The 54,992-nt window shown below is 43.4% G+C and carries 42 protein-coding genes and 1 pseudogene; 17 read left to right on the top strand and 26 right to left on the bottom strand.

The features are described 5' to 3' along the window. Positions 1–25 precede the first annotated feature (25 nt). From KI743_RS24225 to matP, 7 genes and pseudogenes are all read right to left on the bottom strand, one after another. Complete coding sequence (locus tag KI743_RS24225; protein WP_285468556.1) at positions 26–175, bottom strand: hypothetical protein; 150 nt, start codon at positions 173–175, stop codon at positions 26–28. Then, positions 153–431, bottom strand: a complete 279-nt coding sequence (locus KI743_RS24220; protein ID WP_285468555.1) for a hypothetical protein — start codon at positions 429–431, stop codon at positions 153–155. Before KI743_RS24220 ends, KI743_RS24225 begins: the two co-directional genes overlap by 23 nt. Further along, a pseudogene (locus KI743_RS24685) lies at positions 428–666 on the bottom strand (single-stranded DNA-binding protein). Before KI743_RS24685 ends, KI743_RS24220 begins: the two are co-directional and overlap by 4 nt. Before the next feature lie 319 nt (positions 667–985). Then, positions 986–2,206 carry a hypothetical protein gene (locus tag KI743_RS24210; RefSeq protein ID WP_285468553.1) on the bottom strand — a complete coding sequence of 407 codons (1,221 nt, stop codon included), beginning with the start codon at positions 2,204–2,206 and terminating at the stop codon, positions 986–988. A gap of 156 nt (positions 2,207–2,362) precedes the next feature. Then, positions 2,363–2,671: a hypothetical protein gene (locus KI743_RS24205; RefSeq protein WP_285468552.1), complete on the bottom strand. Its 309-nt coding sequence runs from the start codon at positions 2,669–2,671 to the stop codon at positions 2,363–2,365. Positions 2,672–2,768: 97 nt separating this feature from the next. Next, on the bottom strand, positions 2,769–3,077 hold the full coding sequence (locus KI743_RS24200) for a DUF3634 family protein (RefSeq protein ID WP_032549102.1): 309 nt from the start codon (positions 3,075–3,077) through the stop codon (positions 2,769–2,771). 18 nt (positions 3,078–3,095) lie between these two features. Then, a complete protein-coding gene (gene matP / locus KI743_RS24195) occupies positions 3,096–3,551 on the bottom strand; it encodes a macrodomain Ter protein MatP (protein ID WP_150872368.1) in 456 nt (151 codons plus the stop codon). A 189-nt stretch (positions 3,552–3,740) separates the two neighbouring features. Here matP and KI743_RS24190 point away from each other — a divergent pair, with 189 nt between their 5' ends. Both KI743_RS24190 and fabA read left to right on the top strand, forming a co-directional pair. Further along, entirely contained in the window at positions 3,741–5,390 is a 1,650-nt protein-coding gene (locus KI743_RS24190; protein WP_285468551.1) for a Lon protease family protein, read from the top strand. Between the two features lie 71 nt (positions 5,391–5,461). Then, positions 5,462–5,977, top strand: a complete 516-nt coding sequence (fabA, locus tag KI743_RS24185) for a bifunctional 3-hydroxydecanoyl-ACP dehydratase/trans-2-decenoyl-ACP isomerase (protein ID WP_032549106.1) — start codon at positions 5,462–5,464, stop codon at positions 5,975–5,977. 185 nt (positions 5,978–6,162) lie between these two features. Here fabA and rmf read toward each other — a convergent pair whose 3' ends face one another. From rmf to KI743_RS24115, 14 genes are all read right to left on the bottom strand, one after another. Next, the gene (rmf, locus tag KI743_RS24180) at positions 6,163–6,336 is read right to left on the bottom strand and encodes a ribosome modulation factor (RefSeq protein WP_084181794.1); all 174 of its coding nucleotides are present in this window, start codon (positions 6,334–6,336) and stop codon (positions 6,163–6,165) included. A gap of 160 nt (positions 6,337–6,496) precedes the next feature. Then, complete coding sequence (locus KI743_RS24175) at positions 6,497–8,221, bottom strand: DUF3466 family protein (RefSeq protein WP_285468550.1); 1,725 nt, start codon at positions 8,219–8,221, stop codon at positions 6,497–6,499. 9 nt (positions 8,222–8,230) lie between these two features. Continuing rightward, positions 8,231–10,147 (bottom strand): ABC transporter ATP-binding protein, encoded by a 1,917-nt coding sequence (locus KI743_RS24170; protein WP_285468549.1) that lies wholly within the window; start codon positions 10,145–10,147, stop codon positions 8,231–8,233. Beyond that, positions 10,125–10,385 (bottom strand): glutaredoxin family protein, encoded by a 261-nt coding sequence (locus KI743_RS24165; protein WP_285468548.1) that lies wholly within the window; start codon positions 10,383–10,385, stop codon positions 10,125–10,127. Before KI743_RS24165 ends, KI743_RS24170 begins: the two co-directional genes overlap by 23 nt. Positions 10,386–10,413: 28 nt before the next feature. Continuing rightward, on the bottom strand, positions 10,414–12,534 hold the full coding sequence (gene rlmKL / locus KI743_RS24160) for a bifunctional 23S rRNA (guanine(2069)-N(7))-methyltransferase RlmK/23S rRNA (guanine(2445)-N(2))-methyltransferase RlmL (RefSeq protein WP_285468547.1): 2,121 nt from the start codon (positions 12,532–12,534) through the stop codon (positions 10,414–10,416). A 496-nt stretch (positions 12,535–13,030) separates the two neighbouring features. Further along, a complete protein-coding gene (locus KI743_RS24155; RefSeq protein ID WP_032549115.1) occupies positions 13,031–13,579 on the bottom strand; it encodes a cell division protein ZapC in 549 nt (182 codons plus the stop codon). Positions 13,580–13,775: 196 nt separating this feature from the next. Next, the gene (pyrD, locus tag KI743_RS24150) at positions 13,776–14,786 is read right to left on the bottom strand and encodes a quinone-dependent dihydroorotate dehydrogenase (RefSeq protein WP_032549116.1); all 1,011 of its coding nucleotides are present in this window, start codon (positions 14,784–14,786) and stop codon (positions 13,776–13,778) included. Between the two features lie 255 nt (positions 14,787–15,041). Beyond that, positions 15,042–19,886 (bottom strand): NAD-glutamate dehydrogenase, encoded by a 4,845-nt coding sequence (locus KI743_RS24145; RefSeq protein WP_152468652.1) that lies wholly within the window; start codon positions 19,884–19,886, stop codon positions 15,042–15,044. Positions 19,887–20,114: 228 nt separating this feature from the next. Continuing rightward, complete coding sequence (locus KI743_RS24140; RefSeq protein WP_084181798.1) at positions 20,115–20,333, bottom strand: DUF2835 domain-containing protein; 219 nt, start codon at positions 20,331–20,333, stop codon at positions 20,115–20,117. A gap of 170 nt (positions 20,334–20,503) precedes the next feature. After that, a complete protein-coding gene (pepN, locus tag KI743_RS24135) occupies positions 20,504–23,110 on the bottom strand; it encodes an aminopeptidase N (protein WP_285468546.1) in 2,607 nt (868 codons plus the stop codon). A 237-nt stretch (positions 23,111–23,347) separates the two neighbouring features. Continuing rightward, entirely contained in the window at positions 23,348–24,046 is a 699-nt protein-coding gene (locus KI743_RS24130; RefSeq protein ID WP_032549119.1) for a hypothetical protein, read from the bottom strand. A 189-nt stretch (positions 24,047–24,235) separates the two neighbouring features. Next, positions 24,236–26,230 carry a carboxy terminal-processing peptidase gene (gene prc / locus KI743_RS24125; protein ID WP_285468545.1) on the bottom strand — a complete coding sequence of 665 codons (1,995 nt, stop codon included), beginning with the start codon at positions 26,228–26,230 and terminating at the stop codon, positions 24,236–24,238. 17 nt (positions 26,231–26,247) lie between these two features. Beyond that, complete coding sequence (gene proQ, locus KI743_RS24120) at positions 26,248–26,871, bottom strand: RNA chaperone ProQ (RefSeq protein WP_032549122.1); 624 nt, start codon at positions 26,869–26,871, stop codon at positions 26,248–26,250. Positions 26,872–26,968: 97 nt separating this feature from the next. Next, positions 26,969–27,442 carry a GAF domain-containing protein gene (locus KI743_RS24115; RefSeq protein ID WP_285468544.1) on the bottom strand — a complete coding sequence of 158 codons (474 nt, stop codon included), beginning with the start codon at positions 27,440–27,442 and terminating at the stop codon, positions 26,969–26,971. 89 nt (positions 27,443–27,531) lie between these two features. Between KI743_RS24115 and KI743_RS24110 the strand changes: the two genes are divergently transcribed. The 4 genes from KI743_RS24110 (at position 27,532) to rsmF (ending at position 34,918) form a co-directional block, all read left to right on the top strand. Beyond that, positions 27,532–29,328, top strand: coding sequence for an ABC transporter ATP-binding protein (locus tag KI743_RS24110; RefSeq protein WP_285468543.1), 1,797 nt, complete (start codon positions 27,532–27,534; stop codon positions 29,326–29,328). Positions 29,329–29,423: 95 nt separating this feature from the next. Next, positions 29,424–30,707, top strand: a complete 1,284-nt coding sequence (locus KI743_RS24105; protein ID WP_285468542.1) for a paraquat-inducible protein A — start codon at positions 29,424–29,426, stop codon at positions 30,705–30,707. Next, positions 30,694–33,351, top strand: a complete 2,658-nt coding sequence (locus tag KI743_RS24100; RefSeq protein ID WP_285468541.1) for an MlaD family protein — start codon at positions 30,694–30,696, stop codon at positions 33,349–33,351. Before KI743_RS24105 ends, KI743_RS24100 begins: the two co-directional genes overlap by 14 nt. A gap of 145 nt (positions 33,352–33,496) precedes the next feature. Beyond that, a complete protein-coding gene (rsmF, locus tag KI743_RS24095; protein WP_285468540.1) occupies positions 33,497–34,918 on the top strand; it encodes a 16S rRNA (cytosine(1407)-C(5))-methyltransferase RsmF in 1,422 nt (473 codons plus the stop codon). Positions 34,919–35,321: 403 nt separating this feature from the next. Here rsmF and KI743_RS24090 read toward each other — a convergent pair whose 3' ends face one another. Then, positions 35,322–36,161 (bottom strand): S1 RNA-binding domain-containing protein, encoded by an 840-nt coding sequence (locus tag KI743_RS24090; RefSeq protein ID WP_150895953.1) that lies wholly within the window; start codon positions 36,159–36,161, stop codon positions 35,322–35,324. Between the two features lie 97 nt (positions 36,162–36,258). On the opposite strand from KI743_RS24090, the gene KI743_RS24085 reads away from it, so the two are divergent. Beyond that, positions 36,259–37,611: a hypothetical protein gene (locus tag KI743_RS24085; protein ID WP_152468645.1), complete on the top strand. Its 1,353-nt coding sequence runs from the start codon at positions 36,259–36,261 to the stop codon at positions 37,609–37,611. Between the two features lie 67 nt (positions 37,612–37,678). Here the strand turns inward: KI743_RS24085 and KI743_RS24080 are convergent, their stop codons facing one another. Further along, positions 37,679–38,158, bottom strand: a complete 480-nt coding sequence (locus KI743_RS24080) for a PaaI family thioesterase (RefSeq protein WP_032549129.1) — start codon at positions 38,156–38,158, stop codon at positions 37,679–37,681. Between the two features lie 264 nt (positions 38,159–38,422). Between KI743_RS24080 and KI743_RS24075 the strand changes: the two genes are divergently transcribed. Continuing rightward, positions 38,423–39,481, top strand: coding sequence for a 3-deoxy-7-phosphoheptulonate synthase (locus KI743_RS24075; protein WP_032549130.1), 1,059 nt, complete (start codon positions 38,423–38,425; stop codon positions 39,479–39,481). A 10-nt stretch (positions 39,482–39,491) separates the two neighbouring features. Beyond that, positions 39,492–39,974: a YajQ family cyclic di-GMP-binding protein gene (locus tag KI743_RS24070; RefSeq protein ID WP_150872333.1), complete on the top strand. Its 483-nt coding sequence runs from the start codon at positions 39,492–39,494 to the stop codon at positions 39,972–39,974. 104 nt (positions 39,975–40,078) lie between these two features. Here the strand turns inward: KI743_RS24070 and KI743_RS24065 are convergent, their stop codons facing one another. After that, positions 40,079–41,017, bottom strand: a complete 939-nt coding sequence (locus KI743_RS24065; RefSeq protein ID WP_285468537.1) for a bifunctional precorrin-2 dehydrogenase/sirohydrochlorin ferrochelatase — start codon at positions 41,015–41,017, stop codon at positions 40,079–40,081. Positions 41,018–41,507: 490 nt separating this feature from the next. Here KI743_RS24065 and KI743_RS24060 point away from each other — a divergent pair, with 490 nt between their 5' ends. From KI743_RS24060 to KI743_RS24035, 6 genes are all read left to right on the top strand, one after another. Continuing rightward, positions 41,508–42,536 (top strand): amino acid ABC transporter substrate-binding protein, encoded by a 1,029-nt coding sequence (locus KI743_RS24060; protein WP_150872329.1) that lies wholly within the window; start codon positions 41,508–41,510, stop codon positions 42,534–42,536. A 148-nt stretch (positions 42,537–42,684) separates the two neighbouring features. Further along, entirely contained in the window at positions 42,685–43,890 is a 1,206-nt protein-coding gene (locus KI743_RS24055; RefSeq protein WP_032549134.1) for an amino acid ABC transporter permease, read from the top strand. Position 43,891: 1 nt separating this feature from the next. After that, positions 43,892–44,989, top strand: coding sequence for an amino acid ABC transporter permease (locus KI743_RS24050; protein ID WP_285468534.1), 1,098 nt, complete (start codon positions 43,892–43,894; stop codon positions 44,987–44,989). A 22-nt stretch (positions 44,990–45,011) separates the two neighbouring features. Beyond that, positions 45,012–45,776: an amino acid ABC transporter ATP-binding protein gene (locus KI743_RS24045; RefSeq protein ID WP_032549136.1), complete on the top strand. Its 765-nt coding sequence runs from the start codon at positions 45,012–45,014 to the stop codon at positions 45,774–45,776. A 221-nt stretch (positions 45,777–45,997) separates the two neighbouring features. Continuing rightward, entirely contained in the window at positions 45,998–46,666 is a 669-nt protein-coding gene (locus tag KI743_RS24040) for a Bax inhibitor-1 family protein (protein WP_285468532.1), read from the top strand. Positions 46,667–46,790: 124 nt separating this feature from the next. After that, positions 46,791–47,120, top strand: coding sequence for a TusE/DsrC/DsvC family sulfur relay protein (locus KI743_RS24035; protein WP_285468530.1), 330 nt, complete (start codon positions 46,791–46,793; stop codon positions 47,118–47,120). 40 nt (positions 47,121–47,160) lie between these two features. Here KI743_RS24035 and yccX read toward each other — a convergent pair whose 3' ends face one another. After that, complete coding sequence (gene yccX / locus KI743_RS24030; RefSeq protein WP_150872324.1) at positions 47,161–47,448, bottom strand: acylphosphatase; 288 nt, start codon at positions 47,446–47,448, stop codon at positions 47,161–47,163. A gap of 88 nt (positions 47,449–47,536) precedes the next feature. Here yccX and KI743_RS24025 point away from each other — a divergent pair, with 88 nt between their 5' ends. After that, positions 47,537–48,940: a methyl-accepting chemotaxis protein gene (locus tag KI743_RS24025; protein ID WP_285468529.1), complete on the top strand. Its 1,404-nt coding sequence runs from the start codon at positions 47,537–47,539 to the stop codon at positions 48,938–48,940. A gap of 129 nt (positions 48,941–49,069) precedes the next feature. After that, positions 49,070–50,263, top strand: a complete 1,194-nt coding sequence (locus KI743_RS24020) for a class I SAM-dependent methyltransferase (protein WP_285468528.1) — start codon at positions 49,070–49,072, stop codon at positions 50,261–50,263. A 133-nt stretch (positions 50,264–50,396) separates the two neighbouring features. Here the strand turns inward: KI743_RS24020 and KI743_RS24015 are convergent. Beyond that, the coding region (locus KI743_RS24015) for an Ig-like domain-containing protein (protein ID WP_285468527.1) at positions 50,397–54,992 on the bottom strand (4,596 nt) is incomplete at its 5' end.

Below are 54,992 nucleotides of genomic sequence, written 5' to 3'. Positions count from 1 at the left end.
ATAATACGCAGTTGGGTTGTATTTATTAGGCATGGCGCTCTGGGCTTTCTGTTACGTTGAACCTTGTGACTGACAAGCTTTTACGCGCTGCGTCCATTGCTTGTTGGTCTGTTTTGTATGGCCCATAGATTTTGGTTTGGTGGCTTTGTTGCTCATCCACGTTTGTTACTGACATTGACTTCCAAGAAGTTTAAGCCAACTACGTTCGACACCATACATTGAACTTGATTGGAGTCTTCACGGTATCCAAGCATCTTCACGTGATTTTTATCTGACTCTCGCATCAACAACATTTCATGTAGCCACTCTAAGCTGTCGAAGATCTTTTTGTATTGTGCCTTTGCATGTTCATCATTGGCATCTTCAAGTGCTTCATCCACATCATTGTGTAACCTGCTAATGGATTGTTTGAGCTCTGCTGCTGTCATCATTTCATTGACCTCACAAGTTTGATACCGAAGCGCTTTAACTCAAGGCCGCCGAAGTTATTGACCGTGAAGCTTGAACTATCTAACTCATAGTTTCCCGGTTTATAAGCCGATTGGTCGTCTTGTAATGATAGCTTCATTTCAACTGGGAACTTACCACATAGATATGCGTAGCCGATTTGCTCTGTTATCGCTTTGCGCGCTTACTATCCTTGCCTGACAATGTTCCGACTTGCAACCTTTGCTCTCTGCGTCAGAACAACACTCACTCATACTGATGCAAGAAACTCTCGGTGCACACGCGATAGCATTCATTCTTCAGATAGAAGAAGTTACAGTGCAACTTGATGCTACTAGTATTAAACAGATACGATAAGGTTTGATGAAAAGGTGTGAATGTTATATGTTCCCTGCTCGCTTTCGTGAAACATATAAGAGTTTTAACAAGTTACGTAAAACACGGATGGTATTATTGAGATGGCTATAGCTATAGCTTTGAAAGAAAACACCGACTACATTGCAAAGTCGGTGCTAAACATACTTTAGTTACGTGGTAACTAGATACTGTTCATCAACTGCCCAGGAACTCTCGATTTCATCTGAGCAATCGCCAAACCTGACATCTGAACCTGAGAGAACCAATAAGGTCGATGCTTGAGGTTAAACAATTCACTATTGTTTAGGGATTCGAAAATAGAAAACGCATGAGCCTGAGCAAGTGCAGCACCATAAACACTCCTATCAGAAACATTCACACCATCGACCTCCTCCACTAATGCTTGCTTAATGTAAGTGGTGTTCGGGCTCCAATCGATATGTTCGATCAGCTTATTAAGCAGTGTCATTTCCATGCTTGAAAACACTTTCTCTAGGAAGCTGGTATCAGGTAACACTTCCGCACAAGCATAGTATTCGTTGTGCTTATCACTTGCTTCACGATAACTCAGCATAGTTTGGACGAGAGCATCTTCAAACGTTTGAGAGAAATGATTGCATACCAGAAACATTGGTAAAATACGCAGTGTGCCTAATAGAATACCAACATCGGGCTCTCTAACCGAAGTGTCTTGCAGACGTATACGCGTTGCATTTGCGGTCACCATTAAATGCTGCCATAGTTTGGGAGCAATATGTTTCGTATTTTCGTCAGACCACTTAAGTAGTGATTGACTCATCAGGATAGGAAAAAGTAACCGACTATTATCAATCCCGATCTGCCCTACGGCTATTTTCGGGTCTAAGATGGCTTTAGGTTTACGTCCATATTTCTCACAAAACTGTCTGTTAGAAACAAAGTCCGTTAGGCTCGACGATAAGCCTCGATTCTCTTCCGCTACGCGGTGCAATTTATTGAAGTTCAATGAGGGAGAATAAGCAACGCTAGCAAAGTCGTTATAGTCTGGAAGCTGAGAAAAGAGAGAGCTGATAAGAGTGCTTTCAAGCTTTTTTTCTAGAAGTACTGAAGCCGTCTCGCAGACATCCTCTAGAACATAGCGCAGTGTGTTTTGCTTCGCTGCGATTTTTTCACGTTTAGCGGCAACCCTATCCTGTTCGCACATTAACAAAATGCGTTGATTATTGGTTATACGCTCCGATTCTTTAAAAATAACATCATCACAATAGCGATTCTCTAGGCTAAGCAATGAGTCAACGAGATCCTGATTAAGTTTGTATTTCGGACTGACAAGCCACTTGTTAAAACGTTCTGCAACATTCGAAGATATTTTTCTGGAGAGTTCTACTACTTCAGGAGTGTAATTTTTATTTGCTAACAACAACCTACAAATCCCTTGACCACATTTCGTTATCTGACTGTTATGACAGCCTATTTAAGTTATTAGTGGTATATATTAAATGAAGTTGCATTATTTTTCACGGGATAGTTATCGGTTACTCAATAAATTTAGTTATAGTGCGCTAAGTCTAGTTTGTCGTTAAAAACTTATCTGGATACGAATGAATTTTTCATAGCTTTGGTACCGATACTGTTTCTTAGGTACTGCTTTTTTAGCTAGCTTACATAATTTCGCATCACCATGAGTCCTAACTCGATGAACTTTGGTGAATGCTTTGCTGTGCTTCATTTCCAACATTAAATCACAAAATCCATCAAGCTCACTATGCCCTTTAGCATTAAGTGTTTTGATAACTTGAGATTTAATCTTCTTCGCCACCGGGTTAACCAGCGCATCATCAGCGATGGAAACATGAGAAAAGAGAAAAAGAATCAGTAACCTTTTCATAATACCTCCTTTGACTGAAGGTATTATGCAGGTCGAACTTGACCAGATTGAATGAGTTTAGAATGGTAAAGTACTAGTCAGTTAGCGTTACTAAAATTCACGCTCTCTTAGAGCCTTTCGATTTAAAGCCATTGTGAGGGAAAACGTTACGAATACGTTGTTGAGTGCTTTTAGGAACCTGTTTGGAGAACTTTAAGTTGTAGCCCGAGCGTTTCGCATAAACCTTCAGCTCACCATCAAAGCTCTGATTGCGGCCAATCTCTTGTAAGTTGTGTTTGAAACTTGGTGGCATATGCCCTTTAAACTGAGCTATTTGCCCTTTTTCAAAAGTCACTTTGAGCACAGGCCTATCAATTGCAACCAACCAAAATACGAGTGCTGCCCCAATAAGAATCACATACATCATAACAGCCGCCTTCAATCACTATTTATCGTCAGATAGCAACGCACTCAAATCTTCTTTGAGGCTTGTTACTGTTTTGCTTGCTTGTTCACTTCTTGATGCTTCACTTACCAAATATTCAATCGCGTCAGAAAGCGTACAACCTAGTTCATTTGCTCTTTGTGAAAGTTTTTCCCAAACGCGATAATCTAAATCAATCGACTTTTTCTTGGTATGGACTTGTTCTGCGTTAAAGTGGCGCTTACGTTTCGCTCGAATAGCCTGTTTTAGCTTGTTGTCGAGCTCTAGCGACATGTGCTCTTCTATCCACTCAAGAACGCCTGTTGGTTGGTGTTCTAACTTAAGAAGATTCTGTACAGCAACATCTGCTTCACTTGAATCGATATGACGGGTAATGGATTCACCTTCCTTCCATTTCTTTACCAGATAGTTCCATTTCCAACCACATTCTAAGTTTTCAAGCTGCTGATATTTCATGTCAAATCCCAAACGTTAATCCTAGTGACAGCGTAACCCAAATTACCTAATTAGACAATTGATCAATTAAAAGAATAGACCAAGATCATACTTATATTGCTTGGTTTATTACGATTAAACAGATACTTCTATTAGGCATTGTCGTTTTTCTATATACTCCCTGTCTCTTTACCATTTTTAGTAGATTCAATGACTCAAGTAGACTGGCGACATGTTACGCCACAATATGATGAATACGCACATCAGTTAGAGCAATACCCTAACCTAACGCCCTTTTCATTTACTCAGGTTCAGCATAGATTCCGTAATGCCTTAAGTCGCTTTGTACGCTTGTCTAGCCTATCACGCGTGTTACTCGTCAACGCACCTGATAATGCCATCTATCGTCAACTTATCATTGAATCATTGAGTCTCTCTACTTCAGACGATAATCACCCTGTAATCAGAACAGAGTCACTTAATGCAGAAGCACTGTTCGATCAAGTTGAGTCAAAAGATGGACAAGTAATTGCGACCAAGCAGGGCCTGCTTTCTAAAGCCGACAATGGGTTTCTTATTGTCTCTGCAAATCTTATCCTCGCGAATCCTGGAAGCTGGCTATTACTTAAATCGGCCTTACTTGGCGATGAGATTGAGCCAATCAGGAGTAACCCAGATCATCTATGTGCACCACAGTTACCTCGTGCATATAACATCAAGCTCATCATCGTTGGTGATCGTGGCCAAATGGGCGACCTTGATTATTTAGATAGCGACATCCGCAGCGGCTTTTGTCTTTTTAGTGAGATTGAACAAGATCTTAAGTTAGATAAAGAAAGTTTGGTTGAATATTTAGGTTACCTAAAATGGCTTCAGCAACGCTATCAGTTACCAGAGCTCAATGTAGAAGCTGTCACAGCCTTACTTTGCGCTGGTGCTAGAGAAGCTGAAGATCAGACATATACCCCTTTGTGTCCAATCTGGCACAACACTTTGCTTAGTGAAGCGGCTATTGAATCAAACAACACTGAAATCACTAGTATTCATATCGAGCAAGCCTTATCACATAAATACCAACGAGAGTCTTACCTTCCCGAGCGTGCACTCGATGATATTCTCGACGGACAAGTGATCATCGAAACTCAAGGTGAGCAAGTTGGTCAAGTTAATGGTTTAACCGTTATTGACGTCCCTGGACACCCTATCTCTTACGGTGAACCTGCTCGTATTTCATGTGTTATCCACTTTGGTGACGGCGATATCTCTGACGTAGAACGCAAAGCTGAACTCGGTGGTAACCTTCATGCTAAAGGTATGATGATCATGCAAGCGTTTGTGAGTGCCTCGCTAAACCTTGAAGATCCATTACCTTATTCCGCATCAGTTGTATTCGAGCAGTCTTACTGCGAAGTTGATGGCGACAGTGCCTCGCTGGCAGAACTGTGTTCACTTGTAAGCGCCCTTTCCGAGTACCCAATCAATCAGCAAATTGCCGTTACAGGTGCAGTTGACCAATTTGGCCGCGTACAAGCTGTTGGAGGGTTAAACGAGAAGATCGAAGGCTTCTATCACGTCTGTAAACATCAAGGGCTAACAGGCGAACAAGGTGTTATTCTACCGCATACAAACTTGAAGCATTTAGCGCTTCAACCCGATGTTGTAGAAAGCATTAAAAATGGACAATTTCATATCTGGTCTGTATCGAATGTAGATGAAGCAATTCCTCTTATCATGAACAAGCCATTTAGAGACGAAGAGCAAGAAAGCGTTCTTAGCAAAATCGCGGAACGTATTGAAAACTTTGAAAGACATGAACATCCGCCAGGAATTGTGGAACGCATCAAAAACTGGTTTGTCTAGTACTGATCGGACTTGTTTAGCGTACACCTGTTCACTAATATGCACCTATCAAAAATTGGAGTAAATTGATAATGCAAAACAAACGTGATTCTTACACTCGCGAAGAGCTTCTAGCATCAAGCCAAGGCGAACTATGGCCACAAGGCCCTCAACTTCCAGCACCAAACATGTTGATGATGGATCGCATCACTAAGATGTCAGAAACTGAGGGTGATTTTGGTAAAGGTCTAATCCTTGCTGAGTTAGATATTACTCCAGACCTGTGGTTCTTTGATTGTCACTTCCCAGGTGACCCTGTAATGCCTGGCTGTCTAGGTCTAGACGCAATGTGGCAACTAGTTGGCTTCTTCCTAGGCTGGGTTGGTGGCGAAGGTAAAGGCCGTGCTCTAGGTGTAGGTGAAGTGAAATTCACTGGTCAAATCCTACCAACTGCGAAAAAAGTAACGTACGAGATCCACATGAAACGTGTCGTTAACCGTAAGCTAGTCATGGGCTTAGCAGATGGTCGCGTTCTTGTAGATGGTAAGGAAATCTACGTTGCAAAAGACCTTAAAGTTGGCCTTTTCCAAGATACGTCTTCTTTCTAAAAGAATTCTTAAGATAAAGCTGCTTTTTGCAGCTTTTCTTTTACACCAAACAAATTAGTTATAGTGCATTAAATGATTGATTATTTGCTGTAATCATTAAAATTGTCTCCTCCACCAGCTTCTCGTTCCCAAAAATAACAAGGCCCCGAAAATCGGAGCCTTTGAAATCCTTGACGTTTGTCCTATTACTTATAGAGACCTGCTTGTTTGTCATCTTTGGCATCACGCCAACCACCTAGCCAATACGACCGAGAATCCATTTGGCTATACGGGCAAGCTTCTTGCGACCTTCCATTTAAACCAGCCTTGTAGCCTTGAGATTGTGCTCGTTCTAGGCGATCACGCTTTTGTCTCTTCATAGTGCAGTCCTCATACGGGTGTCCATTTCTAAACATATAATGATTACAACATCGTGGAGTTTCTGTGACTCCAACTTTAAGAATTAACCAAGATCCTACTTTTCTCAAGGCGAAAAAAAGCCCAAGTTCAGAACTGTGAACTTGGGCTCAAGAGCTAAAATTATTTAAATTTTCTACGGAACCCGAGGAAACCAAGCAGTGTCAAAGCGAAAACACCCAGGCCTGCGCCTTGACGTTCAACATTCTGAGAATCCGTACCGCGAGCTTTAATATCAGCCGATGTTGCACCAGAGATTGGTACTAGCTTCACAGCTACAACTTCTTCTACCGCATCAGATGATGCATTTCCACAGTATGAGTTATGCGACGTAGTATCGTACTGTTGTGCTACACCATTCACTGTACATTTGATAGCAGTAGCAGAAATCACACCAGCATCGTTAATGTCTGACGCATCTATAATACGGAAAAAGTTATTTTGGTCTGAGAAATCTTGACCATCAACATTAGCGCCGTTAGTCAGGTCGTCTAACCACCAAGCTTTGCTGTCGAATAATGCAATTCTTGAAGCATCTGTACCATCTGCTTGATACGGATAAATGAAACCACGGTGACGACGTTCGCTACCGTCTACTTCACGAATTGTATCTGCATCAACTTGGCCAACAAACTCGTTGAATTTATTAACAGACTTGGCTTCACTACCAGCACCATTAAAGAAGATTCCACCAGATAAGAATGTAGCAGAAGGCGTTGTATTTGAGGCATTCTCGACAATAAAGGCCTTATTCGCTGCACTACCATTTTCCGGGACATAACCGTTACGTTTAGCATGTCCTACCGCAAATAGATTCTCATTAATGTCAGATACGACGGAATTACTATAGATAGCATCATCACTCGATGAACCGGATTGTACTCTAGCATTAGGAATTTGAACCGTATCCCAATTGGCAGTTGATAAATCTAGGCTATCACTAATAAATATGCTGGCGTTCATATCTTGAAGATCACCACTACCATTGGCAGTTCCGAACCCAACGCCGTAAAGTTTACCATTGTTCTCAGTTAAACCACGCATACTACCTTGTGCAAAGTAATCACCTGTTTGCGGAATATCTCCTTGAATCCAGGTAATTTGCTTAACATTACCTGCGTTCCAAATGGCTGGCTTAGAGCTAAAAGTAATACTCGACGTATCAGTCACAGGCTGATCTTCCGAGATACTACCATAGTTAACGACCGTACCATTGCTAAGGGTCATAGCTCCCCAAGCTCTCGATTCGGAAGAAGCAATTAATGGAACAGTGGTGATAGCATTATTACGTATGTCATTACCATCAGACTGAATGCCTAGAGCAACACCTGATTCGTCTAAAGCATTAATAACTACGTTAAAATTACTGATAGACGAAGTATCTCCTTCGACAAATGCCTGAGCATTAACATGTGTTAGGTCATTAACTTCTAACTTCCAAGTCTTCCAACGCTGTAAAGCCCAACTTTCGCAAGTTGAGTATCTGAGCTCTCGAAAACAGTAATTCTCAAAATCATTAAACTCTTGGATATATTGAAACGCAGCATCCATTGCAAAAGGAACTTCTTCGCGATAGCTAACACCTTCAACTGTATTACGTGTTTCGCCCGCTAACTTAAACGAATCGGTTGCACAGTTTGTCGCGTTAGAATCGAAACAACCCATAGCAAGTTCATTAGACCCATCCGTCGCACTACCAGGTTGAATAGCAACACCGAAAGTTTCAGTTGCGTTCGTAATCGCTGCAGGTTTCTCTACCTCAACGACTTGGTATAAGGCAGCGTTAGCGTTCGTCGCAGCCAGTACTAAGGCTGCAATTGTCGTTAACTTAAAATTCGTACTACTCATTATTACTTCTTAACTTTCCTGTTGTAGTGCCTCGAGCTCTTCCCAACGCTCAAAAGCAACTTCTAGCTCCTGCTCTGCAGCAGATAGCTTATCTAAAACTGGTTGTGTCTGCTCTACAGGATTTGAGAAGAAGTTAGGTTCATTCACTTCTTCCTGAAGAGTTTCAATTTGGGCTTCCAATTCCTCTAAACGCATAGGTAACGCTTCAAGCTCTCGCTGTAGCTTATACGATAACTTCTTAGGTTTAGCCTTAGCTGGCGCAGTTTTGGGAGTTTCCTCAACTACTTTTGCTTTCTTTGATGGCTTTTCAACCTGACGCGACTGAAGAACTTGCGCTCGTTGCTGTTGAGCATCGTGATAACCACCAACAAACTCTTCAATAACGCCATTTCCTTCAAAGATCCAGCTTGTCATAACCGTGTTATCTACGAACTGACGGTCGTGGCTTACTAAAAGAAGCGTCCCCTGATAGTTGGCAAGCAAATCCTCTAAAAGTTCCAAAGTTTCGATATCTAAATCGTTAGTTGGTTCATCAAGAATCAACAAGTTGTTCGACTTGAGGAAAATACGAGCAAGCAACAGTCGGTTCTTCTCACCACCAGAAAGAGCTTTAACCGGCGTGCGTGCACGTTTAGGTGAGAATAAGAAATCTTGTAAGTAGCTTAGAGCGTGTCGTTCGCGACCACCGACCATCACTTCCTGCTTACCGTCAGCAAGGTTATCAATAACCGACTTCTCTGGATCTAAAATCTCGCGGTATTGGTCAAAGTAAGCCACTTCAAGTTTAGTACCACAATGTAGACGACCAGAGTCTGGCTTAAGCTGGTCTAATAGAAGCTTTAGGACTGTACTCTTACCACAACCATTAGGACCAATCAGTGCGATGCGGTCACCACGCATAATGTTGAAGCTGAAATCTTTCACGATCTCTTTGCCTTCAAAGCCAAAGTTCAGGTTCTCTGCTTCGAATACAATCTTACCTGAACGCTGTGCATCATCGATTTGAATAACGGCTTTACCCTGCACTTCACGGCGATTCTTACGCTCTTCACGGAGCTTTTTAAGTGCACGCACGCGCCCTTCGTTACGAGTACGACGAGCCTTGATGCCTTGACGAATCCACACTTCTTCTTGAGCAAGCTTTTTGTCGAACTCAGCGTTTTGCATCTCTTCGACGCGAAGCGCTTCTTCTTTCTCGACAAGGTAATTGTCGTAATCACCAGGGAACGAGCTCAACTTCCCACGATCTAAATCAACGATACGAGTAGCCATTGATTTAATGAATGCACGGTCGTGAGAGATAAAGATGATAGAACCACGGAAGTCTTTTAAGAAACCTTCTAGCCACTCGATCGTTGTTACATCTAGGTGGTTAGTCGGCTCATCAAGAAGTAATACGTCAGGGTCGCATACAAGCGCACGAGCTAAAGCCGCTTTACGCTGCCAGCCACCTGACAAATCGGTTAACTTAGTGTTTGGAGACAGTTTCAAAGCCCCAAGAACATTGTTAACGCGATCATCAAAGCGCCATGCATTCGCATGATCCAACTCTTCTTGAACACGAGCTAAACGGTTAATGTTCTTCTCACTTGGATCTTCCGCAATAAGATCCAATAGATCATGGTAGATCTTTAGCTTCTTACCAATTTCCGCTAAGCCACCAGAAACATACTCATAAACCGTTCCCTCTTCATTACGAGGAGGATCTTGTTCTAAGCGCGATACAACAACATCTTGTGTCACTTGCATCTTACCGTCATCCATAATGATCTCACCAGCAAGAACCTTCATTAAGGTTGACTTACCAGCGCCATTACGGCCTACCAAACAAACACGCTCATTTTCTTGCAAAGCGAAGTCTGCACGATCTAATAATGGGTGATCGCCAAATGCTAACTGACCATTATGAATTGTAAGTAATGCCATTCTTTCTTAACCAATCGTTTAATTCTAACAAGCCAAAGGGCCAGTTCAGTTCTGTACTAATATTGCCGTCGGAGCTTTCGTATTTGAGTACGGGAATAGTGACCCCGTAACGGGAAAATAGCTCATCATCAAAAGCAATATCAACCACTTGAACGTGCTGGCTAATGTTTAACTGTTCCGTAAGTTTAAATGCCATCTCACATAGATGGCACCCTTCAGTACTGTATAGTGTCAGCACTTATCTATCCTTATTCGTGCACAACACATTACTTGTGAGTAATAACCCAACAGTTATGGATGTGCTTATTACGTGCGAAATCTAGAGGCAATGTCTTACCAGAAATGTTCTGTGCTTTAAGGCCTAACGCCTCTAGGCCTTCTAGATCCATTTTAAAGTGACGTTTGTTGTTCGAGAACACAATCGTGCCTTCTTCACGAAGAAGGCGTTTTAGATTCTCCATCAACTGAAGGTGGTCACGCTGTACATCGAATGTCTGCTCCATACGCTTAGAGTTAGAGAACGTTGGTGGATCGATAAAGATAAGATCGTAGTTACCATTCTCTTTTGCTAGCCATTGTAGACAATCAGCTTGAACAAATTGGTGTTGGCGGCCTACTCGACCGTTAAGCTCCATGTTTTCTTTTGCCCACTCTAGGTAGGTATTCGACATATCGACAGTCTTAGTCGTGCGCGCACCACCAACTGCAGCATGAACTGTTGCAGAGCCGGTGTAAGCGAACAGGTTCAAGAAATCTTTACCCGCTGCCATCTCACCAATGCGTCGACGTGTTAATTTGTGGTCCAAGAACAGACCCGTGTCTAGGTAATCATGAAGGTTTACGATCAGCTTCACGCCATATTCGTTTACTTCTAAATTCGAAGAGTCTTGAGATAACTTCTGATATTGAGATGACCCTTTCTGCTTCTGACGCACTTTAAGAACGACATTGTTCGCTTCTACGCCTGTTACCTGAATAGATGCGCGAATGATGTCTGTTAGGCGGCGTTTCGCTTTCTCTTCTGGAACATTCTTAGGTGCTGCGTATTCCTGAATGACTAGATGACCTGGGTATACATCAATCGCTACATTGTATTCAGGAAGGTCTGCATCGTAGATACGGTAACAATCAAGTTGCTCTTTCTTCGCCCATTTACCAATTTTGCCAATGTTCTTTTTCAAACGGTTAGCAAAATCAGGTGCAATTTGTTGTTCTTGCTGCTCAGAAGGACGCTCTGACATAGGACGGTCAGAGATTGAGTAGTTCTTTTGGTGACACGGTAACGCACCATTGTTCAATTTGAACTGTTTGTCAGCACGCATACGTAGGCAGCTTAGCAGTTCATCAGAGCTAGAGAAGATTGACGCATTGCAACCGCCAAACTCTGATTTCAATTGAGCACCAAATGCTGTGTAAAGTGCGATAAGGCCCGGTTCTGTACCTAGACGCTCACCATATGGTGGGTTCGATACAATAACACCGTTATCAAACTCAGCAGGACGTTTCACTAGCGCCGCATCACCCAATTCGAATTCGATTAAGTCATCAACGCCAGCACGGCGCGCGTTATCTCGCGCTGTTTTCAAAACACGTGCGTCGTTGTCATAGCCGTAGAACTTGCACTCTACTTTTTTCAAACCGCGACGCGCTTGAACATTAGCTTCTGATTTGATTTCTGCCCATAGCTCAGCATCAAAGTCTTCCAGAGCTTGGAAGCCCCACTTCTGACGTTTAACGCCTGGCGCCATGTTTGCTGCCATCATTGCCGCTTCAATAACTAACGTACCCGAACCACACATTGGATCTAAGAATGGTTTTGTCGCATCCCAACCACTACGTAGCAGGATTGCTGCAGCTAAAGTCTCACGTAGAGGTGCACGGCCAGACTCTGGACGATAACCACGTTGGTGAAGACCGCTACCAACCATATCAACGCCTAAGATCGCTTTATCACGGTGCAGACGAACATGGATACGGATATCTGGGTTCTCTTTGCTGATATTTGGACGAGGTAAAGATTTCTTTTCGAAGCAGTCGACAACCGCATCTTTAACCTTCATCGCACCATATTGGCTGTTACGAATCTCACGGTTAGTACCGTTGAAATCAACCACAAAACGCTTAGAGCTGTGGAATTGATTTACCCAGTTTACTGCCGTCGTAGAAAGGTACAGGTCCATGTCATCTTGACAGGTGAACTCAGAAAGCACACGTACAAATCTTGAAGCCAAACGACTCCACAAACAACAACGATAAATCTGCTCATTCGTCGCTTTGAATTTAACACCTGCTTGAACAGGTTTTGCGTTTGTAATCCCTAGTTGGGTTAGTTCTTCAACTAATAAATTCTCAAGGCCGTTTGAGGTAACCGCTAGATATTGATTCATAGTGTTCTTTTATTGATAAAAATGAGCTCGATTATACCTTATTTGAGTCAATAAGCGTCACTCTAAACACATCTTTTCATTGATTCTTCCACCTAATTGCTCAGCAAATGTTCATTGAGCGAAGCAGTCGCTAACTCTCTAAGCCAACATATACCTTGCGCTCAAAAAACAACCTTATAACAGACTCTATGCACTAAATATTCACTCGAACACAGGCTTTTGAATTATTATTCCGCCATAATTTGGTATATACCAAGAACAAGCCAGAGGTGTAACTCGATTACAAAACCACTTAAACAGGGAATTTTATAGGCCTATTTCAAGAAATCGGCTCAAAGATGTGTTGAAATTAAGTTGAAAAAATAAGCTTTGGTTGTGTAAAAAAGCGCCTCATAGACAAATTATCTATGAGTGATTTGGTTGGATTACTGAATTTCAGGTATAAAAAAATCGACCCTGGGGTCGATTTTCTTGAGTGTGAGAGCGTTGTTTTTGATTAACCTACCATCGCTATGTGGCGGTGATGATGCAGGATAGCATTTGCGTCTACCATTCTATCGTGCATCACTTTAATGGAGTCACCAAACTGAAGTGCTTTTGATGAGGTTAGATTAAATTCATCAAGGTCTACTGAAGCACACAAACTCGCGTTCTCTCCAACCTCTAGCACAATGAAGTAACCTAAACTGTACTGGTTGTTCATACGCACAATGTCGCCCTCTTCTGGGCATTCATGGCCTTGAATCTGAGACTCAAAAAACCAACTTTTCGGCTGAACAGGTTTATGGAAGCGCTTTGCAGCAACACAGTATAGTGCCAGTTCTGCTTGACGGGGCTCAGAAAGCTCTAGTCCGGAGATCTGTTCTTTGAAGGTCTGGTACGAAGAAGCATCATCAACCGTGAATTCGTTCTCTTTAAATGCACAATCCACCAGCTTGTTACGGACGAGGTTAGTTTTGAAAATCATATCCTCCCCCAGATTTAGCATTAATGAACATTGCTGTTCATCGTAGTACCAACTCCATGTATCACTAGGTTTAAGCATCGTTTCGTCTCACACTGTTGAAGCATTCCATTAGGTAAAACGCAAAATTACCCTTCAATGCAGTAATTTTACTGAGCAATAGGCAAAAAAAAAGAGGAAATGAAATTCCTCTTTTCTCTAAAACTCAGCGAGTTACAGTGTATCTTTTAGTGATATCTATCAACTTATAACGTGACGTTCAAGGTCGTCCCTAACATTATAGGTTTTTAACAATATCACTCACTAGACTTGGACCTTTGTAAATGAAACCTGAGTAAACTTGAACAAGTTTAGCACCAGCCATCATTTTCTCTTTTGCTGCCACGTACGAGTCAACACCGCCTACCCCAATGATAGGTAGCTTGTCGCCTAGCTCTTCGTGAAGCTTACGAACAACTTCAGTGCTGCGAGATTGAACTGGTCGGCCGCTTAGACCACCAGCTTCGTCAGCATGCTTCATGCCTTCAACGATTGAACGATCCAGTGTTGTGTTGGTTGCGATCACACCATCGATCTTATTCTTGATCAACGATTCACAAATTTGGCTGATTTCATCATCACTTAGATCCGGCGCGATCTTAAGTGCAAGTGGAACATACTTACCGTGTTTCTGTTCTAACTCAGCTTGCTTAGTTTTTAGCTCAGCCAGAAGCTCATCTAGTGCTTCACCGTATTGTAGAGAACGAAGTCCCGGAGTATTTGGTGAGGAGATGTTTACAGCGATGTAGCCTGCGTACTGATAAACCTTTTCCATACAGATTAGGTAATCTTCTGCGCCCTTCTCAATTGGAGTATCTTTGTTCTTACCGATGTTGATACCAAGAATGCCATCGTAGTTTGATCTCTTAACATTCTCGATTAGGTTATCGACACCAAGGTTGTTGAAACCCATACGGTTGATAATACCTTCCGCTTCAACAAGACGGAAAAGACGAGGTTTGTCATTACCCGCTTGAGGGCGTGGAGTAACAGTACCTACTTCAACAAAGCCGAAGCCCATTGCACCGAATGCATCAATACACTCGCCGTTCTTATCTAAGCCAGCAGCAAGACCAACTGGGTTTTTAAACGTTAGCCCCATCACCTCTACAGGACGATGCGGTAACTGTTGACGGTAAAGCAGATCGACAGGAGTGCCAGTGAAACGCTTGAAGTTTTGAATTGCAAGATCATGTGCCTTTTCGGCATCAAGTTGGAAAAAGCCAGTTCTGGCTAGACGGTAAAGCATTGTGCCTCCGATAGAAAAAAGCCCCGTGTAAACGGGGCGATATTATTTACTTATTTACCCAACAATTCAATCTATTACTACCAGTAAGGGTAAGATAATTCGAATTCTTAACAAAGTTCGTCAATAATTAGGTAAACGTTATCGTCTATCTACTTGGAACTTAAAGTAATTAACAATCTCGCCCTATTTTGACGCATAAAAAATGGCAGCCCCACTCGGCTGCCACTTCATATCGGTACTTAAGTTACCTAAACCTTATTGGTCTTTCGACATACAGTTTAGATTAAGAAGCATAAGTTCACGTAAAGCTACTGAGAACTTAGCAAACTCATGAACTGAGCCGACTTTAAACTCGTTTAGGATGCTTTCCCAGCGATGCAGTGATACTGCATTACTTTCCATCCAATCATCCAGTGCCTTAATCACATCAAGGTCCGCCGCACAGCCACATGTTAGAACTTGGCCAGTTAGTTGACGTTGCTGCCAATCAAGATCTTCACGGAATGCAGCACGAGCCAGTGCTTGCCAGTTATTGTCTACTGCTTGGCTATTGATCTGCTTCAAGAACCAGTGCAGTGATAGACGGTCACCAAGGTTAAAGTACAGTTTAGACGCTTGCTCAACTGTTTTACCCGTTTCACGAGCCACTGTGGATATATCCAGTGCCGAGTACAGGCTAGACAAACGCGCTACCGAGTTTGCTAACTCTTCTTCAACACCTTGTTCTACCCAAACCTTAGCAACTGAATTGTGCTCTTCTACTTCCGCAGCAACTAGCGTTTCATCAAGAACTTTAGTAATCGCATTCACATCTTCGCGGTATAGCTCAATCAGTGCAGTCACAGACTGTTTGCCTGGACGGTTTCTTAGCAACCAACGGCTGATACGACGCATCGCACGACGAACGTGGAAGATAAGATCGTATTGCGCGTCAGACGAAGCCACGTTATCTAGCGCACGAATACGCTTAAGCACATCACCAAAACCGTAGATCTCACGTGATGCAGTGTAAGCATTAGCGATATCAACGATGTCTGCGCCCGTCTCTTCTTGAAGACGAGTCACGAAGTTACAGCCCATTTCGTTCACCATTTGGTTAGCCAGTGCGGTTGCAATGATCTCAGCGCGTAGCGGATGGCTATCCATGTGCTGCACATAGTTACGGCGTAACTCAGTTGGGAAGTACTGGATCAGTTGTTGCGCATGGAACTCATCGTTCGCAATCTCATCACAAACAAGATCTTCTTTCAGTACCATCTTAGCGTATGCAATAAGTACAGATAGTTCAGGACGTGTTAGTGCGTTACCCTGCTTCTCACGCTCAAGCAGTGTCTCATCATCTGGAATGTACTCTAGACCACGATCTAGGTAACCCGCTTTCTCCATAGTGTGAATAAAGCGAATTTGCTCTTTCACTAGGCTCACACCTTGGTGCTCAGTTACAGAGATAGACTCAGCTTGGCAGTATGCATCATCCAGTACAATCTCACCGACTTCATCTTCCATCGACTCAAGTACTTGGTTACGTTGCTTAACCGTTAGATCGCCATTTGATACAAGACCATTCAAGAAGATCTTAATGTTTACTTCGTTATCCGAGCAGTCAACACCACCAACGTTATCAACAAAGTCAGTATTTACGCGACCACCAGCTAGACCATACTCGATACGACCCAGTTGAGTCATACCTAAGTTACCACCTTCACCAACAACTTTCGCTTGTAGGTCACGGCCATCGATACGTAACACGTCGTTTGCACGGTCACCTACATCGGTGTGAGTCTCATTTGAAGATTTCACATAAGTACCGATACCACCGTTCCAAAGTAGATCCACCTTCATAGACAAGATCATCTTGATCAAATCATTTGGCGCTAGAGATGCTTTCTTAGTACCAAGCATCTTTTGGATTTCAGGTGTCAGAGCAATTGACTTAGAGCGACGAGAGAAAATACCGCCACCCTTAGAAATCAGCTCTTTGTTGTAATCTTCCCAGCTAGAACGCGGCAGATTAAATAGGCGGTTACGCTCTTCCCAGCTGCTCGCAGATTCTGGATTCGGGTCGATGAAGATATGCATGTGGTTAAACGCAGCTTGCAGACGAATATGCTTAGATAGCAACATACCGTTACCAAATACGTCACCCGCCATATCACCCACACCAATTGCAGTGAAGTCTGTAGTTTGACAGTCGATGCCCATCTCACGGAAGTGACGCTTAACCGATTCCCAGCCACCTTTCGCAGTGATACCCATCGCTTTGTGGTCGTAACCGTTAGAACCACCCGATGCGAATGCATCACCCAGCCAGAAGTTGTATTCAGCAGATACTGAGTTCGCTAAATCTGAGAATGTTGCGGTACCTTTATCCGCTGCAACAACCAAGTACGGATCATCTTCGTCATGACGAACAACACTCTTAGGTGGAATAACTTCACCTTCGATGATGTTATCGGATACATCCAGTAGTGCGCGAATGAAGCGTTTGTAACAACGTTGACCTTCAGCAAAGATTTCGTCACGGCCAGTCATCGTGTGCTGACGCTTACATACGAAACCACCTTTCGCGCCAACAGGAACAATTACCGTGTTCTTAACTTGTTGCGCTTTAACTAGACCAAGAATCTCGGTACGGAAATCTTCTTGACGATCTGACCAACGAAGACCACCACGAGCCACTTTACCACCACGTAGGTGAACACCTTCAATGTCTGGTGCGTAAACGAAGATCTCAAATGCCGGAACTGGTGCCGGGATATCAGGAATCTCGCTTGGCTTCATCTTAAGTGCTAGCCATGGTTTTGCTTGCTTGTTCTCGTCTACTTGGTAGTAGTTAGTACGAAGCGTTGCGCTGATCATTTCCATGTAACGACGAATGATACGATCATCATCCAAGCTCTCTACATGATCTAACTGCTCAGTGATTGTGTTGATAAGATCTTGTTGACCTTTCGCACTGCCTTTGTGTTTAGGATCAAAACGCTTGGCAAACAGCTTAACCAGACCTTTTGCAAGTTCAGGGTAATGCGACAGTGTTTCTTCAATGTATTGTTGACTGAATGGGAAGCCGACTTGACGCATGTAACGAGCGTACGCACGAAGGATAGAGATTTCACGGCCTGATAGACCAGCACCCAGTACGAGGCGGTTGAAACCATCACTCTCTAGCTCACCAGCCCAAATCGCAGCGAATGCTTGTTGGAAAAGATCACGCGCTTCACGAAGATCAATCGTCTCTTCGCTCTTATGCAGCATTGAGAAATCAAGGATCCAGTATGTAACGCCATTAGTCTTACGAACTTCATAAGGCGACTCACCAATCACGCGAAGACCTAGATTTTCCAACATAGGCATAACGTCTGAAAGGTGGATTGGCTCATCACTGTGGTAGAAAAGCTTTAGTCGAACCGCTTTCGAGTCCGCTGCCTCTTCTTGTGGGCGGTAGAACAACATGCCCAGCTTGTTTTCTTCAGTCAGAGCTTCCAAGCGCTCAATGTCTGCAACCGCAGAACCTGGCATCATGTCTTCTTTGTATGAACGTGGGAATGCACGCATGTACTCTTTCGACAGAGGAAGTCCCTTGCTCTCACCAAAGTTTGCAATGATTGACTCCGATAGGCGGTCATCCCAAGTCGATGATACTTCCATTAAATTCTGCTCGATTGTCTTAACGTCAACGTCCATGTTGTTATTATCAACACGAACAATGTAATGCGTTCTAGCCAGTGGGCTTTCAGAGAAATAAGTCGTGAACTCCACTTCTTGCTCACAACCAAAGTACTGCTTAAGAATACGTTGAGTTTGACGACGCAATTCAGTGTTATATCTATCTTTAGTTACATACACCATGCAGCTAAAGAAACGGCCAAACGGGTCTTTGCGAACGAACAAACGCAGCAGATCGCGATCTTGCATCTGTACGACACCAGTACCAACTTCTAACAACTCTTCTTCACGAGCTTGCAGAAGTTCGTCACGTGGGTAGTTTTCAAGAATATTATGTAGTGCTTTGTAAGAATATGAACCTTCACGGTAACCACTTGCTTCAAGAATACGCTCTACCTTCTCGCGCACAAGTGGGATCGTTTCTACTGTGTGGTTATAAACTGCAGATGTGTAAAGACCTGTGAAACGGTGCTCACCGATCACTTTACCGTTCTCATCAAACTTCTTAATGCCGATGTAATCGGTATATGCCGGACGGTGGATGCGTGACGCTGTATTACCTTTCGTTAGAATAAGAACGTAAGGCTTCTTCGCTTCTAGTCTTGCCGAGTCAGAGAATTCAGACAGTTTTACATCACGGACACGATTTGAGTTCGCGAATAAACCAAGGCCTTGCTCTTCCGTTGGTTTTAAAACTGTATCGCCATCAACAGATACTAAGTCGTACTCTTTGTATCCCATGAAAGTGAAGTTGTGCTCGCCTAGCCAACGCAAAAACGCAACGGTCTCTTCGAAACGTTTTTCGTCAACTGGAATAGAATCTTTTTGCGCTTCAACTTGGTCTGTAACGGTTTGTAGTCGCTCAACCATTTTCATCCAGTCATTAACAACCAGACCTGTATCACGGAAGATCGCCAGTAACTCTTCTTTCAATTGAGTCATCTCAGCTTTGCTGCTTAAGCGGTCAACCTCAATGTGGAACAGTGACTGGAAAACACCTTCGTTAGCGCTAACACCGACGACATCGCCTTTGTCTGAACGAAGAATTTGAGTTGGGTTGTGGAGCATTAAGTGAGAAGAGAGATCAAGGCGTGTTAGTGCCATCTTTACCGAGTCGACAAGAAATGGGCTGTCTGGCACCACAATTTCAACAATCGTGTGCGTTGATTGCCAACCCTGGCGACTAACCGTCGGGTTGAATACTCGCACAGAGATATCGTCGGCTTTCTTCTCATTGATGTGATGCCATAAGCTAACTACAGCACCATATAAATCGGATTCGTTTCTTTGGATAAGGTCGTCGTGAGAAACATTACTAAACATGTGTTGAGCAAGTTGAGTTACTAGAGGTCGATGAGCAAGGTCTAGTTTGTCTTGAATCAGTTTGTACACTTTTTCAAGCAAAACTGGAACCACAGTTTCACGTGCGGTCATAGTCACACTCCACAATTAAAATTGTATTTTATTATTAGGGGGATCACTCAGCTCGCTCGAAAACAGGGCCCTAAACCTCTGGTTTCACAAGCGAGTTAAGCAAAGGTAATGCATCCATTTATTGTAAAAGCATTATTGAAAAATAGTTAATAATTTTCGGGCTGGTAGGAGGTGAAATGTTTGATTATGTGATTAAGATTCCTTTTAACTCTCTAGTTATGGCAAGGCTTACAGAGCTTCTAACTTAATAAACTTATTATTTTGGTCAGTTGTTAGTCTAAACAGCCCTTTCACCCCTATTTGTGTAAGAAATGGTCTGAATCGAGTTGCAGGTAATTGGAGCCTTAAACCCGTCGTCGTAATAACATGTACGTTACTTGCGGCCCCTGAATAATTCGCCAAAAATTGCTGATAAGTAATGTTGAGTCTGAAATGGTAGCTGTTCATACAATACCTGTACAAATAAACAGTATCCCGAAAAATCGGCACTTTTGATTAAAAAGCCAGCAATACAAATGCATTACTGGCTTAAATTTAAACATTATCTGACTATATCGCTTTTCGCTGTATAGTTAGAAGATAATCTCGCTAAAGTTAGCAGAGAATCATGACCTAGATTACGCCTCAAGCGCTTTCGTCACTTTCTCAAACAGGTCTTTTGCAAGATTGTCCATCGACTTTAACGTCTCAAGTTCCGCTTTGATCAACGCTTGGCGCTCTTCGTCGTATTTACGGAATTTAAGTAGTGGGTCAATCAATCGAGAAGCAACTTGCGGGTTAGTGCTGTTTAGCTCACGCAGGATCTCACCCGCAAACTCATAGCCCTTACCCGACTTGTCATGGAACTGAACTGGGTTCATGTTCAGGAATGAGCCAACCAAGTTACGAGTACGGTTCGGGTTCTTCAAACTAAACGCTTGATGAGACATTGACGCTTTGATCACTTCTAGCGCATCGCTGCTTGGGTTAGTGCCTTGCAGTGCAAACCACTTATCCATAACCAAACCATCGTGTTTCCACTTATCGCTGTAGTCAGCCATTAGCGTTTCACGACACGCAAGTTGTGCACTGTTCGCAGCACCCATTGCTGCCATCGTATCTGTCATATTATTCGCAGATTCGTACATCTCAACCGCCAGGTCATTACCAAGTTCTGTGTGTGCTAGGTAGCTCAAGCAAACTTTACGCAATGTACGCTTACCAATTGAGTCATGATCGATGGTGTACTCTTTTAGCGCATGGCTATGGTATACAGCAGCCAGTTCATCTTGCAGTTCTGTAGCCAGTGTTACTTTCATTGATTTCAGTACAGATGCAATTGCATCGATATCGACACGCTCATACCAGCCCGACACTTCATTGTGGCTTGGTAGTGATAGCATCTCAGCAATAAACGCTGGTTCAAGAGTTTCACTCAGTAGTACTCCACGGAACGCATCAACGACCGAAGAAGACAGTTCAAACTCTTTACCTTGCTGTACATTCGCTACATTACTGCGGATGTATTTTGCCAATAGCATCTGGCCTGCATCCCAACGAGAAAATTCATTGCGAGCGTGAACCATCAAGAAGATAAGTTCTTCGTCTGAATAATCATATTCCAGTTTCACAGGTGCAGAGAACTCACGCAGTAGAGATGGAATTGGTTGCTCTTGAACGTTATCAAATACGAAGGTTTGCTCCGCTTCTTTGACATCTAACACATTGCCTACTCGCTCACCGTTACATTGTAACTCAATCACATCGCCTTTCGATGTGTAGAGTTCGATGTCGAAAGGAATGTGTAGCGCTTGTTTTTCAGATTGCTCGTGTGTTGGCTCTGTGCGTTGGCTTGTCTTCAACGTGAACTGTTTAGCTTCTGCATCGTAGTTACTTTCTACCGATAAAGTCGGTGTACCCGATTGGCTGTACCATAAACGGAACTGAGTCAGGTCGACGCCTGATGCATCTTCCATTGCTGCCACGAAATCTTCACAAGTCGCTGCTGTGCCATCATGACGCTCGAAGTAAAGCTTCATGCCTTTTTGGAAGCCCTCTTCACCCAGCAAAGTGTGGATCATACGAATGACTTCACTGCCTTTCTCGTAAACCGTCAAAGTGTAGAAGTTATTCATTTCGATCACTTTCTCAGGACGGATTGGATGAGACATTGGGCTCGCATCTTCTGCGAACTGAGGACCACGAATAATACGAACATTATTGATTCGGTTTACCGCTCTTGAACCTAGATCAGAAGAGAACTCTTGGTCGCGGAATACGGTTAGACCTTCTTTCAGGCTTAATTGGAACCAGTCGCGACAAGTAACGCGGTTACCGGTCCAGTTATGGAAGTACTCGTGGCCAATTACTGCTTCGATGCCGAGGTAATCTGTATCCGTTGCTGTTTGGTCATTAGCCAAAACAAACTTAGAATTGAATACGTTAAGGCCTTTATTCTCCATCGCACCCATGTTGAAGAAATCAACCGCTACGATCATATAGATATCTAGGTCGTATTCTAAATCAAAGCGCTCTTCGTCCCACTTCATCGAATTTACTAGCGACACCATCGCGTGGTTTGCGCGGTCTAGGTTGCCTTTATCAACAAAGATTTCTAAATCAACATTGCGGCCGGATTGAGTCGTGTATTTGTCGCGCAGCACATCAAAGTCACCTGCAACCAATGCGAACAAGTACGCTGGTTTGGGATGCGGGTCTTCCCACTTAACCCAATGACGGCCATTCTCTACTTCGCCTTCATCGATACGGTTACCATTGCTCAATAGGAATGGGTTTTCCGCTTTGTCAGCGATGACTGTTGTAGTGAACTTAGCCAATACATCAGGGCGATCCATGTAATAAGTAATACGACGGAAACCTTCCGCTTCACACTGAGTACAGAAAGCGCCACCAGACTTATATAAGCCTTCTAATGCGCTGTTACCTTCCGGGTTCACTTCCGTCACAATTGTTAGATCAAACTCTTGCGGAAGTTCTGTCAATGTTAGTTGCGTTTCAGATTGTTCGTATTGAGTCCACTCTGCGCCATTAACCGACACAGATACCAGCTTCAAGCCTTCACCATCCAGTACCAGTGTTGAGCTTTCCTTTTCTTGCTTCACCTTAGAAACGGCGGTCACAATAGAAGCCGTGTCATATAGGTCAAATGTTAGGTCTATCTCAGAGATACTGTGAGAAGGTGATTGATAATCTTTACGATACTTGGCTTGAGGGGTATGTGCCATGACTTGTTCCTTTTGATCGTTATGCGTAAATTTGAAATAACTGTATATATCTAAAGGCAGTTTGGTCAGAACACAAGAGCTAGATGAACAAAAAGAGGCATTTGGTATAAATGCCTCTTATATTTGCTAGTTTTTTAACCAGAAATGTTATTTATCACTGTGATTGGGGGCGACGTTACTATTTTCCATCAATCAATAAGAGTAACAAACTAACACAACCTCTTTGGAAACAGCGCGTTAACGAATCCTGTTGAGTACGGCATACATGTCACTTTCTTCGCCTTCTAACGTCAATACGTCACTGTTTAGTGTATAACGCGTACCATGCTCGCCATCTTCGTATAAAAGAACCAGTTGATCACCTTCGGTGTAGTAAACACCACGCTGGACGATCTCCCCGCCCGACTCATCAGACACTCGGAACATAAAAATAAAATCAGGCTGCAGCACTAGATCCATTTTCTGGATGTTGCTTGCTCTTAAATCACTGCCTGAAAGCTCTGCACTTGACCAGATTCCAGCCAGCGCATTGGGTAACGCTTTGGTAAACAGTACACCGTTAAGGTTCAACATATTATGATTACTGCTATAAGAGTAAACCTGAGGTTCAGAGGTATTTAAACCAAGAATGATGGTATCGCCATTAGCGTTATACATACCTTCCCAGTGATCGACACTAAAGTCTCTCTTTTGAATATCGATGCTAAACGTGTAGTTGGAATCTAGGGTGAGCTTAATCGCTCGGAAATCTTCAGTGCCATCTTCAGGATTAGGGTTTAATAAATACCAATCGCCCAGCAAAAGTGGAAGATCAAAGTGCGACAGATTACTGTCACTCTTAGCTGGTTGGGTTGGCTCAGTTGGTACCGGTGCAGCACCTTCACCAGCTGTAGCGATAAATGATAGACAAGATAATGTCAGAAGTATCCATTTCATACGCGCCCCCTTATGTTTCTTTAAGCTTAGGCACGTTATTCATATAAAGCGAAAAATATGATCCAAATCACTAAATTTTACTTGCGAAGTAACATTATTGTCACCTAAAGAGCGAAAAACGCAATCACTCGCAAGCAACAGACAATAAAAAAGCGAGCACGAGGCTCGCTTTTAATTATTCATTAAGAACTACTTCTTAAGCATATCTAGCATGATTGCAACCGACTCGTCGAGATAAGCATCAGGAGCTTCATAGTCTTTAGGCACATCATCGAGTGTCTTAAAGGCTTCTTCACCGTTAGCTTTTTGACGCAGGTTGATACGTTCTAAACGAAGCGCTTCTGCTGTATCTGTCTCTTCTTGTCTCATTTTCTCGTTAAGAGAAAGCATGTTGTCGTCTTTATCTGCTTTGTATTTTTCAATATCTTGAGCGATAAATCCGAACTCCATATCTTGAGTAATACGAGCTTGATGCTGCGTCGTTAACTTCGCGATTTGCTCATCGTTACGCTGTAACACAGAGTATTTTGCTTTGTCGATACTGTCCCATGGTAGCGCATTGTCTTCTACACTCTCCCCTGTTTCTGCAGGATCGACTGGCGTCGGATAAGCGATATCTGGAACAACACCTTTGTTCTGTGTACTACCACCATTGATTCGGTAGAACTTTTGAATAGTATATTGAACATAACCTAACTCTTTATCGAATAAATCGTAGATATGATTCAATGAGCGGTGTTGTTGTACCGTTCCCTTACCAAACGAGTTCTCACCCAAAATGATTGCTCGACCATAATCTTGCATCGCTGCAGCAAAGATTTCTGATGCCGATGCACTGTATCGATTAATCAAAACTGTCAGTGGACCTTGATAGCTGATTTCACCATCGGTATCACTATTCACTTTGACACGACCATAGCTATCACGAACTTGAACGACTGGGCCTTCTTTAATGAACAGACCAGAAAGTGCCGTTGCCTCGGTCAGGGCGCCACCACCGTTGTTACGAAGATCAACAATAATACCGTCGACACCTTGTTTCTTAAGGTCTGTAATCAGTTTATCAGTATCTTTTGAAAGACCAACGTAGAAGCTCGGTACTTCAAGCACACCAATCTTCTTACCATCTTTCTCAATCACTTCAGACTTAACGGCTCGGTCTTCTAGACGAATCTTATCGCGAACAATTGTGACAACGTGACTTTTTGCATCTTTGCCATCAGGCAGGATCTGAAGTTTAACCTTAGTTCCTTTTGGACCTTTGATTAATTGAACAACGTCATCCAAGCGCCAACCAATAACATCAACGATTTCTTCGCCATCTTGACCGACACCAACAATGCGATCCCCCTCGCCCAGCTGTTTACTGTTAGACGCAGGACCACCAGCCACTAATGAACGAATAACCGTGTAGTCATCGGTCATTTGTAACACAGCACCAATACCTTCTAATGAAAGATTCATTTCTGATTGGAACTGCTCGGCGTTGCGTGGTGACAAGTAGCTAGTGTGAGGGTCAACTTCTCGAGCGAATGCATTCATGTAGATCTGGAAAGCATCTTCGTTGTGCGATTGCGTAATTCGCTTCATCGCATTGTTGTAACGCTTTTCCAAAACTTCTTGAATTTCAGGCCACTCTTTACCCGTCAGCTTGAGATTTAACGCATCGTATTTAACACGTTTGCGCCAAAGCTCATTCACTTCGGCGGTATCTTTAGGCCAAGCCGCTTCACTACGGTCGAGTTCAATGCTTTCGTCGACATCAAACTTAATCTCTTCATCAAGCAGAGATAACGCATATTGAAAACGTTCAAAGCGCTTTTGCATCGAGAGGTTGTACACATCAAAAGCGATCTGGTTATTACCGGCTTTCAATTGGTCATCAAGTTGAATGGCTTTAGAAGTAAACGAGTCGATATCCGCTTGAGTGAAGATATTGCGGTTATAGTCGAGCATCTCTAGATAACGATTAAAGATAGCTTGAGAGAAATCGTCGTTGAGATTGAAGTGTTTGTAGTGAGAGCGCGTGAAACGAGAAGTTACACGTTTACTCGCGGTTTCATGTTGGACTTCAGGAGCGAGTATAGGTAAATCATCCTGATCGAGTTTGGCTTCTAGAGCCTGAGCTGAAGCTGCTAGCCAAAAGCTAGCAGCAATCAGTGTCAATTTTGAACGGCATTTCATGCGTAGGAGTATCTCCTTTAAGCGCGCAAGTGCTCCGCTTTAACAACCATTTGTAGGCCGTTTGCTAACTGAACACGTACATCTTCCTTATTGATTTCAACAATGGTCGCAGCCATGTTTCCTTTACCCATGTTCACATTCACTTCTTTGCCAGTAACGAATTCGTCAGCATTTAGAGCGCGTGTTTCAACAGGCTTTTCTACTTTTGGAGCTTTTGGTGCTTGACGACGAGGCTGTTGAGCTTTCTTCGCCTTAGGTTTTGCTTTGTTCTCTTCGCGAGCTTTTTGCGCTTGCTCTTTACGACGAGCTTGAACTTTCGCTTTGCTTTCTGCAAGAGTCGCTTTAGCGTGCTCTACGTGCTCTTCTTCTAGAACACCACATGCGTTGCCATCTAGGTCAACACGCTCTGCACCAGCTTTTACGCCGTGCAGGTAACGCCATGATGAAGTGTACTGTCTTAACGCTGCACGTAGCTGAGTCTTGCTTACTTTCTCGTCTTCACTTAGACGTTCAGCAAGATCTTGAAAAATACCAATTTTAAGTGGTTTTGCTTCACCTTCTAGAGTAAAGCATTTAGGGAAACATTCAGCAATATATGCGATAACTTCTTTGCTGTTTTTTAACTTTTCAGTGTTTTCCATGAGGGTTCCTGGTTTTTGCGGTTTTCCGCGAGCATTAAGAAAATATTTTTACGTATTATAGAGAGATGCTTGGGAAAAACCACAGTAAGAGAATAATTTATGCCTTGTTCGTATGCGAATTAAGCAGCTTTTCCACTTCTGCCATGAAAAATACCAATCCTTCCTCATCAATTTCGCTAAATCGGCCAACATTTGGGCTATCGATATCAAGCACGCCAGCAATTTCACCATTGATCGAGAACGGAATCACGATCTCTGAGTTACTTGCTGCATCGCAAGCGATGTGACCTTCGAACTCATGTACGTCGTATATACGTTGTACAGAATTTGTTGCCACTGCCGTTCCACACACACCACGGCCAACTGGAATACGAACACACGCAGGTTTACCTTGAAATGGACCAAGAACCAACTCATCGCCTTTCATTAAGTAAAAGCCTGCCCAGTTAAGATCGTCAAGTTCCATCGACAGTAATGCACTGATATTTGACAAATTTGCGATCATATCGGTTTCTGATTCGATTAAAGCGACGGCTTGTTTGGTTAAGCGATGGTAATGTTCTATTTTCATATTAACTTCCAATTAAATTGAGACTTCCATTATTAAGAGAACGCAGTAGAATGCGGCCACCAACCCAAATAGGACTTATTCTCATTACAATGACCAATTCAGATGACACTATCAGCCGCTCTTGGCTGGTGACTCAAGTAAAAAAACACAAGTCCAAGCTGGTGTTTGCCAACATTATTGCCATTCTCGCCACGCTTATCAGCGTCCCTATTCCTCTATTAATGCCGTTAATGGTTGATGAAGTGCTGCTCGACAAGCCTGCCTCCGGCTTAGAGATGATGAATCATCTACTACCAGATTCAATGCAAACGCCCACTGGCTACATTGCACTGACTCTGCTGTTGGTTGTTGTAATGCGCACGGTCAGCCAAGGGCTTAACATCCTTCAGGGGCGCCAATTTACCCTAGTATCGAAGACCATCACCTACCAGATGCGTAGCAAGATGATCGACAAGCTTGGACGCATTAGTATCAGACAGTACGAAACAAAAGGGAGCGGCGGGATCAACGCTCATTTAATCACTGACATAGAGACCATCGATAAATTCATTGGTTCAACACTGTCTAAGTTTCTTATCAGCTTTCTTACCGTGCTCGGCACTTCAATTGTCTTACTCTGGCTAGAGTGGCGCTTGGGTTTGTTCATCCTATTGGTTAACCCTGTGGTGATTTACTTCTCTCGAAAACTCGGAAGTAAGGTTAAACACCTTAAGAAGCATGAAAACCAGTCTTTTGAGCGTTTTCAGAATCGTCTTGTCGAGACTCTCGATGGCATTTATCAACTAAGAGCGGCCAATAAAGAACGTATCTTCTTAGACGAACTTAAACAACAAGCGGACCAAGTTCGTATCGATGCCGACAAGTACGCTTGGCAGTCTGAAGCCGCGGGTCGCCTATCATTTCTTCTATTCTTACTCGGCTTTGAACTGTTTAGAGCTGTAGCGATGTTAATGGTGCTATTTAGCGACTTGACCATTGGTCAAATCTTTGCGGTATTTGGTTACCTTTGGTTTATGTTAGGCCCAGTGCAAGAACTACTGGGTATTCAGTTTTCTTGGTACAGCGCGAAGGCCGCATTAAAACGTATCAATGACCTGCTTACACTTGAGGAAGAGCACCGCCCTATCAGTAAGGTGAATCCATTCTCTGAAAATAAAGAAGTGTCAGTTGATATTGAAAATGTTACATTCTCTTACACTTTAGAAAACACTGTTTTAAACCAACTCTCACTTTCTATTCCAGCAGGTAAGAAAGTGGCGCTGGTGGGAGCAAGTGGTGGCGGCAAATCCACGTTAATCCAACTACTGATTGGTGTTTATCGCGCAGACTCGGGTCACATTAAATACAACGGTGAGACAACTGACGACATCAGCTTCGATGTAATTCGTAATCAAATAGCCGTTGTTTTACAACAACCTATACTTTTCAACGATACATTAAGGCATAATCTAACCCTTGGTGCTGATTACGACGAAATGTCATTGTGGCGCGCTCTAGATATTGCTCAAATGCAAGACGTCATTTCGCAATTAAGTGATGGTCTAGATACACAAATTGGTAAGAACGGGGTTCGTCTATCTGGTGGTCAAAGACAGCGTTTGGCGATCGCTCGAATGGTGTTGAGTAATCCTAAGTTTGTTATCCTCGACGAAGCGACGTCTGCCCTAGATACTGCAACGGAAGCGGCGCTACACAAAGCGTTGAGTGAATTTTTGAAAGACCGCACAACATTGATTGTTGCGCACCGACTTTCAGCGGTAAAACAAGCTGACCTCATCTATGTATTAGAAGATGGGCAAGTAACACAAACAGGTACACATGGTGAATTGGTTGAACAACAAGGACTGTATCAAACACTCTACGGCAGTGTGCAATCTCACGCCTAACGTTTGTTCATCATCTAAGGGCGAGCCTAATACTCGCCCAATCAAACAAAACCAGTTTCCATTTAACAACATTCCAATCATCTTCTGGAGGTCTTATGGCCTCCACTTCTAAAGCGTCAAACTCAGCTGTTTCATTGCCAGAACATCATCAGAAAGAGGCGCAAAATGTGCGTCTTTGCCAAGGGTGTGAGTTACCGGTAGATAAAACCGCCGTCCCGAGCGGAAAATCAGCGTATTGTCCTCGCTGCGGTACTCAACTTTATCGAGGTGGATCTCCTAGCCTATCAGGCAACCTAGCAATAGCTGTCACCTGTTTGCTGTTGTTCATTCCGTCGCACTTTTTTGATTACATCAGTATTCGTCTGATTGGCGTGATGATCCCCGCAACACTTCCTTCTGGCGTATTCACGTTAATGGCGGAAGGTTTCCCGCTACTCGGATTATTAATCCTATTCTGCAGTTCCATTGCACCTTTTCTTGTCTGCAGTTCAGTATTGATGACTCACCTAGCTTTAGACATGAAGTGGTTTATGCCATTTCGTTATTCGCTGGCTATCATCCAAACACTCAAACACTGGATGATGCTCGATGTATTCCTTGTCAGTGTTGCGGTCTCGTGTTTTAAGCTGCAGGATTATTCAGACATTTTTGTCGGCCCCGGGCTTATCGGCCTGCTGCTTCTGCAACTGTTTAGTGTACTGCTGGTGAGCCGGATTAGTGTTCGCCGTTATTGGGAAGCGTGGAAGGAAGAGACAAGCTTCGAATTTGAAGAAGCTAAAAGTGTTCACTGCCATAACTGTCACCTTTCTCAGCCAGAGGGCGAAAATTGCGTGCGCTGCCACCACCAGCTTTATCATCGCAAACCATACTCAATTCAAAAGACGTGGTGCCTTCTATTTGCCGCATCTGTTGCGATCATACCTGCTAATGTCATCCCTATTTCGATACTCATCACTAACGGCCAACGTCTTGAAGATACAATAATCTCCGGTGTTGCCTCATTAATAAATAGTGAGATGTATGGGATCGCAGCGATCATTTTTATCGCCAGTATCGTCGTGCCTGTCGCTAAGATCCTTGGGCTTGCTTACATTCTTATATGCATTCAAGTAAAAAGAACACTCTACCGCCGTCAGCGGATGACGATTTATTTTATCGTTAAATGGATTGGGAAATGGTCTGTGATGGATCTGTTTGTTATCTCAATCATGATGACGCTGGTCGACCGCGGTCAAATACTTAATTTTACACCGGGATACGGTGCTGTGGCTTTTGGCATTGTGGTAGTACTTACCATGCTCGCTGCTGAAAGCTTAGATCCAAGGCTTATTTGGGATAACCACACCTCTAATGATGGGTCAGTGAATGAACAACAATAACCAATCACAAACGTCGTACTCACCAGAGATAAGAAAAAACAAAGGTATCTCACCTTTGTGGATTCTTCCAATATTAACCGTCGCTCTCGCCGGTTGGTTGGTGATGAAATCTATCCACGATGCTGGACAACGTGTTCAGATCTACTTCTCCGATGCGGCAGGTTTAATCGCAGGCCGAACGACCATTCGCTATCAAGGTCTCGAAGTAGGTATGGTGCGAGACATCACTCTCTCGGAAGATCTTGAAAGTATCTATGTTGATGCAGACATCTACCCTGAGGCGAAAAAGCTTCTTAGCAAAGGTACCCGATTTTGGTTAGTGAAACCAACGGCTAGCCTATCTGGAATTTCAGGTTTGGATGCTTTGGTATCTGGTAACTATATTGCGATTCACCCAAGTGAGACTGAGCAAGAGCCTGAAACCGTGTTCAAGGCTTTAGAGTCATCCCCTTCTGACCTGCTCGCCTCTGAAGGTTTGAATATAATGCTGACAGCAAAAGACCTTGGCGGCGTATCGGTTGGTTCTCAAATTGTCTACCGCAAAATCCCAATCGGTGAGGTATACAATTATCAGCTCAACGAGAGTGGAAAGTCAGTCACCATTCAAGCGGCCATTAAAGATGAATACAGCCATATCATCACTGACCAGAGTCGTTTCTGGAATGTAAGTGGTTTAGGTGCAAGCATTGGCTTTTCAGGTGTCGACGTACGTTTAGAGAGTCTTAGTGCCCTACTGGGTGGCTCGATTGCTGTGGACTCGCCAGGAGAAGGTCAGCCAGTCGAAATGAATACCAAGTTCAAGCTTTACCCAGACTTGAAGACTGCTGGTCGTGGTATCTCGGTTAAGATTGCCGTGCCTGACGACAACAATATCAGCGCAACAGGCGCTCCGATTATGTACCGCGGTATCGAAATCGGTCAGATTACCGATCTGTCACTGAGCAAGGGCCGCGAAAATGTGGTCGCTTCAGCAGCCATTCAGCCTGCGTTTAGTGATTTCCTGAACTCTGGTAGTAAATTCATCCTAGAAGAAGCCAAACTGTCTTTAACGGGTGTCGAAAACATTGGCAACCTAGTAACAGGTAACTTCTTAACGCTGGTACCGGGCGAAGGTGACAAGGCTCGTCAATTTACCGCTATCCGCAAACATGAGTACAACCAACAACAAGAAAAGTCAGTCGCGATTCGTCTGACGTCGAACAATTCATTTGGTCTAGATGTTGGCACCAACCTTCTTTACAAAGGCATAGCTGTCGGTTCGATCATTGAAGTTGGCTTGGTAGATGGTGTTGGCACGGGAAGTGATAAGCACGAAGTCTACATGGATGCGCTAATCGACAACCAATACGCGCACCTTATCAAGAGCAACAACCGTTTCTTTGTGACAGGCAGCGCATCCGCTGAACTTACTGAGTCTGGCTTGAGTGTCACAGTGCCACCAGCAAAACAACTGTTAACAGGCTCGATCAGCTTCGTTAGCGAAGGGCAAGCTAAAGTACAACCGACGTATCAGCTGTTCCAAAGTAAGTCGTTGGCTGAGTTGGCGAAACTGAATCACAGTGGATCAAAGTCGATCACTCTATTTGCCAACGAACTGCCTCCTATCTCGAAAGGTAGCCCTATTCTTTATCGAAACCTAGAAGTGGGTACTGTATCCGACTTTCAACTGTCTGATGGCGGTGTGAAGATCAAAGCTAAAGTCGAGAACCGCTATACACACCTAATTACGGCTCAAACTGTATTCTGGAACCGCTCTGGTGTTGAAGTCGATGTTTCTTTAGCAGGCGTAAACATTACCGCGGCACCAGTAAAAACGCTGATTCAAGGTGGTATTGCGTTTGATTCATTACCAGGGATCGACAACAAAATCGGTTCATCGTGGAAACTGTACGAGAACGCAAAAACGGCTCGTAAATTTGGACGAGCAATTCAGTTAACCGCTGGTGGTGATATTGAAGTGAGCAAAGGCACAGCGATTAAATACCAAGGTGTTACCGTTGGTGAAGTTACGCTGGTTGTTCCCAACTTTAATCGCAAAGGTATCGAGATCACAGCTCGAATCCTTCCAGAATACGTGGATAAAGTGGCGGTTCAGAACAGTCATTTCTGGTTGGCAAGCCCTGAGATTGGGCTAAGCGGTATCAAAAACGTTTCGGCGCTGCTGTCTAAGCACATTAGTGTTGAACCAGGATCAGGAAAACGTGCTAATCAGTTTGTACTCGCAGACGCGCCTGTAGCCTCTCAAGGTAAAGTGTTTGTACTTCAGAGTGAATCTCGTGGCTCTGTGACTAAAGGCACCCCAATCCTATTCCGCGAATTAGAGATCGGTTCAGTGATTGATGTTCGTCTGGGTGAGTTCGCAGATCGTATCATCTCAACGATCCGCATCGACTCCGAATATGCCTACTTGGTGCGCGCAAACAGCGTGTTCTGGAATGTCTCAGGCGTAGATGTTTCTATCGGCTTATCTGGTGCAAATATTAAAGCAGGAACGGTAGAGAGCTTGCTACGCGGGGGAATCACGTTTGCTACACCACCAACAGATACACTCCAACCACAAGCGGCTGAAGACCAATCTTTCTATCTTTACCCACAAGCGGAAGATGATTGGAAAATGTGGCGTACCGCGATTCCAAAGCCTTAATTCTCCCATAGGCACTTGATAGAACAATAATTAAACGTAAATGCAGCCAATAGGCTGCATTTTTACTATCTAAGCCAATTGTGGTTTAGCCCTCAACCATTTTGCTTTAAACTTGTCGCATTCAAGTCACAGCTGAGATTTCCCTTTGCACGCTAACGTCTATATCCCCGAAGAGTTTCTTACTCATATCGAAACCTTTATGCCTAGTCATCTGGACATGGCTTCATTCATCGAATCCTGTCAGAAGCCGCTACGCAAGAGTATTCGAGTCAACACACTTAAGATCAGTGTTGAAGACTTCCTCGTTCGAGCAAAAGACAAAGGCTGGGAACTAGAAGCTGTGCCATGGTGCGATACTGGTTTTTGGATCACTGCAGACGAGAGTATTGTTCCACTTGGAAACACATCTGAGCATATGTCTGGCCTTTTCTACATTCAAGAAGCCAGCTCGATGATGCCACCTTCAGCCTTGTTCTTCGGTAACGAGGAATATGACGCGGTACTCGACACCGCTGCGGCTCCAGGTTCTAAAACGACACAGATCGCCGCTCTGATGAACAATGAAGGTGTATTAGTTGCAAATGAATACGCAGCGAGCCGTGTAAAAGTACTTCACGCAAACATTGAACGTTGTGGCGTTCGCAATGCAGCACTGAGTAACTTCGACGGACGTGTGTTTGGTGGTTGGCTACCAGAAACGTTTGACGCGGTTCTGCTTGACGCTCCATGTTCTGGCGAAGGTACCGTTCGTAAAGACGCGGACGCAATGAAAAACTGGACCTACGATTCAGTTGTTGATATCGCGAATACACAAAAAGATCTGATTGAGAGTGCTTTCCATGCTTTGAAGACTGATGGCGTATTGGTTTACTCAACTTGTACCCTGAGTACCGAAGAAAACCAGCAAGTTTGTCATCACCTCAAGGAGACATTTGGTGATGCCGTTGAGTTTGAATCTCTTGAAGGTTTATTCGAAGATGCAAAAGCAACCTTAACTGAAGAAGGATTCCTACATATCTTCCCACAAGTTTACGACTCAGAGGGCTTCTTTGTCGCTCGTATACGTAAGGTAGCTTCAGTTACACCACCACAAGTTAAAAAACGAATGGGTAAATTTCCATTTGAAAAGGCGTCGAAGAAAGTACAACAAGAAGTTGAAACTCATCTAAACACCGCTTTGAATATTTCTTTACCAAAAGATGCACAAGTATGGCTGCGCGATAAAGATGTTTGGCTATTCCCTGCCGCGCTTGAGCCAATGATTGGTGAGCTACGTTTCTCGCGTATGGGTATCAAGATCGCCGAGACACACAAGAAAGGCTATCGCTGGCAGCATCAAGTTGCGACTTCGCTGGCAACAGGGAACGAATCAAATGTCATTGAGCTAACCATTGAAGATGCTCGAGAGTGGTTCATGGGACGCGACGTTCGCCCTGACGCCCTCTCAGGCAAAGGCGAAGTTCTAGTTAAGTTTGAAGGTGCGATTCTCGGACTTGGCAAGTGGGTCGGCAACCGCATTAAAAATGGCCTACCTCGCGAGTTAGTCCGAGACAAAAACTTGTTTTAAAGCTCCACACTAAAGTGACAAAAAGCCCGATAGCACACCAATAAATATCCCGTGTTATTGGGCTTTTTTGGTTCCGGTGTGCTCAGTGCTATAAGTGAATGGCCGAACCTAAGGGAATGCATTCAGTTTCATTAATATTAAAATTATTAATAAATATATCTGCTTTTAAAGGAAATAAATCGCTATTTGGTAAAACTCGACTAAACTTGACCTATCAGACAGATAAATAGCGCTGTAAGCGTAGGCTCCTAGGAGCCCTTTCCCCTAAGCCCTGACAGGAACGTTTGGGCTTTTTTTTCGTTTCCGTGGTCCGCAAAAATAGAAGCGTTGAATACAAAAAGGAGCTCATAAAGAGCCCCTCTGCAAACACGAACTTAGCTGAGTGCTAACTCCATATGGCTATTTACTTAACTAAGGTAATACCTTCTTTATCAATCGAGATTTTACCTGCTTTGTAAAGGCCACCGATCGTTTTCTTAAATGTACCTTTACTAGTACGGAAAGCAGAGAAGATAGCATCAGGTGAAGACTTATCATTCAGCGGTAAAAAGCCGCCTTTTTTCTCGAGTAGGTCTAGGATCTTAACGCTTAGGTCGTCCATCTTCGCCACACCGACTTTCTGCAAAGAAAGGTCAATCTTGCCGTCTTCTTCACGAATATTCTTGATGTAACCTTTCAACGTTTTACCGATGAAAAGCTTGCCGATAACGTCTGACGGGAAAATCATACCCCAGTGCTCGCCGTTTACGATCGCTTTGTAACCCAGTTGGCTACGCTCAGCAATAATAAGGTCTACTTGCTGATTACGCTTGTAGTTTGCTGGCGTGTTGTCTAGTAGCTTATTGAACTTCGTTGTACCTACGATACGACTAGACGCTTTATCAATGTAAACATAAACAAGGATAGATTGACCTTCATGCAGACGGCCACGCTGTTCGCTAAATGGAACTAGTAGGTCTTTGCCTTTGATGCCCCAATTAACGAATGCACCTGTGCTGTTCACACCCTCGACTTGCATTAGCCCCCACTCGCCCACTTGTGCGATTGGTGTTTCTGTCGTTGCTGCAACTTGATTGTCTGAATCGATGTAAAGTAGCACATCTAACTTTTGACCAATTTCAACGCCTTCAGGAGTAAATTTCTTTGGTAGCAACACGGTTCCATAGTCGCTTGCGTCAAGGAATACACCGAAATCTGCCTGTTTTACTACTTCTAAGTTGTTTATTTGACCAATATTAATCATCAAAATTGTCTCTACATTAAATTTGGCAGAGATTATACGTGATCTCTGTTATGCTTTCGCTAATTTCATTCATATTTTTACATCAGAGGAACTTTCGTTGATCACCGTTGATAAACAAGACGCGATTACACTAAAAATAAACCATGCAATGGCGAAGACAAAAAAGCTCGACATGGATGTGTATCTCTTTGTTCCCGGTGAGCTCGGCCTAACGCCAGAGGTTCTCTCTGAGAGTGCATTCTTCTACAGTTCCATCACTCAGAAACGTGCCTATTACAGTGATAAGACACTGTTACCTCTCGTCCACAGTCGCCTTGCAAAACGAGGACGCCTCTCTACTACACAATATCGTGTCAGTCTAAGTTTGTTTGCGTATCAATATGTTATTGCTTTGGATAAAGCGGTATCTAGCTTAAATAAGAATGATGGTGACACGGTCACTTCAGATGAAGTAGATGAAGTTATTGAGCTCGCACTCGACATCCTCAAGAAACTTCGCCGAAGCATTCCATATGAAGAAAATCTAAAGCGTTACTATGCCAATATCGATAACTATCTATCTTGGTATACCGAGCAGAAGTTTTTATCGTTGGTTTCTCATATGCCAAGAGGCAGTGAATACTCCACGATTAAAGAACGTTTGATTGCACTGTGCGAAAAAGAAACTGCACACCGCAAACTCAATCGATACAACTCAGCAAAAGTTCGTGAAGATGTTACTCGTCTAAGCAATAAGATGCGCTTACTACGCCGTCTGATTGAACACCCTATCGTTCTGCAAGAGAAAGCGGTCTCCATGGGTAATAACGTTAAACGTGCTGTTAAGGGTATCGCAACTGGTCTTGTGATGGTGTTCGTGACAACCACGGTTATCTTGGCTCGTGACTTTCTTGGCGAGATTACGGCATCATTTATTGTCGCTATGTCATTTATCTACGCGTTACGCGAGATATTTAAAGATGATCTACGTGATATTCTTTGGCGTTGGATTCGTAAAGGGAAACCGAAGTGGAAACGCCGTTATCTGGATCCTACAACCAAGAAAGTCGTTGGACACAAGTTAGAGTGGCTCGACTACACCAGTTTTTCGAAGCTTGCAGATCGTATTCAAGCGATACGTAAAAAGCGTGTTGTACAGCGCGAGGAACAAATCCTTCATTATCGCTCACATACAGAAATGTCGACATCAACCTTCATGAGTGGTTACGAAGAGACACGCGAGACGCTCTCTATCAGCCTAAGAGCATTAACTCGTTTGATGGATAAGGGTTCTAATAAAGTCTATCGTTTGAATGAAGGTCAGGTCAGTCGAGAGTCGGTCGAGAAACGTCATCTGCTTAATTTGATCATCAAGGAGAACAATCACGATAGCGAGCCGACATACTATCGTTGGAAAATCGTTATGAACCGTTCGAAGATAGTCGATATTGAAGAGATCACTCAAGTCTAACGCTTACCTTTACGTGACCGGGTCACTTAAAGGAAATCTTACTCGAATTAAAAATATAGAGGTCAGCTTAACGGCTGACCTTTTTAATAGAGAGCGTTAAAGTAAACTCAGCCATTGGCTCATCACCGTGCAGTGTTGGACATGTCGCGACAATAGTAACGGGTTGGTTAACCCTTTCACCGGTTTTCATCGTCTCTGCCAACATATCGTTAATCAAAGCGCCATCACGACACGTAAAATGCACATCCCCTTCTGGTCTTTTTAGAAACTGGCCATTCACTCCCTTAAAGGCCAAAGAGATCTTCTCACCTTGTTGCTGAGACTTACTCATCGCAAGGAAACCACCGGCCACATCCGCGCCTACTGCTAATACACCAAAATACATGCTATTGAGATGATTTTTGGTTCTTCTTTTCAAAGGAATTTTTACTTCTACGTGGGTATCATCTAGCGCCAACAGTTTTGGTCGACATAACCAAATTAAAGGCACTTTAAAAAAACCAAACATGTTGAGATAAAAATTTGCTTTCTGAAGTGGTGATAACATTGCTGCGTCCTAGCTTTATAGTTATCAGACCAGTTAACCTAACGCGCGTTTGAATGTCAAAAAAATGTTACAGAAAAGAGAGCTAACGTTACTCATCCCGTAATTCAACTCGTTTCAATCAATCTCACCTTGAAGTACGCCCCAAGCAAACTGATAAATCTAAGAATATTGCCGATATCCGAGATAACTTTGACCTAAGGGAGTTTATTCCTCCGATTAATTCCGTTATCTTTACTGCTTCGCAATAGAATAAAAAGCTATCACATGCCATTAAAAACTGATGAGTTGAGAACCCAAGCACTTGGGCCAATGCCAACTCCTGCCGAATTAGGCAACGCACACCCAATCACTGACGACGTTGCTGAGCGCATTGCAAACTCTCGCCGCCAAATCGAAGACATCCTCACTGGACGCGACAACCGTCTACTGGTCATCGTTGGCCCTTGTTCTGTGCACGACACTGATGCCGCTTTAGATTACGCTGAGCGTCTAAGCAAAATTCAAGAGCAATATAAAGACGAACTGTTCGTCGTAATGAGAACTTACTTTGAAAAGCCACGCACTGTCGTAGGTTGGAAAGGTCTGATTACTGACCCGAATTTAGACGGCTCTTACGCACTAGAAGCCGGTCTTAACAAAGCTCGTAAGCTTCTACTTGATATCAATAAACTTGGTCTAGCAACGGCAACTGAGTTCTTGGATATGATCACTGGCCAATACATTGCTGACCTGATTACTTGGGGCGCAATTGGTGCACGTACCACTGAGTCACAAATTCACCGTGAGATGGCTTCAGCTCTGTCTTGCCCAGTTGGTTTTAAAAACGCGACTAATGGCAACATCAAGATCGCTATCGACGCTATTCGTGCTTCACAAGCCTCTCACTACTTCTACTCTCCAGATAAAAACGGTCGCATGACTGTTTACCGCACTTCTGGTAACCCATACGGTCACGTTATCCTACGTGGTGGTGATAAAGGTCCTAACTTCGACGCTGAGTCTGTTGATCAAGCATGCCAACAACTGGCTGAGTTCGATCTGCCACAACGTCTTGTTGTCGACTTTAGCCACGCTAACTGTCAGAAACAACACCGTAAACAACTTGATGTTGCTAAAGACATTTGTGAGCAGATCAAGTCTGGTAAGAATCAAATCGCAGGTATCATGGCTGAGAGCTTCATTGAAGAAGGCAACCAGTCGATGAAAGACATCAACAACTTAGAGTATGGCAAATCAATCACTGATCCATGTCTAAGCTGGGACGATACAGCGAGCATGCTTGAACTGCTTGCAACTGCAATTAAAGATAGAAACTTAGCTTAAGGAATTAACCATGCCTTCATTTGATATTATCTCTGAGATCGAAACCGTTGAACTGCGCCACGCCGTAGACAATGCAAACCGCGAACTTGCGACACGTTTCGACTTCCGTGGTGTTGAAGCAAGCTTTGAATTCAAAGATGAAACAGTAAAACTGTCTGCAGAGCACGACTTTCAACTAAAACAGCTTCGTGACATCCTGCGTGGCAACCTAACCAAACGTGGTGTAGATGTGTCAGCTATGGAATCTCAAAAAGCTGATCAATCTGGTAAATATTGGCACCAAACCGTTATCTTCAAACAAGGTATCGAGACTCCAGTTGCTAAGAAAATCGTTAAGCTAATTAAAGACAACAAAATCAAAGTTCAAGCTGCGATCCAAGGTGAGAAAGTTCGCGTGACAGGTAAGAAACGTGACGATCTGCAAGCTGTTATGGCGCTGGTTCGCAACGGTGAGCTAGGTCAACCATTCCAGTTCGATAACTTCCGCGACTAATATTAATTTAGCCGTATAAAAAAGCCTCAATATCTAATCGCATTGAGGCTTTTGTTTTTCTAAATGACTGTGATTTCAGTCATATCGTAGACGAGTAATAAAGCTTAAAGACTGCGCCCTGAAGCTAACTTAACATCACTACCGATAAGCAGGTTAAATTCGACGCTACTAGGCGGCACAAAAACACACACTCGCAAGTTCTCGCTGCGTGCTTTCATCAGCTTAGTAGACAGCTCACCACTATCCTTGAACTGCTCACGTTCAGCGTCACGACGACACAAATCCACATATTCAAATGGACAGTCTGCTGGATGTAAAACAAGTTCCGCTTCCTGCATCAGACGTAATGCTTTAATTGATAGTAGCTCGACGTCTGACTCAAACTCAATCCAAGTCACCTGCCCTTGCGAGTCTACCTCTTCCTTTAACGACTCTTGATAGAATGCTTCCAGCTCTTCTCGCTCTGTAATACGTTCTATACGCGATGAAGATAAAAAACGCTCCCAAAACTTACGACGTTCATCTACCGTTGGAAAAGTCACCTTGATTGAGTTACGTTTCGAAGCACCAAAGTCAGCAAGTAGACCCAAGTTCTGTGGTAATAAGCTTTCAAACTTTTCACGAATATTACGTACTAGAACAGGTGACGCACCACCACTGGATATCGCGATCTGAATTCTTCCTCGGTTGATCATCGAAGGAGTAATAAAGTCACAATATGGCTGGTCGTCGACCACATTTACCAAAATACCCATTTTTTTTGCATCACTATGCACCTGGTGATTTAGCTCTGGGTTGTCAGTCGTTGCCCATACTTGCAAGTAACGACTCGACAGCATTTGTGACGAATAAAAATTTTGCACCCAGTGCAGTTTATTTTCATCTATTAATTGCTGCAAATAAGGTTCAACCTTCGGTGATATAAGGGTTACATCGCCACCGGCTCGAAGCAAACTATCGACTTTTCGACAGGCTACTTCGCCACCACCCACAACCAGAATCGGTTTGTTTTCGATGTCTAAAAACATTGGAAAGTAACGCATTTTCTTCCTTGAGACCTCTTTAATAACTATTCATGCATGCTACCAAATTTGGGGCATAATCCTAGGTGCATTTGCATAATTAAAATAATATTTCACCAAATTTCAGATTTTCTTAAGGTTAAAATTTCGACAGAAAATCACCTAAACAATATATTCAGCTAGGCTATTGAGAAATTAGAAACCTAAATCTCGTTGCACCAACAGTGTGAGCCCTTGCACTATTTACATTCACGTAACATTTGGTCATTCTAAATGTGTCCGGATTTGTGATTTCACTCAAAAATCTTTTTAAATTATACATTTGAGAAACTGCAAATCCTTTCCTAACCTTATAAACAGTTGTTCAAATCGCACACAATGTTTTTTGCAAAATGCAAATCATGATTTGAGCAGCCGCGCTTAAAGGTAACAAAAACAAGCAACACAGCAAGCACAACACAAATCGAGCACGTGTATCAGGTGTCACCTGGTTTAACAAGGAAGGATACAAATGACAAATAAACTAACACTTCTTGCTTCAGTAGTAGCTGCATCAACTGCAATGATGGCAACATCTGCATCAGCGGCAGAAAGCACTCTGGACAAAGTCACATCTCAAGGCTTTCTAACTTGTGGTGTAAGTACAGGTCTTCCAGGGTTCTCTAACCCTAACTCAAAAGGTGAATGGGAAGGAATTGATGTTGAGTATTGTCAAGCTCTTGCAGCGGCTGTACTCGGTGATAAGACTAAAGTTAAATACGTTCCTCTAACGGCTAAAGAGCGTTTCACGGCTCTACAATCGGGTGAGATCGATGTTCTGTCACGTAACACGACATGGACGCTGCACCGTGATACGGCACTTGGTCTGAACTTCGTAGGCGTTAACTACTACGATGGTCAAGGCTTTATGGTTAAGAAAGATCTTGGCCTAACGAGTGCTAAAGAACTAGACGGTGCATCTGTATGTGTTCAGTCTGGTACAACAACAGAGCTTAACCTTGCTGACTACTTCCGTAACAACGGTATGTCTTACAAGCCAGTGGTATTTGATACGGCTGCACAAACTTCTAAAGGTTTCGACGCAGGTCGTTGTGACGTTCTTACAACAGACCAATCTGGCCTTTACGCACTTCGTCTAAACCTTGCGGATCCTAAGTCTGCTGAAGTACTTCCAGAAATCATCTCTAAAGAGCCTCTAGGTCCAGTAGTTCGTCAAGATGACGACAAGTGGTTCAACGTTGCTAAGTGGACACTGTCTGCAATGGTTAACGCAGAAGAGTACGGCATTACATCTAAAAACGCAGACGAAATGCTGAAGTCTAAAGATCCAAACATCAAGCGTATCCTTGGTGTCGATGGTCCTAAAGGCAAAGGCCTAGGTATCCGTGATGACTGGGGTTACCAAGTTATCAAGCAAGTTGGTAACTATGGTGAGAGTTTCGAGCGTACTGTAGGTACAGGTTCTCCTCTTCAGATCTCTCGTGGTGTAAACGCGCTATGGAATGCGGGCGGCTTTATGTACGCTCCACCAATCCGTTAATAGCCACTACGTGATTACTTTACACAGCGGCTTCTGGCCAATCCTTTAATAGCCGATTGACCTAGAGTCGCTGAATTTACAACTGAGTAACACGAAATTAGGGCGGATTTCCGCCCTAACTGTTAAATGGATTTGAGGTTATTGCAGTATGAAACCTAATAACACTTCTATTCCTTCCCAGGAAAAGCCCCAAGCTAAAAGCGCAAACCTTCTTTATAACCCAACTTTCAGATCGGTCGTCTTTCAGATCATCGCTCTTGGTGCTCTCGCCGCTTTCTTCTATACCATTGTCAACAATGCGTTAACGAACTTGGACGCGCGCGGCATCGCTACCGGTTTCGATTTCCTTAGCCAAGAAGCTGGCTTTGGTATCGGTTTAACACTCGTCGAATATGACGAAACCTTCTCTTATGGTCGAACATTCATCGTTGGCCTGCTTAATACCGCACTCGTTTCTGTTCTGGGTATCATCCTGGCGACAGTTCTTGGTTTTACCATGGGTGTTGCGCGTCTATCATCAAACTGGCTAGTTAGCCGACTCGCTGCGGTTTATATCGAAATTTTCCGTAACGTTCCTCTTTTACTACAAATTTTCTTCTGGTACTTCGCTGTTCTACAAGCGCTACCATCAGCTCGCCAAAGCTTAAGTCTTGGTGAAGCTATCTTTCTTAATGTTCGTGGTCTTTACTTCCCTGCACCTGTCTTTGAGGCAGGAAGTAGCATTGTTATCGCCGCTTTTATAGCGGGTATTGTAGCAACCATCATCATTAATATTTGGGCTAATAACAAACAGCGGTTAACAGGGCAACAGACACCTATGGGTCGTATTGCTCTTGGTTTAATTGTTGTTCTACCAATCATTGTTTACTTCATCATGGGTATGCCAATTTCAGCTGAATATCCTGCGCTTAAAGGTTTTAACTTTAAAGGCGGTATTAGCATTATCCCAGAGCTTGCAGCTCTTATGCTTGCCCTAAGTATCTATACGGCGTCATTTATTGCTGAGATCGTTCGTTCAGGTATTAACGCTGTAAGTCATGGCCAAACTGAAGCGGCAATGTCTTTAGGTTTGCCACGTTCTCGAACTTTGAAGCTAGTTATCATTCCGCAAGCGTTGAGAATTATTATCCCACCGCTAACAAGCCAATACTTAAACCTAACTAAAAACTCATCACTAGCAATGGCGATTGGTTATCCTGATTTGGTTTCTGTGTTCGCAGGTACGACTCTTAACCAAACTGGTCAAGCGATAGAGATTATCGCGATGACAATGGGTGTTTACCTCACATTGAGCTTATTAACCTCTGCGTTAATGAATATCTATAACCGTAAAGTTGCATTGGTGGAGAGATAAAATGAGCACACATCAATTTCAGCCTGATTTACCACCTCCAGCGAATACGGTCGGTATTGTAGGTTGGCTTCGAAAAAACCTATTTAATGGTCCTGTGAATAGTGTCGTAACGGTAATTCTGGGTTACTTCGCATTCTCATTAATTTGGACAGTTTTTGACTGGGGTATCCTAAACGCAGACTGGGTAGGTACGACACGTGACGCTTGTACAAGTGATGGTGCGTGCTGGGTATTCATCAGTGTTCGTTGGGAACAGTTTATGTACGGCTTCTATCCTGAAGCTGAACTGTGGCGCCCTCGCCTATTCTACTTTACGCTTGCTGTCTTCGTTGGCTTATTAGCCTATGAAGGAACTCCGAAGCGTACGTGGATTTGGCTATTCTTCGTGAACATCTACCCATTCCTAATTGGCGCTCTACTTTATGGCGGTGTATTTGGTCTAGAGGTTGTAGAGACACACAAATGGGGCGGATTGCTAGTTACATTAATCATTGCTCTCGTTGGTATTGTGGTGTCCCTACCTATAGGTGTCGCACTAGCACTTGGACGACGCTCGGAAATGCCGATTATTCGCAGTATCTGTACTGTATATATCGAAATCTGGCGTGGTGTACCTCTGATCACCGTTCTGTTCATGGCATCAGTAATGCTTCCACTGTTCCTATCTGCAGGTTCAGAAACAGATAAACTGCTTCGTGCACTAGTCGGCGTGGTGCTGTTCAGTGCAGCTTACATGGCAGAGGTTATCCGTGGTGGCTTACAAGCGATTCCTAAAGGTCAATATGAGGCCGCAGATGCACTTGGCTTAACTTACTGGAAGAAAATGGGACTTATCATTCTTCCTCAAGCTCTAAAGATTACGATTCCATCTATCGTAAACACCTTTATCGGCCTGTTTAAAGATACCAGTCTGGTTCTCATCATCGGTATGTTCGATGTACTGGGTATCGGTCAAGCAGCTAACACCGACCCTGAGTGGTTAGGCTTTGCAACAGAAAGTTATGTATTTGTCGCGTTAGTGTTCTGGGTGTTCTGTTTTGGTATGTCGAGATACTCGATATGGCTAGAAAACAGACTTCACACCGGTCACAAACGATAGTTAAAGAGATCAAGGACGTATTATGACGCAACAACAAAACAACGAATCTCAAGAATTGATGATTGAACTGAAAGATATGAACAAGTGGTACGGTGAGTTCCACGTTCTTAAGAACATCAATCTAGAAGTTAAGAAAGGCGAGAAGATCGTAATCTGTGGCCCTTCTGGCTCGGGTAAATCAACGATGATTCGCTGTATCAACCGATTAGAAGAGCACCAAAAAGGACACATCTTTGTTTCAGGTAATGAGCTAACTGAAGATCTAAAAAACATTGAAGCCGTACGTAAGGACGTAGGCATGTGTTTTCAGCACTTCAACCTATTCCCTCACCTTACGGTGTTAGAGAACTGTACCCTAGCTCCAATTTGGGTGAAGAAGATGCCGAAGGAAGAAGCTGAAGCAATCGCAATGAAATACCTAGAGCGTGTAAAAATCCCAGAGCAAGCGGATAAGTTCCCTGGTCAGCTTTCTGGTGGTCAGCAACAACGCGTAGCAATCGCACGCTCATTGTGTATGAACCCACAAGTAATGTTGTTCGATGAACCAACTTCGGCACTTGACCCAGAGATGGTTCGTGAGGTTCTAGACGTTATGGTTGAATTAGCAGAAGAAGGCATGACCATGCTTTGTGTAACGCACGAAATGGGCTTTGCGAAAGAAGTAGCTGACCGCGTGATCTTTATGGATGCTGGTGAAATCATCGAAGAGAACAATCCTGTCGACTTCTTCGAAAATCCGCAGTCCGATCGAACTCAAAACTTCTTGAGTCAGATTCTGCACCACTAGAATCCTTATCCACCTAACAGGGCAGCTATTTGGGCTGCCCTTTCTACTTTAGAGGACAGGATACCGTCGCACAGTTACATTGTGTTACACCTTGAAAAACACTTAACTCTCTATTTTGATTATCATTTTAAGCAGACAAATTGAATGAAAGGCTTGATTTTTCGAACTTTCAGCCCCATAAATGTACTAATAATTATTGATATCACCTTACGAGGAAGATTATGAACAGCCCTATGTTTACTCGTTCTACAAGTGCTCAGAACACACTTGAGATCAACAAAACACTCAAGAATACCTACTTCTTGCTATCAATGACGCTAGTTACTAGTGCTATTGCCGCAATGGCAACAATGGCAATTGGTATTTCGCCTATCATGGCGATCGTTATGCAAATCGCAGCTATCGGTATTCTATTCTTTGCATTACCACGTAGCATCAACTCTTCAATGGGGATTGTTTGGACATTCGTCTTCACAACACTTATGGGTGGCGCGCTAGGTCCAATGCTTAACTACTACGCATCTATCCCAAGCGGTCCATCTATCATTGCCCAAGCTCTTGGCTTAACAGGCATGGTGTTCCTTGGTCTGTCTGCTTACACAATCAGCAGTAAAAAAGACTTCTCGTTCATGCGTAACTTCCTAATTGCTGGCCTTATCATTGTTATCGTTGCAGCTATTATCAATATCTTCGTTGGTTCAACGATTGGTCAACTAGCGATTAGTAGCATGTCTGCGCTAGTGTTCTCTGGCTTCATTCTTTACGATACTAGCCGTATCGTTCGTGGTGAAGAAACAAACTACGTAAGCGCAACTATCTCTATGTACCTAAACATCCTTAACCTATTTACTAGTCTGTTAAGCATCCTAGGTATTATGAACGACGATTAATCGTTCACATAATGTCAATCTAAAAGCCCGGCACGACTTGCCGGGCTTTTTCATACTTGCGATATTGTTAAATCACGGTATGCTGCGCTACCCTATTGAATATCATCACTATTAGGATCGGAAAATGTTTGAGTACAACGGAAAAAAAATCGAAACTGACGCTCAAGGCTATCTCCTAGACCACACGCAATGGGAAGAAGGTATGATCGAGATTCTGGCCGATGACGAAGGAATTGAACTCACCGAGGCTCACCTAGAAGTCGTTCATTTCGTGCGTGATTTCTATGAAGAGTTCAACACTTCTCCTGCAGTTCGCATGCTTGTAAAAGCGATAGAGAAGGCTCATGGTCCTGAAAAAGGCAACAGCAAATACCTGTTTAAGCTGTTTAAAAAGGGCCCAGCAAAGCAGGCGACAAAACTAGCTGGTCTTCCTAAACCAGCAAAATGCCTCTAAGGCTCTTCAGTCATAACTCACTAAACAACAACTTCATCTTTTAAAGAACTTGAAAGTATCTGCTGTTGGTATCATCAATCTTAATACCAGCAGCATCTTGCTCCGCTACCCGCTCTACTCTTGCAGTGTCTGGTCCTTTATGAAGCCAGGTATGCAACTTCTCAATATTGGCGCTGTTTCCTACAGCAAGAACCTCTACATCACCATTGTTTAGATTCTTTGCATAGCCAGTTAGCTCTAAATCCATTGCTCTTACTCGTGTCGAGTATCTAAAGCCCACACATTGAACATGACCTGTTACCAGAAATATACGATGGGAACGATCCATAACATTGCCTCATAATTTACTTGGGTGATATAGTTGATAAATCTATTCATCCGCCCAAGTTGGGTGGAATTACTTGAGCACCATTAATATGAAAGAAATCCCTTTCCGCTGGATTGATAAATATCTAATCCACCTAAAGATCCAAGAGAAATTCTACCTTCTTTTTCTACTTCCTGTATTAGCTCTTGTTATCTTAACTCTAGTCCTAGATAGCGCTGCCGACGCGCTTTTAGTCCATCTTTATCAAGACGAACTGATGCTAATGAAAGGCCTTATTGAAGCAGGCCAGCTATCTCGTGACCAAGTGGCGCAGCTTATCAGCCAATCTGACACCATCTCTCTAGATTTTGGCGAAGGCGCAGTACCAGTGATGAATGGTGCCTTTAGCTTGGTAGCGACGCACGACCAAAACCTATGGTCTGCACTTTCAACGACACAAATCACGATCATTGGCATCACGCTTACTTTAATCGCCCTAGGTGTTTACTACATCATGACCTTTATAGGCGGTGCAATGTTCTCGATGAACAAAGCTCTTAACACGCTCGCGGATGGCGATCTGACATGTCGCATGAACTACTTCTTGGTTCGTGACGAATTTAGCGAAATTGCCATCACTATTGATAAGGTAGCAGAGCGTGAGCAAAAGATGGTGCTTTCAATTCAAGAGTCTGTCGCTTTAATGCAGCAAATCAGCTCTGACCTTAACCAATCAACTCAACAAAGCTCAGATATTTCAGGCGTTCAACAAGAGCACCTAAACAGCCTTGCAAGTGCGACTGAAGAGATGGCTTCAACAATTCGTGAAGTCGCTAACCTAGCACATGAATCGAGTTCTCAAACAATGGACGCTCATGGTGTTGCAGAAAGTGGTCAGCATAAAGTGTCAAATACACTTGCATCAATTTCTAACCTTTCTCAAGAGATTCAATCGGCTTCTCAAGCGGTTGAAGAGCTCGATGCAAACGCGGCACAAATCGATGAAGTGGTAACGACCATTAATGCAATTTCAGAGCAGACAAACCTGCTTGCATTGAACGCGGCGATTGAAGCTGCTCGTGCTGGAGAGCAAGGCCGTGGCTTCGCTGTCGTTGCAGACGAAGTTCGTGCCCTAGCCGGCCGCACGCAGCAAGCAACCGTTGAAATCCAAACCATGATTGAAGCGCTACAACGTAACAGCCAGTCGCTTACTAAACTAATGGAAGTAACAGTAAACAACGCTAATGAAGGTCAAACACTAATGTCTGAAGTTAACGTTGAAATTGGTTCATTAGCAGAAAAAAACCAATCTATTTCAGACAGCAGTACCCAAATTGCTACGGCTGCGGAAGAGCAAGGTGTGGTTGCGGACAACATCGCACAGAGTGTTGAAGAGATTCGTAATCAGTCAAACAACATCTGCGACATGATTAGTAAGAGTAACGCGAACGTTGACCAACTTCGTCAGCAAAGTGACTCAATGGAAGGATTACTCACAGGTCTTAAAGCCTAGGAGTAGTAATTTCGAAGATTAGGGCCGCTTTTGTGGCCCTTTTTTGTATCTAACGTCTTTGGCGTTTGATTTTGCCTAACGCTTCCATGACAATACATCCCCTTCGAATTCAAACAATCAGAGTAAACTATGACTCCATCGATTCAATTAGCAAAAGGCCGTGATAAATCGCTACGCCGCAAACACCCATGGGTATTCTCTCGTGGCATCGACAAAGTAACGGGTGAGCCACAACTCGGTGAAACGGTCGACGTTTTCGCAAGCAACGGTCAATGGCTAGCAAAAGCTGCCTACTCTCCTGCTTCGCAAATTCGAGCTCGTGTTTGGACATTTGAAAAAGAAGATATCAATAAAGCATTCTTTGTAAAACGCATCAAAGATGCACAAATGCTTCGTGACGACATCATCGTTCGTGATGGTCTTACTGGCTACCGATTGATTGCCGCTGAATCTGATGGTTTACCTGGCATCACTATCGACAAATATCAGAACTTCCTAGTATGCCAACTGCTAAGTGCTGGTGCGGAGTATCATAAATCTGACCTTGTAGAAGCTTTAGTTGAGTGCTTCCCTGACTGTAACGTATATGAGCGTTCGGACGTTGCAGTTCGCAAAAAAGAAGGACTAGAACAAACTGTCGGTGTACTTCATGGTGAAGAGCCACCAAAATCTGTTGTAATCGAAGAGAACGGCGTAAAAATCAGCGTAAATATCGTTGAAGGCCACAAAACAGGTTTCTATCTAGACCAACGTGATAGCCGTAAAGAATCAATGAAGTACGTAAAAGACAAAGAAGTCTTGAACTGCTTCTCTTACACTGGTGGCTTTGGCCTATACGCACTAAAAGGCGAAGCAAAACGTGTTATTAACGCTGACGTTTCTCAACTTGCTTTAGACACAGCTAAGCACAACGCTGAATTAAACGAATTCGATATTTCAAAAAAACGCGCAGTGTTCTTGAATGCTGACGTATTTAAACTTCTTCGTGAATACCGTGACCAAGGCACCAAATTTGATGTTGTGATCATGGATCCACCAAAGTTCGTTTCTAGCAAAAACAACCTAACATCAGGTGCGAACGGCTACAAAGATGTAAACATGCTAGCCATGCAGATCCTTAAGCCTGGTGGCACACTGCTTACTTACTCATGTTCTGGCTTAATGGGCACTGACCTGTTCCAGAAGATCATTGCAGATGCTGCTATCGATGCTGGTCGCACAGTTAAGTTTATCGAGCGCTTCGAACAAGCTGCAGACCACCTGACAGACACAGCCTACCCGGAAGGTTTCTACCTAAAAGGTTTTGCTTGTAAGGTTCTTTAGTTCTTTAGTTCTTTAGTTCTTTAGTTCTTTAGTTCTTTAGTTCTTTAAGCGTTACATATCTCGTTAAAGATTAAGAAGTAAAAAGGGTCACCGTTTGGTGACCCTTTTGTTATCTAATGAGCTTCAATGAACATTAGCTATCAGTGTATTTTAAACCATCTTGATTAAATAGATAATCTGTTAACTCTGATGAAGTGACATTGTTAAACTCAATTGTCATAGACTCGCCACCTTTATCAATGGTTAGTGCTGAGCCGCCATTACCGTTATCAGTGATCGAACCTTCGATGTTGTTTAGCAGAGCATTAATATCATCTGTCTCAAGGTCAGCCAACAGCTCAGATAGGTCAAGCTTGTCTCCATCTGCCACACTGAAATCAGTAATAGTGTCGGAAGAACCATCGTCCATGTCTACCCACTTAAAGATATCCTCTCCTTCACCACCAGTTAGAATGTCATCACCCAATCCACCAATCAGTGTATCGTCACCACCTTGGCCATAGAGGATGTCATCACCTTCTCCGCCATATAACGTGTCATCACCCCCGCGTGTATCACCATCGACATTAAACAATTCGTGATTAGATTTAATGTACTCATAGACCTCCAACTCACTTGGTGTGGTACCATTTTTTAGCTCAAGGAACTGCTCTAACGCAGGCAGCCCCGCGCCATCATCTAAGTCAGAAGGCTTAGCAGGGTTACCTGCAGTATTCCACGGGAGGTTGTCGGTGTTAATACTATCACCGAATAAAATATCGGCACCTTGCCCACCTGTTACTGTATCCGATCCCAATTCGGCGATATCTTTAATAATTTCGCCTCCTTGAAGCACAGCCTGTAGCTCGCTAGGAGTATCTACCAGTTGTACTTCTCCTGCAGGAGCAAGTAACGGCTCTACCACAAAAATGTCTTCAATCTCTGCGTAAGTATTTTTGTACTGTTGCGACGCGTCATGAGAGAACACCATGTAGTAGTTACCAGAAGCAACACCGTCAATCAGAACTGAGCTAACGCCGTTATGCTTACTCAGAGTCGAACTTTGAACCAGCGTACCGTTAGTGTTATATAGATACCAGGTGAAATTACTTTTAGTTAAATCGACATCAAACTTTATAGAACTACTATCCTTAGCAACAGAAAACTCTTGAGTTCTAAGTGCTTCAACATCACTACTCGTGTTTGAATCATAGTCATAAAACACTAAATTTCCGTCATCGGTATATACACTAGAGTAATAGTGGTCATCACTAACATTTGTAAAGCCATGATTAGAAACATCGATTAGCTTAGTTTCAGTCCCGAAACCTGGCACTGCAGTTAGGCCAGTAGTGGAAGTATTGTCAAAGAACTTCAATATTGAGTCGTCAATATCGTTGCCAATTCCTATAGCCATGACGCTTGACTTGGTACTCAATTCAGCAAACTCAGTGAGCGCACTTTCAACAGTACTATCCGCTGGTTGGCCATCCGTTAAGAAAAACGTCAAATTTTCAGTGTTACTGTCGATAGTCTGAGTATCAAACCATGAGTTTGCAGAAGCCAAAGCATCATCGTAACCAGTACCTCCGTCGTCTGGGTCTAACTGATTATCAATGGTGTCAATTAAGTCCAGATACCCTTGACTATTAGGTTGTAAATCATTGACTGAAAATTCAACTACTACATCATACTCAAATCCAATCAGTTTCAAATTGATCGTACCATCGTGAGACGCAAGATCTGCGGCTAACAACTTCAGCGCATCTTGAAGCATCGCAATGCGGGTAATTGTATTTCCGTCGCCATCAGTTGTGTTCCATCCCATACTTCCAGAGACGTCGACAACTAAAGCAATATTGTAGTTAATACCAGGCGTTACATTAGTCACAAATCCACCGGAATCACCCAACAACACGTCCTCACCTTTGCCGCCCACAACATTGTTATCCCCATTAGGGTTAGCTTCAGGTGTGTGAATGTTACCTGTTTCATCCTGTGCATATTTTGGTAAATCTACAGCCTCGCCATTACTGTCGATCTCTTGCGCGCCTGCGGTAACAACAAAGTTCGGCGTAGATCCAACTAGACTTTCAACTTGGATCGTTACTTTCCCATCAGCGTCTAGAGAGTTAACCGGAATATTCCAAGTACCATCGCCGTTATTGGTCCCAATAGAAAGAACTGTCCCTTCAGGTACATTGCTAACCGTCACTTCTGTGATTACTTCACTACCATCATTATCATTAAGGTCGATATCAATATTGAGCTCATAAATCTCAGCAACTTTAACTAAGCTGCCGCTCTGAACTTCAAACTTACCGTCCGAGAAGTACAAAGACTCAACACTATAGAAGTCGTGATTTGCATTGCCTGTCCCGGTATGAGTTAAGCGAAAATCCGGAGCTCCCACTGTACTAAAGGTGTAGTCAGTGCTTTGGCCTGTTAGGTAAGCAACATCATTGCCTGAACCACCATAGTATGCTGTGCTTGTCGTTGGACTACGAGAAATGAGTACGTCATCACCAGACTCTCCAGTATCATCACCCAGCAGGTTAATGCTTGTTGATGCGTCTATACCGCCAACCAAAATGTCACTGCCATCACCGCCTTGTAGGTTTTCAGTTACAACAGTGGATGTACCATCATTTCCGATAATGATGTCTTCACCCTCTCCACCGCGTACCTGCATATGATCCCCGCTGCCGTAAACGACTGTGTCATTACCGCCAAGAGCTTCGACCCAAGCACCACTTGTTGTCTGAAGGTGGTTGTCATCGCCATCTGCTGTTGGATCTACAGTAGCGTTCGCCAAACTAGATTCAATGCCTGCAATGATAGAGTCTGCAACATTTCCATTTACGCTGGTTAAGTTCGCAGCAACAGATAAACCATTACTAATTGGTGCAACTGTCGTTGTTACCGTTGCACTGCTAGTCAAGCCTGAGCTATCAATAATGGTATATGTGAACGACGCACTACCAGTCACATTACTATTCGGCGTGAAAGAGATCTCACCGTTGTTTTGATCGTATGACACCGTTCCATCGGCTGAACTAAATCCATCCGCGACAATCGTAACGGTGTCACCTGTGTTGGGATCATAATCGTTAGCAAGCAGCAGTGAAGAATCTACAGTTAAAGTTTCACCCTCTCGTACAGACAGAACGTCACCAATCAATGGGAAGTCATTTAGGTCAGGCTCACCATTGTTGTAATTACCATTGCCGTCAACGGTACCAAGATTGATATCCAGGTTAGCGGCACCACCTTGGTCCCAGTAAACGATTTCAATGGAGTGATACCCATCACTATCAATCGTAAATGAATCATGCATAGTAGTTGTCGACGACTGGTTCTGATCAACTGTCGCAACCGCTACTCCATCAATTAAGATAGTGTAACCATCATCAGCAGTAACTTTAAACGCATAATCACCGGCTTCTAGATAAACAGAGCCACTCATTTGAACAACGCCGTCAGTGTGAGCACCAACTGTACCTTCAACAGAGCCAGAATCGTTATTCAAGAAGTCTTCAAACTGACTTTGAGAACTCAAGCCGTTGTTATTTCCGTTCAACGTATAGTTGATATCCTTTGCTTCAAATGTAAGGTCAGCATCTTTACCAGCGATAACATCTAACGCGTCTTGTACAGAGTCGATGTTACCATTAACGCTGTCATTCGAACTGTAGTAGTAACCAGATAAACCACCGAATACAGAAACCGTATCGTTTTGAGCAACTGGCGCTAAGTCAGTATCACCTGACACAATTGTCAAATGAGCAACTTCATCACTAACCAAACCGCTAGAGTCCACTGACTGATAGTCAATCTCTTCAGAAAGTTCAGCACTAACTACATCAACACCTTTAAGCGTAATATTGGAGTTCCTATTAGGGTTATCAGAGCCGTCCTGAGTAGTGAATACTCTTAATTCGGTAAACCCACCGTCGACTTGAATGTTAACTGTCGCATTCCCGTTACTATCGATAGTTAGACCGTTTTCACCAGACTCATCACTATCAAAGTAGAAAGTTCCAACAACATTACCGCTTTCATCAAGCGCAATGACTTCAATTCGACCACCGGCACTGTTATTGGCATTGTAGTTTCCATAAACACTACCGAATTCGATATTAGCCTCGGTGATTGACGCGCCAGTCGCAGAGTAATCAATTGAAATGTACTCTTGCGCACCGCCACTAATAACATCAAGTTCACCATCGTTTGCATTGGCACTTTGAGAGACACCAAAACCATCCTCTTGGCCACTATCATCGTAAACTAGATAGCTAGGTGTGCTACTGATGTTGTCACCAACTGGAGACGCGCCATTATATAGGCCTGCACTAATAACCACACCGCTTTGTGGATCATTGGAATCGCTTTGCAAATAACTAACGCTAGATGTGCCATTCCCTACTTGATTTTCGAAGGTGCTAGCAACAAAATCCAAGTTATCGACAGCATTCTGGTCTTGCTCATATTCGATTTGAGCATCACTACTGATGATATCCCCAGCTTTAATCAGTACCTTACCTCCACCGCTAACATCGTAAAGGTTACCAAATAGAGGCTCTTCAAGAATCTTCACATCAACAGGCGTACCCGAAGCATCATCTTCAACGTCACTAACGTTATCTTGAGAACCAGACTGACCACCATCAAACGTAAAGAACGCTTCATCTTGGTTGTCTAGGGTTACTGAGAAGTCGGTGGCTGTTGGTTTATCATCCACATCCGTCAC

This window comes from Vibrio sp. D420a (assembly GCF_030248625.1).
GTDB classification, from domain to species: Bacteria; Pseudomonadota; Gammaproteobacteria; order Enterobacterales; family Vibrionaceae; genus Vibrio; species Vibrio fortis_A.
This window is presented reverse-complemented; position numbering and strand designations above follow the sequence as displayed.

Coding starts and splice junctions, on each gene's coding strand:
- KI743_RS24225 (WP_285468556.1), bottom strand. CDS start 175: ATGTCAGTAACAAACGTGGATGAGCAACAAAGCCACCAAACCAAAATC.
- KI743_RS24220 (WP_285468555.1), bottom strand. CDS start 431: ATGATGACAGCAGCAGAGCTCAAACAATCCATTAGCAGGTTACACAAT.
- KI743_RS24205 (WP_285468552.1), bottom strand. CDS start 2,671: ATGAAAAGGTTACTGATTCTTTTTCTCTTTTCTCATGTTTCCATCGCT.
- KI743_RS24200 (WP_032549102.1), bottom strand. CDS start 3,077: ATGATGTATGTGATTCTTATTGGGGCAGCACTCGTATTTTGGTTGGTT.
- matP (WP_150872368.1), bottom strand. CDS start 3,551: ATGAAATATCAGCAGCTTGAAAACTTAGAATGTGGTTGGAAATGGAAC.
- KI743_RS24190 (WP_285468551.1), top strand. CDS start 3,741: ATGACTCAAGTAGACTGGCGACATGTTACGCCACAATATGATGAATAC.
- fabA (WP_032549106.1), top strand. CDS start 5,462: ATGCAAAACAAACGTGATTCTTACACTCGCGAAGAGCTTCTAGCATCA.
- rmf (WP_084181794.1), bottom strand. CDS start 6,336: ATGAAGAGACAAAAGCGTGATCGCCTAGAACGAGCACAATCTCAAGGC.
- KI743_RS24175 (WP_285468550.1), bottom strand. CDS start 8,221: ATGAGTAGTACGAATTTTAAGTTAACGACAATTGCAGCCTTAGTACTG.
- KI743_RS24170 (WP_285468549.1), bottom strand. CDS start 10,147: ATGGCATTACTTACAATTCATAATGGTCAGTTAGCATTTGGCGATCAC.
- rlmKL (WP_285468547.1), bottom strand. CDS start 12,534: ATGAATCAATATCTAGCGGTTACCTCAAACGGCCTTGAGAATTTATTA.
- KI743_RS24155 (WP_032549115.1), bottom strand. CDS start 13,579: ATGCTTAAACCTAGTGATACATGGAGTTGGTACTACGATGAACAGCAA.
- pyrD (WP_032549116.1), bottom strand. CDS start 14,786: ATGCTTTACCGTCTAGCCAGAACTGGCTTTTTCCAACTTGATGCCGAA.
- KI743_RS24145 (WP_152468652.1), bottom strand. CDS start 19,886: ATGACCGCACGTGAAACTGTGGTTCCAGTTTTGCTTGAAAAAGTGTAC.
- KI743_RS24140 (WP_084181798.1), bottom strand. CDS start 20,333: ATGAACAGCTACCATTTCAGACTCAACATTACTTATCAGCAATTTTTG.
- pepN (WP_285468546.1), bottom strand. CDS start 23,110: ATGGCACATACCCCTCAAGCCAAGTATCGTAAAGATTATCAATCACCT.
- KI743_RS24130 (WP_032549119.1), bottom strand. CDS start 24,046: ATGAAATGGATACTTCTGACATTATCTTGTCTATCATTTATCGCTACA.
- prc (WP_285468545.1), bottom strand. CDS start 26,230: ATGAAATGCCGTTCAAAATTGACACTGATTGCTGCTAGCTTTTGGCTA.
- proQ (WP_032549122.1), bottom strand. CDS start 26,871: ATGGAAAACACTGAAAAGTTAAAAAACAGCAAAGAAGTTATCGCATAT.
- KI743_RS24115 (WP_285468544.1), bottom strand. CDS start 27,442: ATGAAAATAGAACATTACCATCGCTTAACCAAACAAGCCGTCGCTTTA.
- KI743_RS24110 (WP_285468543.1), top strand. CDS start 27,532: ATGACCAATTCAGATGACACTATCAGCCGCTCTTGGCTGGTGACTCAA.
- KI743_RS24105 (WP_285468542.1), top strand. CDS start 29,424: ATGGCCTCCACTTCTAAAGCGTCAAACTCAGCTGTTTCATTGCCAGAA.
- KI743_RS24100 (WP_285468541.1), top strand. CDS start 30,694: ATGAACAACAATAACCAATCACAAACGTCGTACTCACCAGAGATAAGA.
- KI743_RS24090 (WP_150895953.1), bottom strand. CDS start 36,161: ATGATTAATATTGGTCAAATAAACAACTTAGAAGTAGTAAAACAGGCA.
- KI743_RS24080 (WP_032549129.1), bottom strand. CDS start 38,158: ATGTTATCACCACTTCAGAAAGCAAATTTTTATCTCAACATGTTTGGT.
- KI743_RS24075 (WP_032549130.1), top strand. CDS start 38,423: ATGCCATTAAAAACTGATGAGTTGAGAACCCAAGCACTTGGGCCAATG.
- KI743_RS24070 (WP_150872333.1), top strand. CDS start 39,492: ATGCCTTCATTTGATATTATCTCTGAGATCGAAACCGTTGAACTGCGC.
- KI743_RS24065 (WP_285468537.1), bottom strand. CDS start 41,017: ATGCGTTACTTTCCAATGTTTTTAGACATCGAAAACAAACCGATTCTG.
- KI743_RS24060 (WP_150872329.1), top strand. CDS start 41,508: ATGACAAATAAACTAACACTTCTTGCTTCAGTAGTAGCTGCATCAACT.
- KI743_RS24055 (WP_032549134.1), top strand. CDS start 42,685: ATGAAACCTAATAACACTTCTATTCCTTCCCAGGAAAAGCCCCAAGCT.
- KI743_RS24050 (WP_285468534.1), top strand. CDS start 43,892: ATGAGCACACATCAATTTCAGCCTGATTTACCACCTCCAGCGAATACG.
- KI743_RS24045 (WP_032549136.1), top strand. CDS start 45,012: ATGACGCAACAACAAAACAACGAATCTCAAGAATTGATGATTGAACTG.
- KI743_RS24040 (WP_285468532.1), top strand. CDS start 45,998: ATGAACAGCCCTATGTTTACTCGTTCTACAAGTGCTCAGAACACACTT.
- KI743_RS24035 (WP_285468530.1), top strand. CDS start 46,791: ATGTTTGAGTACAACGGAAAAAAAATCGAAACTGACGCTCAAGGCTAT.
- yccX (WP_150872324.1), bottom strand. CDS start 47,448: ATGGATCGTTCCCATCGTATATTTCTGGTAACAGGTCATGTTCAATGT.
- KI743_RS24025 (WP_285468529.1), top strand. CDS start 47,537: ATGAAAGAAATCCCTTTCCGCTGGATTGATAAATATCTAATCCACCTA.
- KI743_RS24020 (WP_285468528.1), top strand. CDS start 49,070: ATGACTCCATCGATTCAATTAGCAAAAGGCCGTGATAAATCGCTACGC.